We start from the raw sequence: 57,671 nt of genomic DNA on the forward strand, positions 1-57,671 counted from the left end.
AAATCTTACTTCATTTCCTCTGTTTAATTTTCAAAGAGCAATTAACTTGCTTATTTATGTTATCACTTCTATTGTTACTTGTCAACACATTTTATGTTTTATAACATTTATTATGTTTTGTAACATCTCAGCGACGTGTTTTATCTTAACATCCTATGAAAAATAAATCACAAAAAAAATAGTTGAAATATAGAATTAAATATATCTTTCTCTATATTTCAACTATTTCCTTATTTTTAATCATATTGATACACTTGGATAAGTTTATATCATTTCTTATACATTAACTTCCAATAGAATTATATTTATCATTAACTATTACAATATCTACTCTTCTATTTTTTTGTCTATTTTCTTCACTATCATTTTTCACTTTAGGCTTGTACTCACCATGCCCTATTGCTGTAACTCTTGTAGGTTCTACATTTCCATCCTCTACTAAAAATTCCGTTACATTAGATGCTCTAGTAGATGAAAGCTGCCAATTTGAATTAAATTCTTTAGTGTGTATCGGTAAATCATCCGTAAATCCTTCTACACGAATATTATTTTTAATACTCTTAAGCACTTTAGCAACATCTAATAATCTTGCTTTAGATTCTTCTTTTACATCTGCCTTTCCTTTATCAAAAAACAAATTATCATTAAAACTTACAACTAGCCCAATAGCTTCTTCTGAAATGGAGACCTTGTCAGACAAATTATTTTGATCAATAATCTTTTGTATTTCTTCCTTTGTATTCTGAAATTCATCTGTTTGAGGATTGATTGTTTCTTTAGGAGTTGAGGTTCCAACACTATTAGTTTCTCCAACAATATTTTTACCTCCTCCAAAAACTTCTCTAAAAGAATTTGACATTTGGGTATATTTTTGAGCATCAACATTACTACTTGCATACATTATAACGAAGAATATCATTAGTAATGTAATTAGGTCAGAGTAGGTTAACAACCATCTCTCATTATTCTCTTTTTCTGGCTCTTGCTGTCTTTTCAACTACTCCACCTCCTTCTTTGATTCGTCCTCCATTCCTTCTTCAACGAATGAACTTAATTTTGCAACTATAGAATTAGGGTTTACACCATTTTGAATCATTAAAATTCCTTGTAACATAACTTCTTTTTCTAGTACATCTTGTTCATTCAAAGCTTTTAATCTTGAACCAATAGGTAACCATAGCAAGTTCGCAAATGCAACACCATATAAAGTTGCTATAAATGCTGTTGCTATTTTAGGCCCTAATGACTCTGGATCTGCTAGGTTACTTAATACATTAACCAATCCCATAACAGTTCCTATGATACCCATAGTAGGAGAAAATCCTCCAGCAGCATCAAATATATGTATTCCTTCTTTATTCTTATCAATCATTCCTTGGATTTTAGTTTCTAATATGTCTTTAATTAAATCAGGTTCAAACCCATCAGCTACCATTTGTAACCCATCTTTAATAAATTGATCTACTTCTTCCTTACCTAATTCACCTTCAAGACTTAATAAACCATTTCTTCTAGTTAAAGTTGAAACCTCTTTAAAATAAATTATAAGGTCTGGTATACTGCTTTTCTTTGTGATAAAAACTTTCTTAAAGCTATCTGGAACCTTTTTTAATGTTTTTACCGGAAAAGATAACACAACCGCTCCTATAGTTCCTCCAAATACTATCATTATTGAAGTAACTGATAGTAATGCTCCAGGACTTCCCCCTTCTTCAAAAAATGCTAATAATAGCATACCAAATCCAACGATTATTCCTAATAAACTACCAATATCCATCTCTATTCTCCCTTCTAGACTTATAAGCTTCTTCATAATAATTGAAATTTTCTAACAAAAAAACATCCTTATTGCCTCTAAATTGTTATGTCTCTCCCTTAGATAAAACCATTTAGTATAATTTTCGTCCTCTTTAAAAAATTCTAAATACTTACTTATAGTAGTTTTTTATTTAATTGCAAATAAAAAGAATCGGTTACATATTCAAGTTAACCGATTCTGTAAATTCCAAATTTATAAATTCATTGCGCTAAATTGCATTGACCTATCACTAACGAAATGCATATTTATCTTTCCATTTAATTAATGTCTCTTACTATTATAAATAAAAGTACCATTTATCGTCTTGTTCTTCTACTTTCCTGTGATAGCAAAAAAATCGCCAAGGCGATTATGAGCCGTCATTTTTTTCACATCTAACTTTACAATCACGTGTAAGGAAAAACTAGCAGGCGACTAATTCTATTTTTTACCCTTCAAGTAAATCCATATGTTTTCATAGGAAACTTATAATATTATAAATTCCTAAAGAGTAAAAAAACTAGGGATATAAAACCCTAGTAAAATCCTTTATTGGTGCACCTAGAGGGATTTGAACCCCCGACACACGGATTCGAAGTCCGGCACTCTATCCAACTGAGCTATAGATGCATTGTTTTAATTATACTATATAATACTATTCAATACTAGATTATTAGCTTGTTCAAGTTTATTATAATTAAATATTGTAATGTTTAAAGAGTAAAATAAAAGCCAAGCAAATAATGCTTGGCTTCTTTTGGAGCGGGTGATGAGAATCGAACTCACGTAACTAGCTTGGAAGGCTAGGGCTCTACCATTGAGCTACACCCGCAAGTGTGGTCGGGGTGACAGGGATTGAACCTGCGACCTCATGGTCCCAAACCACGCGCGCTCCCATCTGCGCTACACCCCGATAAAATGGTGCGTTTTAAGGGATTCGAACCCCTGGCCCACGCCTTAGAAGGGCGTTGCTCTATCCAGCTGAGCTAAAAACGCATATTTTGGAGCGGGTGATGAGAATCGAACTCACGTAACTAGCTTGGAAGGCTAGGGCTCTACCATTGAGCTACACCCGCATTATGGAGCGGAAGACGGGATTCGAACCCGCAACTTTCACCTTGGCAAGGTGACACTCTACCATTGAGTCACTTCCGCATTATTTAAAAAATGGTGCAGGTGACAGGAGTTGAACCTGCACGCCGTGGGCGCTAGATCCTAAGTCTAGTGCGTCTGCCAATTCCGCCACACCTGCATTTTTTTATTGGTGGCTTACCGGGGAATCGAACCCCGGACACCATGATTAAAAGTCATGTGCTCTACCGACTGAGCTAGTAAACCGTATTGGCTGGGATGGCAGGATTTGAACCTACGAATACCGCAGTCAAAGTGCGGTGCCTTACCACTTGGCGACATCCCAATATGGGGTGAACGATGGGACTCGAACCCACGACAACCAGAACCACAATCTGGCGCTCTACCAACTGAACTACGTTCACCAGAAATGGTGCACCATCACGGGTTCGAACCGGGGACACCCTGATTAAGAGTCAGGTGCTCTACCAACTGAGCTAATGGTGAATAATGGTGCGTTTTAAGGGATTCGAACCCCTGGCCCACGCCTTAGAAGGGCGTTGCTCTATCCAGCTGAGCTAAAAACGCATTAAAAACAACGAATTAAATTTTACCACCAAAAAAATCATGTGTCAAGATTTTTTTTGGAGCGGGTGATGAGAATCGAACTCACGTAACTAGCTTGGAAGGCTAGGGCTCTACCATTGAGCTACACCCGCAAGTGTGGTCGGGGTGACAGGGATTGAACCTGCGACCTCATGGTCCCAAACCACGCGCGCTCCCATCTGCGCTACACCCCGAAATGTTGTTGCCACCTTTCAGCGACAATGATTATTCTACACGATATAATTAAATCAGTCAATACCCTTTTTATCATTTTTTTCATAGATTATGACAAGTATTAATTTTTACATTGTTAATGAGTATAATATCTACTTAAAAATTAGCGTTTAATATTGAAATTTGAGTATGAAATATTATGTAAAATACTTATATTTTATATAGATATGGATATATAGGTTTTCCTTTTTCAACTTCAATAAACGCAATCGTCCTACTGTTTCCTCTTGGCAATGATGGACTTCCTGGGTTAATAAAATATATACCATTAATTTCTTCTATTAACGGCATATGAGTATGTCCATAAAGCACTACGTCTACTTGATTTTCCATTGCTGCATAGTTCAAAAGTCTATTATCATATTTTACTTGATACTTATCTCCATGTGTAAGTAAAAACTTTTTATCTTCTATTTGAATAATTCTCTCTCTAGGGATTTCTGTTTCAAAGTCACAATTCCCTTTAACTCCAAAGATCTTCCCTATAAATCCTTGACTGATTTCATACAAATCAGCTATATTATCTCCTAAATGTATAAGAACATCTGCATTCTTAATGAGTTCTTTAACCTTATTTATATATACTTCAGCTCTATGTGTGTCTGAAACTACCGCTATTAACATATTTACACCTACCTAAACAAAACTAGTCATTTCTTCTTTTAATTTTATTAAAGCCTTAGCCCTATGACTAACTTTATTTTTTTCCTCTGGAGATAACTGCGCAAAAGTTTTATTAAAGGGTTCATAATAGAATAACGGATCGTATCCAAATCCACTACTTCCAAGAGGTTCATTTAATATAATCCCCTGAACCTCACCTTGAACTACTTTATTTTCTCCTAAATTATTTATTATCGCAATGGAACATCTAAACTTAGCTTTTCTTTTTTCTTTCGGAACATTCTTTAACTTATCTAATAATTTTATGTTATTCGCCTCATCATCTCCATGATTACCTGCATATCTAGCAGAAAATATACCTGGTTCTCCATCTAAATAATCAACTTCTAAGCCAGAATCATCAGATAATACAATAAAGTCATCATAGCCTTTACTAATTAATATATCTGCAATAGCACTTGCCTTTATTAATGCATTTTCATCAAAAGATGTACCATTCTCTTCTACATCCACATCTATATTTAAATCTTTTAAAGTTACTATATTCAAATTAAATGCACTTAAAATTTCTTTTATTTCTTTAACTTTATTCTTGTTATTTGTTGCTAACACTAGTTTCTTCATAACTTCTTCCTACCCTCTATCTCCAGTACCAATCCAAAGTGCATCCATTTTTAATGCATCTTTTTGTGCTGTTATCATTTGTTTAACGCCCTTCTCACCTAGTGAAAGAAGTGAATTTAATTCTTCTCTATTAAACGGAGCCTCTTCACCAGTTCCTTGAACTTCCACAAATTCACCTGAATCTGTCATCACTATATTCATATCTACTTTAGCTTTAGAATCTTCTTCATAACATAAATCTATATATTTTTCATCATTTACAATTCCAACGCTAACTGCTGTAACAAAATTTCTTATTGGATAAATCTCAAAAGGATGGGCTTTATGAAGCTTATTTATCGCATCTACCAATGCAACAAAGGCTCCCGTTATTGATGACGTTCTAGTCCCGCCATCTGCTTGAATTACATCACAATCAATCCATATAGTCTTTTCACCTAATGCTTTTAAGTCAACTACAGATCTAAGTGCTCTTCCTATTAATCTTTGTATCTCCATAGTTCTACCATCTAACTTCAATTTTGCAATATCTCTAACTTTTCTTGTATGTGTTGCCCTTGGCAACATATTATATTCTGCTGTTATCCATCCTTCTCCTGAACCTTTTAAGAATGGTGGAACCTTTTCTTCAATTGATGCATTACATAATACTTTTGTTTCTCCAACTTCAATTAATACTGAACCTTCAGCATACTTAGTATAATTTCTTGTAATTTTTACATGTCTTATTTGTTCATTTTTTCTTCCATCTATTCTCATCTAATCACCTTCCTGTATTATTTTACTACTTATTAATATATAATTGTATATGAATTACTTTAACGAAATATAAATTATTTATAGAATATTTCTTAATTTTCCACCTTATTTTTTATTTTAGCAAACCTTATGCAACTTTTCTTCTATTACTTCATATTAATTATATAAGGATTAATTTAAGAGGTGGAAATGAATTTGAGATATATCGGTCCTTTTTTCAGAATGAATCGTATTTCCTTAGAACAAATACAGCATCAACTCTTTTTCTTTTCGAAAGAAGCTTTAAACAATATTGTTCTTAATTCAAAATGCGGAATAGTTCACACCACAAAATCACATAAAAAACACTCAGATAATACTGATGATAACATATTTAGTAACTATTCTCCACTTGTTTGCGTATATAAAAAAGGATCTCCTAAACCAGCTGCAAAAAATTCTTTAGCATGGGATGAAGAGTCTTTTAAAAAAGAGGTTCCAGCTATTTCGAATGCATTAATGACTTTATGCATACTGGAACTTTCTGACCACTATTCACTTTATGAGAATAACGATGAAGATTTATTTAAGTATTCAAAAGTATACAAAAGATTAGCTAAACATCAATTAGAATTTTATTCAACATATCTACGCAATTCTCTCGGAGTATTTGTGGATAAAAAAATAAATTCTACCGAAAACATTGAACTATCAAATAAAAATGAAAAATTTAAGTATTCAGATCAAGCTTTTATGATGAATGCTTACTATTTATATTGGAAACTATGTCCTAGTGATGAAGACTCATTAAGTTACAAAGATTTTTCACTGGATATACTAAAAATGCTTTTAGATTTTAAGGAGAACTTATATGAGCTATCCTTTAATGAATCCTGTAAGGTATGCTTAGCATTAAGTACCTTCTATAATTATTCTGAAAATGAAGATGCAAAAGAATTATTACTTAATCTTATGGATTTAATTAAAGATAATTTAAATTCAGGTACTTTTAACAATGATAATATTGAAGCTATAAGTATATATGGAATAAACTTATATCTTCTTTATAACATTACAAATTATCATGAAACTAAAGATGATTTCTTAAAAATATCTGAAAAACAAATTTCTATGTATAGTCCTAAAAATTCTTTATATATTAAAAACTCTGATAAAAAGAATATTTCATATCCTTCAAGTGAGATAATTAATTACATTGTTCACGGAATGCTATATTCTGAAATCTCAGAGAATGACGAACTAGAGACTATAATTTCCTCTATTTATAAAGAAGTTATGGTAAATGGACCCCTTGTTACTTCTTGGCCTAAGGCTCCAAATATCGATTCGCCTGAAAGATATAGAAAATGTTCATTAAGATCCGATGAGATGCTAGACGAAAATTATTTTACTATTCCAAACTCACCATCTTTTGAACTAACTGGTTTATTTCCTATTTTCAATAAAGAAGTAACTTATTCCAAAAAGAAAGAAAGCTTTGATTCTGTAAAAAATACTTTCTATTCCGAAAAAAATATGATGATTTATTTTATAATAATACTTCTATTTAAAAAGAAAATCACAAACATCCCATATATAGATGATATTTCTGATATTTATGAATAACAAAATAGAATTTCGAAATAGAATAAAACTATTTCGAAATTTTATTTTAATTATAGGGTTTTAAGTTCAACTAATAACTTATTTATGTGAGAATAAATTAAGTTTCCTAATCAAACAGAGGTATTGTTCATAAGCTTCAAGCTGTTAAGTATCACATCTCCATAAAAATCTTCTTCAATTTCTTGGATATACGATTTTTTAACTATAATCTTGTTTTTTCTAAACATTGGAACCCTAATAAAATCTTTTTTAGAATTTTCTAAAACTTGACTTTTACTTAAGTTTCCGCTTTCCTTAGAGCTTTTTAACGATTCTTCCGTAAATTTATTTGTCATGCCACTATCTTCATCAAAATCATCTATATACATTGAATAATTACCTTTTTTCAGTTCCTCAATAAGGTCATCCATAGTAAAAAGTTTGTAATATATAATCAAGTTATCTTTTTTTGCTTCTTCTGTCACGTATTTAAGAAACTCCTTATTTGTATCATTATCTTCAGCATATATTGTTACACTCTTCAATTCCATAAGTGAGCTTTTAGGTTCACTTCTTAAACTTTTTCCTTCTTTTTCACTATTATCGCTGAAACTTAATACTTGTGTCCCAGATATCCGCTCACTAAATTTATTATCAGAAATTAAACCTTGTATATATTCGTAAAAATCTTCTCTAAGCTTACCATCTGAAAATGGATTTTTCACATCACAATTATACGCTATAAATTTCACGTCATTATATGGATATTCTATAACTTCTTGCCTTTCCCTCAATTTCTGTAAATAATTAATAGGAGGTTCTTCCATTATGTCTATTTTATTAGTTTCAAAACTTGCTAATGCATATTCACTATTATTTTGGATTACAAGATTTATTGAGTTAACCCCTTTATCCTTATTATAATAATATTTATTTTTTTCTAATGTAACTATATTTTCTTTTACATCAGATATCTTATATGATCCTGAGTATATAATATCCTTAAAACTATTCCTGTAATCTTTCAACTTTGTAAAGTCTTTTCTTAGTTTATATTTTGGTGAAGTTAGTGCAGATATAAAATTGTCATCTTTAAAGTTTAATCTTATTTTTAAATATTCCCCATTAGACATTATAGCTACAGTCTTGTTAAAATCTTTTTTATTAGTAAAATATTCTTTTATTCCATATATAGCTGATAATTCTTTTAAGTCGTCTAAACTCTTACAATTATCCACATATTCTTTAAAGAAATTAACAAAATCCGCGGAAGTTATTTTCTCGCCATTACTCCAGTAAATATCTCTCCTTATCTTAAATGTATATTCTAGTTGATTTTTATCAACCGAATAACTATCACTTAATTGAGGAACTATTTTCCCATCAGAACTTTTATAAACTAATCCTTCAAATAAAGCTCCCATTAATGTTCTTGTTACCTCATCATCATAAGAGCTTAAATTATTTGGAATATTTGATACTCCATAATTAATTCTGTTACTTGGAGAGCCATATTCCTTAGTCTCTTGTACCTTTTCACAACTAATTAATTGAAAAGACATTATAATAAAAATTAAAATACATATAAACTTTTTCAACTAAACTCTCCTCCTTTTCTAAAATATTTTCTTTTTTGATTATTGCCATATATATAATTCTTAAACTTAAACGCATAAAAATATTGAAATGTAGATAATTATAAATATAATAAATATAAAATTAATTTATTTTTTGGTCATTCATGGTATAATATTACTAGGTTTTTTCTGGAGGTATTAAAATGACAATATTATTGGAAATATTAGGCATATTATCTATGGTAACTGTAATGTTTGTTGCTATTTGGGGATTTATAGTGGCTAAACAAGCTTACTCTCAAATTAAATATCAAAATTATTTATTAGAAAAGTTAACTCAAAATATTTATCTTCTTGTTGAGCGTAATGCGCAAATAAAAATTAGTGATCCTGAACAAGATATTAATAGTAAAAATGAGTCTATATAAATGAAAAGAGCTTGATTTCTCAAGCTCTTTTCATTTATTCCTAAAGACTTCTTATATCTTTCATATCATATCCCTTATCCTGTAATGAATCTATAATTTTATTTAATACAGAATTTTTATCTTGTTCATAATCTGGATAACCATCAGTATCCTCATTAAATTTAATATACTTCATTTCTAAACGCGGATGAAAGAATAAGCTAGCCATCACTCCTTTTGGAAGATGCATTATCTTATTTTTAATTATATCTCCATTATCTTCTCCATGAACATAATCTAGAGGAGTCCCTATATAAAGACTTTTTCCATTTGGCCTTCTATAAATATTTGACGTATTTAATTCTGCTCCATTTTCATTCTTATAAGGATTATATATAACTTTAAAATAATCTTCTAAAGCATCATTTTGTTTTTTTGTTATCTTATAATGAGGGGCTTCAAAAAATCCTGGTTCTATATCCATTTCTTTTGCAAGCTCCTTTGCCTTCTTAACTCTCTCTACCATATCTCCTACATCCGGGTTTTCAGGTCCAAATTCGGCTCCTATTCCACTTGCATCTTTACCTCTTTGATGGGTATACCCATGTAATCCAATTATTCCGCCCTTATTTTCTAAATAGTCTAATGTATAAACTAACTCGCTAGTATTCATATCATAGTTTTTAGCAGGGTCAATTTCTATATTTTTTGATGGATCCTCAAATTTAGGTATCCATGCTACAGAAAAAGGAACTCCTCGCCCTCCTAAATCATCTCCAATAACTCTAAGTGTCTCATAATATAATGAACCCTCATCATCCTTATCAATAGATACATCTTCTAGTCTAATAAATCCATAGGTATCTATCTTTTTCTGATATTTAGGGTAGTCGGTTTTCTTTCTGCTTTTATATGCTTTTATACTTTTTTCCTTATCATTCCATCTACTTACCATATTAAAAGCCTTGGAAAAATCATTAAAGGTTATATATATTACCCCATCTTTTTCAATCAAAGGTTTCTTGAACTTTTTTTCTTGATTGTCTTTATCTACATATGAATTAGAACTTTTATTTATCTTTATTTCTTCATTTAAGATGTTTACCTTAATTAATCCATCTTCTTCACTTATTTTCCCTTGTAATCTCTCAACTAGTTCTGTTAATGGAATGTAGTACCTATTCTTCTCTGTATATATAGGTAATGATAAATCCATTTTTTTACCCTCAATATTTAAATCAAGTTTTTCCTTTTCTAAATCAAGCCCTTTAAAATTTTTAATAATCTTTTCCACTGATTTTGAATCATCATTAGCAATCGGACTTGACTGTTGTTTTGTATTACAGCCTACAAATAGTAAAGTTGTTAAAACTGTCATACTTAATACTGCTTTTTTTATATGCTTCATATTTTCCCCCTTATTTTACAATAAAACTATTACATAAAAAGGCCCAAAGTATTAATAAAATTAATGCTTTAAGCCTTAATATTTTACATATCCTCTAACCATCATAAAACAATATGTTCTTAAGCTTTATGTTAATTTTACCATATATTAACTTATTTTACTATGCTACTATTAGCGAAAATAAATGAAACAATTGATAGCATAAGACAAATCATTGTATATATATATTTTCTTTTCCCGCTATTATTTAACCAAAATCTAATAGCCCAAATAAGCATTGTCACCATCATTGTAAGCTGTATTGGATAGTATCCACTAAATATCTCGTTAATATATATAAATCTATATGATGTAAGAAATGTTGCAACGATAACCACTGTTGTAACTATTGCTGAAATAAAACCAAGAATATTTATTATTCTTCTCATTTTATCATCTCCTCAAAATCTTCCTCTGAAATGACAGCAACTCCTAAGTCTTGGGCTTTAGTTAATTTTGAACCAGCCTCTTCTCCAGCAATAACGTAGTCTGTCTTTTTACTTACACTTCCTGAAACTTTTGCTCCTAAGCTTTCTAACTTATCCTTTATTTCAGTTCTTGAATAACTCTTTAAGGTTCCAGTTACAACAACTGTTTTGCCTTCAAATAAGTTCTCACGTATTTCAAGTTCTTCGTAGTATGGATTAACTCCAAGCTTAATTAATTCGTTTATTGTATTTATGGCTAATTGTTCTTTAAAAAATTCCACAATACATTTTGCTACTATTTCTCCAATATCAGGCACTTCCAATAGTTCTTCAAGCTTAGCATTAATAATCCCGTCTAAGGTCTTAAATCTCTTCACTAAATCTTTTGATGTTTTAACACCTACGTTTGGTATTCCTAGTGCATATATAAATGCATAAAGCTCACATTCTTTACTCTTTTCAATTGAGTTTAATAAGTTTTCTGCCTTTTTATTCCCGAACTTTTCTAGACCTAATAATTCTTCTTTTTTCAGTTTATATAAATCAGAGATAGATTTAATATCTAGCTTTTCAAATAATTGCTCTGCTGTTTTCTCTGAAAATCCTTCTATGTTCATAGCTTCCCTTGAAGCAAAGTGCACAATAGTTTTCACCAATTGCGGCTTACATGCTAAAGTATTATCACAAAAATAATGTGCACCATCTAAAATAAGATGACCACCACAAGCTGGACACTCACTAGGAGGATTAATCTCAGTACTCTTTTCTAATGAGCTTTCTACAACACCCATTATTTCTGGAATAACATCATTACTTCTTCTTACAAATACCTCTGCTCCTATTCGAACACCTTTTCTCGCAATATCATCCATATTATTCAAGGTAGCTCGTCTTACTGTAACGCCCGCAAGTTCCACTGGTTCAAGCACCGCTGTAGGTGATACTCTTCCACTTCTTCCAACATTCCAAATTACATCTGTTAATGTGGTTGTTGCTTCTTGAGCCTCGAACTTATAAGCAATTGCCCATTTAGGGAACTTAATAGTATATCCTAATAATTCTCTAGTTCTTATATCATCAATTGCTATAACTACTCCATCTATGTCATAATTTAAATCGAACCTAATTTCCTCAATGAATTTTATTTCTTTTTCTATTTCTTCCATATTGCTGCATACTCTAATGTACTCATCAACAGGAAATCCTTTTTCTTTAATAAAACCAAGCATTTGCTGATAGGATGTAAATGGTTGTCCTTGATTGTATCCAATATCATAGAAAAATGCTGACAAATTTCTTTTGGCTGTTTCCCTAACATTTAGGTTTCTTAATGCACCTGCTGCACCATTCCTCAAGTTTTTCAACGGAACTGAAGCATATTTATTGTATTCTTCGAAAGCTTCTTTAGTCATGATTGCTTCCCCATGTATTTCAAATACATTATCATACTGCACCTTTAAAGGTATTCTTTTTATCGTCTTTGCTTGTGCTGTAACCTCTTCACCTATTTCGCCCGTTCCCCTTGTTGCTGCTGCTTCAAGTATACCCTCCTTATTATATGTTAAGTTAAGGGTAAGTCCATCAAACTTTTTGGTGACTACATATTTTATATCTTGTAGCTTTTCAATTGCAGTTCTATTATAGTCATTAATGAATTTAATGTTTCTATTATGCCATTCCCTAAGTTCATCTATACTTTGAGCTTTATCTAAGCTCCATAACTTTGCCTTATGTGAATACTTATTAAACTCCGGCAAAATCACATCACCAACCCTCTGAGTTGGTGAATAACTTAATACCATACCTGTTTCTTTTTCTAGGGTAACTAACTCATCATATTTTTTATCATATTCCTTATCTGAAACCGTAGGATTAGCTAATGCATAATATTCATAGGCATATCTATTTAATTCATCAGCTAACTGTTCCATTCTTTCTTTTTTGTCCATATTATATTCCTCCTAATTTTGAGGTTATATTCTTTATAGTAATTCTAGCGGAGCTATGCTTAATAACAAGCTTTTTATTCCTTGCGAATCAAAGGCTATTGTTAATTTCAAATCATCTCCACTTTCAGAAACACTCACTATAGACCCTATTCCAAATTTAGAATGCTTTACCTTTCTTCCAAGAGATACTTCTTTTTTAGTAAGCATCTTCCCACTGCTTCCCTCCAAAGTTTCTTTTAACTTTTTAGCTGCTTCTAATGGATTTTCATAAGTACTACCTGAACCTCTTAACGAATGTGGATTATTATATCCTCTATTATATTGCACATAAGCTGAATTTCCTTGTGAGAAACTTCCACTAGGCCTTTGTAAATTCACCACTTCTTTTAAAGCAGCTGGTATTTCTGCAATAAAATCTGATTGAGGATAAGCAACACTTCTACCGAATACTCTTCTTACTTCTGCAGAAGTCATATATAGTATTTCCTTTGCTCTTGTAATTCCTACATAACATAGTCTTCTTGACTCTTCCATTTCTTTTTCTGAGTTAAAAGAAGATTGCCCAGGAAATATGCCATTTTCCATACCTACCATAAAAACTGTAGGGAATTCTAACCCTTTTGCTGAGTGAACTGTCATTAACACTACCGAATCTGCATCCACATCAAAATTATCTACATCTTGAACCAATGCAACCTTTTCCAAAAATGCTCCCAAAGTTTTATCTTCGTCATTTTTTTCAAAATCTACTGCTGCTGATACTAATTCCTCTAGATTCTCTACCCTGCTTAAATCTTCTGGATTCTTAGAATTTTTAAGATCTTCTATATAACCAGTATTCTTTAGTATATCTTCAATTAAATGTGATACTGTTAATGTTTCACTATATTCTATTAATTCTTCCATAATTGAAGTAAACTTATTTATGGCTGTTATATTTCTAGCTGATAAGCTTGAAATATTTTCTGCTTCCAGTAGTGCATCGAATAAAGATATGTCGTTCTCATTTGCAAACTCCATAACTTTTTCAACTGTTGCATCTCCTATGCTTCTCTTAGGAACATTTACTATTCTTCTTAAATTTATGCTATCAGTTGGATTACAAATTACCTTTAAGTAAGCCATTATATCTTTAATTTCTTTTCTATCATAGAACTTTAGTCCACCTATTAATCTATATGGAATACCTCTTTTTATAAATGTATCTTCAAAAATACGTGATTGAGCATTTGTTCTATATAATACTGCAAAATCTCTATAATTTTTATCTTCTTTTTTCCCTTTTTCAATTACTGATGCAACAAAGCTACTTTCATCATTATCAGAAAAAGCTCTATAGATTTTAATCTTTTCTCCATTTTCGGCTTCTGTTCTTAATATCTTGTTCTTTCTCTCACTGTTGTTTCTAATTACATAGTTTGCTGCCTCAAGTATGTTTCCCATACTTCTGTAGTTTTGTTCTAGTTTTATTATCTTACAATCTGGATAATCTTTTTCAAAATCAAGTATATTTCTAATATCTGCACCTCTCCATTGATATATACACTGATCATCATCACCAACTACACAGATATTTTTATGTTTATTAGCTAATAGCTTAATAAATTCATATTGTGATTTATTTGTATCTTGATACTCATCTACCATAATATATTTAAATTTTCTTTGGTAAAATTCTAATACCTCTGGTTCTTTTTTAAATAACTCTACAGTTTTAAAGATTAAATCATCAAAATCCAGTGCATTATTATCCTTTAACCTTTTCTGATAAAGTTCATAAACTCTAGCAATTTTCTCTTCTCTAAAGTTATGTTGATGTTCTCTCATAAACATAGCTGAAGTTTGCAAATTATCTTTTGCTTTTCCTATTTTAGATAGAACTTCGTTTTCTTCAATATCTTTATCATTTATGTTAAGCTCTTTCATGCATTGCTTTACTAATGCTTTTTGATCGTAAGAATCGTATATAGTAAAGTCTTTTTTATATCCTAACTTTTCTATTTCTCTTCTTAAAATCCTAACACAAGAAGAGTGGAAGGTTGATATCCACATATTATCAGCTTCATCACCAATTAATGCCTTAACTCTTTCTCTCATTTCTCCTGCTGCTTTATTTGTAAATGTTATTGCTAAAATATTATATGAAGGTATATTTTTATCACCAATCATATATGCTATTCTATGAGTTAAAACTCTTGTTTTTCCTGAGCCTGCACCTGCTAATATTAAAACCTGACCGTCTACTGCTGTAGCCGCTTTATATTGTTCGCTATTTAATAATTTTTTAAGATCCATCTTATCACTCCTTAAAACATCAAAAAGAGGAACATTTATTCCTCTTTTCATTATAGACCTTATCTAATTATAACATACCTGCATATACAACTTAAGTTTTTTATTATAATTTTACAATAAGAAACATTTATAGGGTTTTAAGTTCAACTAATAACTTATTTATGTAAGAATAAGTTAAGGTTCCTATAAAAAACCTATATCTATTCTTCTATTCTTTTTAGAACTATGTTATACCCATCACTACCATAATTAATGCATTTATTTACTCTACTTATGGTTGCTGTACTTGCACCTGTTTTCTTTGCAACCTCAGTATATGTTTTACCATCTTTCAACATTTTAGCTACTTGAAGTCTTTGTTCGATTGCTTTGATTTCATTAATTGTACATATATCCTCAAAAAATCTATAACATTCCTCTTCATCTTTAAGGCTCAATATCGCCTTCATCAAAAAATCCATTTCTTTACTTTTTAAATTCGAGCTAAAATTACTCATAGACTTACTCCTTTATCTATATAAAATTTATACTTTTTCATATATATAAATCATTCAAGAATTCACAATTTGCTTGGGCTCTTAGACGTTTAAGCTAAGAGTTACATGAGATATAATATGATTTTTGCACTATATATAATTATATTTTAATAATTTAGTGTAGTAAAGCAAAACTTGCGCAAAAAAACGCAACCCTTGGGGCTAGGTTGCGCTTTAGCAATAAGCAATAAATAAAAAGGGGGCTATTTATTCCTTTTATTTATCCTTGCAAATTTATTATAGGGTATGATTTATGTAATTGCAAGTCATTTTTGAAAAAAAAGTTGTACAAACCTCGAAATATGAATGATTTTAATTCATTCTCTGTAAACGTTCGTAACTATCCCCTTAATACTTCTAATTCCTCTTCAGATAGTTCCCTATATTCCCCTTCTTCCAATGTTTCATCAAGGGATAACCCTCCGAATTCTATCCTTCTAAGATATACTACTTTTTTATCTACACTCTCAAACATTCGTTTAACCTGATGATATTTCCCTTCTTGTAATGTTACATATACTTCAGATCCTTCATCATTTGATGATAAAACTTGCAATTTTGCACTCATACACTTATATCCATCATCTAATGTTATTCCTTTTTCAAAAGCTTCAATATCCTTTTCGTTTACTACCTTATTTATTTTTGCATAATATATCTTATCAACATGATATTTAGGAGAAATAAGTTTATGGTTTAGTTCCCCATCATTTGTTAGTAACAATAATCCAACAGTGTCTTTATCCAATCTTCCTACTGGAAATGGCTCAAATATTGCATCTTCTGGATATAATAAATCTATAACTGTTTCATCATATTTATCAAAGGTTGCTGATACTACTCCTGCTGGTTTATTCATCATTAAATAAATGTATTTTTTATAAATAATCTCTTCACCATTTATTATTATTTGAGATTTCTCTGGGTCAACTTGCAATGAATTATCTTTTGCAATTTCTCCATCAATTTTAACTAATCCCTTTTTTATAATTGCCTTTATCTCTTTTCTACTCCCATATCCTAAATTTGAAAGTATCTTATCTAATCTTTCCATAACTATCACCTCTTCTACAATAGTATATATACTGCATTACATATAGTATAAACTCTGAAAATTATAACATATACCTAAATATCTAGCAATTTTATACTTTATAAAAAAAACTCAGCTTTAGCTGAGTTTAAAATCCGTTTCTATAATAACCTTTTATTTTTGTTACATAATTTTGTGTTTCTGCAGGCATTTTATATAAATCATCTGGAGAATTTACTCCTCTTCTTTGCATAGTTCCACTTCCCGCATTATATGACATTAATGCCATATCTATGTTTTTATATTTGTCTAGTGCATCTTTTATCATACTTGTTCCTCTATCGATATTCTCTTGAACATCATAAGGATTTTTTAAACCTGTACAGTTAAATGGCATAAGCTGCATTAATCCCATAGCCCCCGCACCTGATTTAGCATTTGGATTAAAGTTAGACTCTTGTTTTATAATAGATCTAATTAAATTAGAATCTACTCCAAATTTTTTAGAGGCACTCTCAATTGCATTTTCAATCTCAATACGACTAGCATTAGTTCCAGTATATGTTGAATCTGCTCCACCTATATTTAATCCAACCATTGATTTTAAATTATTCAAATCTTCAAGTGACAATGATTTACTATCTATCCTTTGTCCTAATTGGCTATTTAATGCATCTAATATATCATTATTATTCCCTTTATCCATACTTTCAAGTATACTTTGATAAAGTAAATCAAATGTTCCGCTATCTAAATCTCCACCAACTTGTTTTAGAACTGATGACATCATGGTCATTGCTAATACTTGCTCTGGTTTATCAACTTTCATATTTGTTCTCCTTAGCTATTTATAAAAATCTATTATAACTATTAGTCTGTAACCTTTAATTCCATTATATCATAATCCTCATATGCAATTCTTTTATGATAGCTTCTAGTTAATACTAAAATCTTGTAATTTCCAGAAGAAAATGGGATAAATCCAAAGAATGATTTTCTACTATAAGCTTGCTTTCTTATCCAATTTCCTTTATTCATTAGATAGAATTCATAGCATACTTCTTTTCCACCCTGACATTCAACCTTAAAAGTGATTTCTTCCTTTGCCTTAAAATCCTTCTTATCACAAATAATTTTGGTTCCTATTATCGGTGGTGCTTCATTTATATATATATGAAACTCTTTCTTAGTATCAAACTCTTCTTTACATTGAACATTTTTAGCATAAATTTCAAAAGTATATTTTCCTGGAATCTTGGGGTTAAACTTAAATTTCTTATTTTTAACAAATTCAGTTTCTTCTACTAATTGTCCATTTATTTTTATAACATACTTTATTAATGTTTCACCAGTATTTTGAGCTATGGTTTCTAATTCAATATCATCTCCAACTGTATGATATTCTTTAGCTGGAAGTAAAATATAATCTACTTTTCCAGGCAAATAATCCATTACATCAAAATACACTATATTATGAGTATCGTATTCTTTTGATGAATATTTATCCTTAATTCGAATTTCTAATTCATATTCTCCAGATTTTTCAGGAGTAAAGTTCACCCAATTGTTATTCCCATAATTAACTTGTTCAATTTCCTTCTTGTCCTTATATACTATAAATGCATATTTAAGTGAAGATCCACCTTCTGCCATTACCTTTATATTTACAGGTTCTCCAACAAGATAATCACTTTCTTTGTCTAAAACTACGTCCATAATTTTAATTACTTGTGAACTCTTTTTATCTATATAATATTCTATTGTCTTTGAATCTTCATATTCCCCATTATAAGTTATATCTTTTACATATAAAGTTATTTTATATTCTCCTTGAAAATTAGTTTTCCAAAGATAGGTGGAATTACGAATATATCCACTATCTTCTCCATAATTCCCGTCTATTTTAAATCTATACAATACTTTCCTTCCACCTTCAACAAAAGCTCTTAAAAGTATCGACGTTCCAGAAATTTGAGGAGATGCTAAATCAGTTGTAAATTCCTTAATAATAATAGGGTTATATGGCTTAACATTATATACCATAAGTGCTCTATCGTCATATTCCTTATTTGAATATATATCCTTAGCCAAGCAGAGGATTTTATATTCTCCAGGTTCCTGCTCAGAAAATGTCACCAAGGTTTTAGAGGAATAATCTTGAACACAAATAGCTTTGCCTTCTTTATCTATTTTTACAAACTTATAAAGAACTGATGAATTTTCTGGACTTGATGCTTCTACTTGGAATATTAATTCTTCATCACATAATAAATCTTCTGTTAAGCATTTGAAATTTATTATTTCTACTGAACCACGTTCAATTACTTTATACTTAACTGAATAATAATCATCGAAACTATTCTCAGATGCTGGTTCCTTACACTCAACTAAAATTTCTTGTTTTCCAGCTTCCACTGCAGTAAAGATTAGTTTATTGTCTGTTCCATAATCCTTTATAAGTTCCCAGCCTCTCTCACCATTTTTCCAATATCGAAAAAGCACTGGACTTTTTGATGTTTCCACTTCGATTATTAATTTTTCCCCAATAGTTAATTCTTCAGCACTTACATATGTGTTTTTAATTAGCTTTTCCACTTCATCTCCAACTACTATTTCACCCTTACACATGAAATCGAAAGGTTTTATAGATTCCTTTTGTTTTCCCTGAATCATTATAATATAATTCCCTTCTTCATGAGCTGTCCAATTATAAATTGTATCCTCTGAAAAATCTCTTAATGTTGTCCAAATTCCTTGATAGCCAAGCATAAATTTATATTCTAAATCCTTATTGGTATTATTCTCAACCCTAATTTCTATAGATTCCTCTTTATTTATAGGATTAACTCTATTAAATTTTAATAAGATCTCATCCATAGCCCAAAACCTCTCTTATTTACTCCATCTATTATTCCATATATACATTGTAAATGATTTTATTGTCTATTGCTAGATAAACAAGTATATATTTTCCATTGAAAATCCACATATTTTTGGTAAAGATATTATAAATAAAAAAAATTCGACTAATAAGTCGAATTTTCCATAGAATTCTTTATTATTTTCTCTATACTTTTATATAGCATCTCATCATCATTAGAAGTTCTTTTTCTATGATTTGAAGTTTTTCCGCCAGCTCTTCTCGCTTTAGCTGACAAGTGTCTTTCAAAAAGTAGTCTATCAATATTTTCATTCGTATATATCATTCCATTAGGGTTTATGGGGATTCCACCCTTACCTAATATTAATGAAGCTAAACCATAATCTTGTGTAATTACAAGATCCCCTTTTATACATTTGTTTGCAATACACATATCAACACTCTGATATCCTTTATCCAGAACTACTACTTCGCCATAGCTTAATGTTATATTATGATTTATATCACAATATAAGAAGAGGGGAATATTATATTCCCCTGCTAGCTTTTCTATTATACTTCTACCTGGACAACCATCTGCATCCACTAATATACGCATAATTATTATAATCTGTTTTCTAATTCAGCTTTAAGATCTTCGAAGCCTGGTTTTCCTAAAAGTGCAAACATATTTTTCTTATATGCTTCAACACCAGGTTGATCAAATGGATTGATTCCTAATAAATATCCACTTATTCCACAAGCTTTTTCAAAGAAGTAAATAAGTTGTCCGAAATAATAAGCATTTAATTCTGGAACATTGACAACAAGGTTTGGTACTCCTCCATCATTATGAGCTAGTACAGTACCTTGGAATGCTTTTTTATTTACAAAGTCCATTGTATTTCCAGCAAGGAAGTTTAATCCATCAACATTTTCAGCTGATTCTTCTATAGTAACTTCTTTCTTTGCCTTTTCAACATTTATAACTGTTTCAAAAATGTTTCTTAAACCATCTTGAATATATTGTCCCATTGAGTGTAAATCAGTTGAGAAGTTAACTGAAGCTGGGAATATACCTTTACCATCTTTTCCTTCAGATTCTCCGTATAATTGTTTCCACCATTCACCAAAATATTGTAAAGCTGGCTCATAGTTAACTAATATTTCAGTAGTTTTTCCTTTATTATATAAAGCATTTCTTGCAACTGCATATTTGTAACAATCATTTTCTAATAAATTTTCATTGCTATATGCTACTCTTGCATCATTAGCACCTTCCATTAATTCATCAATTGAAATTCCACTAGCAGCTATTGGAAGTAATCCTACTGCAGTTAATACTGAGTATCTTCCTCCAACATCATCAGGAATTACAAATGTTTCATAACCTTCTGCATCAGCTAAAGATTTTAATGCTCCTCTTTTAGCATCAGTTGTAGCAAAAATTCTTGATTTTGCTTCTTCTTTTCCATATTTCTTTTCCATGTAGTCTTTAAATATTCTAAATGCTATAGCTGGTTCAGTAGTAGTACCTGATTTTGAAATAACATTAACACTAACATCTAAACCTTCTATTACTTCTAAAAGCTCTGCTAAATAAGTTGAACTTATACTATTTCCAACATAGAATACTGCTGGAGCTTTTCTCACATCTTTCTTTAGCACATTAAAAAAGCTGTGGTTTAAAGCTTCAATTGTAGCTCTAGCTCCTAAGTATGAACCACCTATTCCTATAACGATTAGCACATCAGAATCAGATTTTATTTTTTCAGCAGCCTTTTTAATTCTGCCAAACTCTTCCTTATCATAATCTTGAGGTAGGTCAACCCATCCTAAAAAATCATTTCCTGCACCTGTCTTATTATGTATGTCGCTATGTGCAGCTTTAACAGCACTACTTAAATACCCGATTTCCTTTTCTCCTAAAAAAGGTGCTGCTTTTGTAAGATCAAAACTTAATCCCTTCTTCATTTCTTACCTCCGAAACATATTATATTTTCATTCCACTCTAGATTATAGCACATAATTAACCAGTTATGTATAACACAGTGGCATATTTTGTTCGTGTTTCTTAAACAATTTTCATTTTTTCTAATTTTATTTTACTCTAGTTTTATAATATTATTTATATGAGTTTTTTCAAAAAAGCTTAATTTATCACTTCTTTAGTCATATTTAAATCTACTTTAAGTATATGGTTTTGAATCCAATCAACAACAAAATTAATTAAATCTAACAATGAACTTTCTTGATCTTTATCGATTTTGTTAAAATCAATTCCATTAATGTCTTTCATTAAATCATCATGCTCAACTTTATGTGATAGAAACTTTTTATAGTTATTTTTCATCATGAAAGCTTCCTCTTGTCCAAAATGATATTCAGTATAATCCTTAAGTTCACCAATTATTTCCACAATTTTATCGAACTTGTCCATAATAAAATCATTTTTATAAACATCATATGCCCTTCCTGCTATTTCGAACAATCTCTTATGTTGTTCATCAATAAAATCCACACCAGTATAGTATTCATCTTTCCAATTAAACATTTAAAAAACCCCCTATTTTCCCTTATTGAGGAAATTATACACCAAACATATTTAATGTTCAATAATTTACATATTTCAGCAAATATTTTTACAAATTCTTAATAAAAAAAGTCTTCATGAACTTTTTAAAGTAAAAAGCTAAGTCGTTATATTAAAACTACTTAGCTTAAATTATTCTTTTAATGCCATCTCTATATGCTGAATGTATTTCTTAAAGTTTATAGCATAACTTCAAGCTTTAGTAGCTGTAACAAATATTTCTCCTGCTCCAATTACTACAAGATTATATCCCTTCTCAGGAGGTGGTAAAACCAGTTTGTCTTTAGTTGAGCTAAGCTTATCATATAGCACTAGCTTTCCAGAAGAGTCAGTGAGTATTATTGTAATGGGTTTGTTTTTTGTAATTAGCTCAACTTGACCAGAATATCCCACATATGGAGAGACATCATATAACACCTTGTTTAAAAATTATAAACATATCATTAATACTACCATCAGGTGCCATTTCTTTCATACGAAGCATATTATAAAACAGTATGTATCAAAGGAGTGCACTTTTATGATATCCAATCTACGGAAATGTTTTTTTGGAACCGACACTCTTATAAACACCCACTGTGGCTTTACAAGCAGGGTGTATTTAAATAATGCCGCGACTCCTTTAGTGGCAAAGCCAGCCATACAAGAGTTATACAAAACCCTACCAATTTATTCATATGGAAATGAGCCCAATGCTTTATCAACTCAACTAAACTCAAAGTATAACGAAGTCAGAAATATAGTAATGAACTTTATTGGTGCCGATTCCACTCTAGATACTGTTATCTTCACCCCTAACACAACCTCAGCCATAAACATTCTCAGCCAGGTTTATTATGAACACGACCCCAATCAGGTCATCTTGGCAACGAAGATGGAACATATGGCCAACTATCTGCCCTTCCGAGAAAAGATGAAGACTCTGCTTGTCGGCCTTACGCCTGAAGGGAACGTGGATATGAACGACTATGCTGCTAAGCTTGAACAATACAGTGGGCAGATTAAGTTGGTAACTGTAACTGGAGCGTCTAACATAACAGGTATAATCCCCCCCTTTTATGATATGGCTACAATGGCTCATAATCACGGAGCCAAGATACTTGTTGACGCAGTACAGCTTGTACAGCACAAAAACTTTACCATGAAGCCTCACGACGATGCCTCCCACATTGATTTTGTGTCCTTTGACGGTCATAAGTTTTACACAGGGCAATCCGGCGGCGTTCTAGTGGGAGACAAAGTATTTTTAGATCAATATAAACCGCTGATGTACGGAGCCGGTATTACTGAATTTGTAAGCAATTCAAAGATAATATATAAGGATTCTCCAGAAAGGTATGAGTCAGGATACCCCGACTTCCTTGGCATCATCTCTTTTGGCGCGACAATCCGTTTTCTTCAGGAGATTGGTATGAAGAATGTTGAAGAATGGGAACAAGGCCTATACCGACACCTTATTAGCCGCTTAAGTCAAATCCCGAATTTGATTCTGTATGGCGATATATATAACAATACACGAACCCCATTTGCATCATTCAACCTTAGGGACATGTCATACCATACCCTTGCACGCTGGCTTGGATATGAATATGGCATTGATATAGCGTGGGGGACAAATGGTTCTAATCTATATGTACAAGAGCTGCTTGGACTTACGGATGAACAGGCGTTTTCTTTATATAGAAGTGGTGAAGAATATGGTATTGTCAGAGCTTCAATAGGACTGTTTAACAACTATGACGATATCGACCGTCTTGCTGATGCACTGTACTGCATCTCATCACAACCGCACTGATTTCAATATTTAATATATGTAACCCATAAAATTAATAATCTGAGTAAAGCAGTGTATACTTTCAAAAACTCAAATTTGATTCTAAACATAAAAAAACAGCAAACTCTTATTTTATAAGAGTTTGCTGGCTTTCTTTATTTTATTCCCACTCGATAGTTGCTGGCGGCTTTGAAGTTACATCATAAACAATTCTGTTTACTCCTTTAACTTCATTTACTATTCTTCTTGATACCTTATCTAATACTTCATATGGTATATGTGCCCAATTTGAAGTCATTCCATCAGAAGATGTTACTGCTCTTAATGCTATTGTATGACAATATGTTCTTTCATCACCCATTACTCCAACAGATTGGATATTAGGAAGGCAAGCAAAGTATTGCCATATTTCACTTTCAAGACCTGCTAATGCTACTTCTTCTCTAAATATAGCATCTGCTTCTCTTGTTATCTCAAGTTTTTCCTCAGTTACTTCCCCAAGTACTCTTATTGCAAGTCCTGGTCCTGGGAATGGCTGTCTCCAAACTAAATGATGTGGTATTCCTAGTTCTTCTCCTACAGCTCTAACTTCATCTTTAAATAGTTCTCTTAGTGGTTCAATTAAACTAAATTCAATATCTTCTGGAAGTCCACCTACATTGTGGTGACTTTTAATTACTGCTGATGTTCCAGTTCCACTCTCTACGACGTCTGGATAAATAGTACCTTGTACTAGGTATTCTATTTCACCTAGTTTATTAGCTTCTTCTTCAAAAACTCTTATGAATTCTTCTCCTATTATCTTTCTCTTTGTTTCAGGATCAGATACTCCTTTTAGTTTTCCTAAGAATCTATCTTGAGCATTTACTCTTATTAGATTCATATCAAAGCCATCTCTAAATATTTGTTCAACTTGATCTCCTTCATCTTTTCTTAAAAGACCATGATCAACAAATACACAAGTTAATTGCTTTCCAACAGCTTTATGTACTAAAACCGCTGCAACTGAAGAATCTACTCCACCTGAAAGAGCACATAATAATTTCTTATCGCCAACTTTTTCTCTGATTTCTTTGATTTTCTCTTCTGCAAAAGATGCCATTGACCATGATTTTGATAAATTACATACTTCATATAAGAAGTTTTCTAATAACTTTTTACCAAATGGTGTATGTTCAACTTCTGGATGGAATTGCACTCCATATAAAGCCTTTTCTTCGTTTTCCATAGCTGCTACTGGACATACTTCTGTATGGGCAGTTACTCTAAATCCTGCTGGAGCTTTTGCTACATAATCTGTATGGCTCATCCAGCATGTTTCTTTTGCGTCTATTCCTTTGAATAGTTTTGAAGTTGTATCTAGATTAATTAATGTCTTTCCATATTCTCTAACTGGAGCAGTTGCTACTTCTCCACCTAATATATGAGCCATTAATTGATCTCCATAGCATATTCCAAGTACTGGAACACCCAATGAAAATATTCCTTCTTCTACCTTAGGAGTATCATCTCCGTAAACTGAATTTGGTCCACCTGTAAAAATAATTCCTTTTGGATCTCTTTCTTTTATAGTCTCTACTGATATTGTATAAGGAATAATCTCACAGTATACACCACATTCTCTAACCCTTCTTGCTATTAACTGATTATATTGACCACCAAAATCAACTATTAAAACTAAATCTCTGTTCATCATTTCCTCCTAAAGTTTACTGATTCACACTATAATTTGGGGCTTCTTTTGTTATATTAACATCATGAGGATGACTTTCTCTTAATCCTGCAGATGTTTGAACTACAAATGTTGCATTTTCATATAAATCCTTAAATGTCTTAGCACCTAAATACCCCATTCCAGATCTTATTCCACCAATTAATTGATAAATAGTTTCAGAAACATATCCTTTATATGCTACTCTTCCTTCAACACCTTCTGGTACTAATTTTTTATTTCCTTCTTGGAAATATCTATCCTTTGAACCCTTTTGCATTGCTGCAAGTGATCCCATACCTCTATATACTTTATAATTTCTTCCTTGATATATTTCCATCTCTCCTGGAGCTTCTTCACATCCTGCAAATAAAGATCCCATCATTGCAACTGATGCTCCAGCAGCTAATGCTTTTACTATATCCCCAGAGTATTTAAGTCCGCCATCAGCAATTATTGGCACTCCATATTTATATCCTTCTTCTGCACAATCCATTACTGCGGTAAATTGTGGTACACCTACTCCTGCTACAACTCTTGTAGTACAGATTGATCCAGGTCCAATACCTACTTTAACACAGTCTGCTCCAGCTTCTATTAAATCTCTAGTTGCTTCAGGCGTAGCTACATTTCCTGCTATTACTTGAAGATCTGGATATATTTTTTTAATTTCCTTTACTGCTTCTAGAACGCCTTTAGAATGTCCGTGAGCTGTATCTATTGTAATAACATCTACACTAGCCTTAACTAATGCTTCAACTCTTTCTAACATATCACCTGTTACACCTACAGCAGCTCCACATAATAGTCTTCCTTTTGAATCTTTTGCTGCATTAGGGAATTCTTTTGCTTTTTCTATATCTTTTATTGTAATTAATCCTTTTAAGTATCCATTTTCATCTATTAAAGGAAGTTTTTCAATTTTATGTTTTTTAAGAATTTCTTTAGCTTCTTCTAATGTAGTTCCTTCTGAAGCAGTTACTAAATTTTCTCTAGTCATAACTTCATCTATTTTTCTATCAAAGTCAGTTTCAAAAACTACATCCCTATTTGTTATGATTCCTATTAGTTTACCATCTTCTGATACTATAGGAACACCAGATATTCTATATTGAGCCATTAAATCTAAAGCTGCTTGAACTGAATGATTTGCTGACAAGTATATTGGATCTGTAATTACTCCATTTTCTTGTCTCTTTACTCTATCTACCTCTTTAGCTTGTTCTTCTATTGACATATTCTTGTGTATTATACCTATACCGCCTTCTCTAGCCATAGCAATTGCCATTTTAGATTCCGTAACAGTATCCATACCAGCACTCATTAATGGTAAATTAAGTTTGATTTTTTTTGTTAAATTAGTAGATAGACTTACGTCCTTAGGTAAAACCTCTGATTTATTTGGTACCAAAAGCATATCGTCAAAAGTATAAGCTGTTTTTAATATTCTTGCCATAACAAACCTCCTAAAATTATAATTTTCCCTCGCAATAATGATTTAATTCCTGCAATTTATCACCTAAAATTACTGTTTTTCCTTCATTTTTAGGTATAAAAAAAACACATTAACTCAGATGAAGTTAATATGTTAATAGATTCCCAAATAGTATCTACATATTAATTCACCCATAGTCGGAAATTTACGGTTTCCGGTAGAAACTCCTGGCCATATCCCAAGTATATACGAGCTAACTGTTTTCAAGTTATAAACATTATAGAATATACTTTTATGCTTGTCAACAACGAATGAATTCTTTCATTTTTAAATTACAATTGCAAGTTTTTAAATCTTTATATGAAAATAGAGCCGAGTAAATCGGCTCTATTTTTTTAAAATAAATCTGGCAAATCTCCACAATTTATATTTACAGGTACATTCCCTACTCCTGTAGTCGAAACAGTATTTGTATAGGTGTCATCACTTCCAAACTTAACACTATATACTACAATATAATGTTTATACCCAACATCAGTTAAATTTATACTATAGGATGATCCTTTATCTAGGTTATCTAACTTAGTTATCTTGCCACTTATACTTACCGCTTCTAAAGTACCGTTATCTGTAACTTTATAAATTTTGAAATCACTTTCATTAGTTGCATTAATTGACTTTAGTTTTGAGTCCAACTTTAATACTAAATTAGGATTATTCTCATAAGTTTTTATGTCTATTCCAAAGTTAGCATAAGTTTCTTTAGTTAAGCTCGGAGAACCCGTTCCGATTGTTCCATTATTATATAATCCATGTGCTAAAGTGGAATTTATCTTTGTATAATTAAAGTTTAAAACTCTAGCATTATTATCATAATTAACATCTACTACTTTGCTTGTTGAATCTAGAGTAAATCCCTCTACTTCATCTATAGAAATTTTATAGCTACCTGTTTTTATACTATTAAATGAATATCTTCCAGCACCATTAGTAAGTCTTGTACTTGAAATAACATTATCTGAACTATCTTTTAAGGTTACAACAACAGGTTTCCCTACAGAAGTAACATTAGTTACAGGATCTATAACACTTACTGATCCAGATACTGTGCCTAACCTTACATCAAAGGTTAATGGACACGGAACTGTAATACTAGTGGTATTTCCCTCAACTGTTAAGTCATAACTAAGCTCACCATCGACATTTAAAGTGCCATCAGACAAGAAATCCACACTCAAGTTTCTACTCTGCGTCCCTCCTTGAGGTTCAGGACTACAACTGATATCATCAAACGTAAAATTACTTTGATCTAGCGTCATATTTGAGGTATCATAGTTAGAAAATCTTAGTTTTATATTTGATATCTCTCCATCAGAATCACCTTTTACACCTACAAGATTTATCTGAACATTTGCACTATCACCTTTTAAATATCCATCCTCTTTTTCATAAGTAAGTTTTACAGTAGGTGCTTTTGTAACTTTAAATTGAACATTTTGTACTGAGTTATCATATCCTAGTTGATAACTTTTAGTGGCCTCACCTACTACAACATATCCACTTGGAGGAGTCAATGTAAATGAATACCCACCAGATGTCAATTTCTTACTATCATCTCCAAAAGTCATTATATTTCCATTATAACTAATAGGACTAGATATTATATTGCCTGGAGATGTTACTGCGATACTTCCCCCATTAATCATTTGATTATTCTGATTAACAACTGAAACATTTATATGACCTGTTCTTGCTGCTATTGGAATTGAATAATCTCCTGTTTTATTATTCCCGTTATAATTGTAACTTAAATTACATGGAATGTTTGCATTTCCCTCTGCATTTAAAGTAACATTAATAGGCCCATCTTGTGACTGAGTATTTGGCTGAGGGCTAAACATTACATCATCATATGAAATGCTATTCTTATCCAAAGTATATTTACTATCATTTGCTTGTATTCCAACTTTAATATCAGTTATTTGAGAATTTGTCCCTCCTGCATTTGCATTCGCAATTAAATTCACAGAAACTTTATCTCCTACTAATCCCCTAATTACTTCTGGAGTATTAGTTAATGAAATTGTAGCATCATTTACTAAATTAACTGTCCTTGTTTCTTCGTAATAAGCACCTAACGGATCAACTGTTCTTATTACTATTGTCATTTTTCCGCCCATCTGGGTAAAATCATATTCATCTTTAGGTAGAGAAACCGGAATTGGTGTTCCTTGAGCTCTATTGGGGTATGAAATAGGAGAACCTACTGCATTTCCACTTGCATTTTTTACTGTTATAGTTGTTGTAAGTTTATCATTATCCATATCTGATGGAGTTACACTAAAATTAATTTCGTCTTGATTTTTAGAAAAAGCTTGATCATTATCTAAGTTTGTTACCTCAAGCGTAGGTGCATGATTTGCTCCTCTAGAGGCCTTAACCATTGTATTTACAAAGAGTTCCTTTTCTAACGTTGTGAACCCTCCACTATGCCCTGTACCTGAGTATGTCAAATTACCTTTTGAATAGGTGTAATAATAATTTCTTGCATCATATTGATTATATCCATTCCCATTAGGCTTTAAGGTATACCATGGCACCACATCTTTATCTTCGAGATTTAATTGATACCACTGATAATGAGTATCTGCAACAGAAATATCTGATAATACAAATGGATATTGAGTGATTAACCCATCATTCATTTTATATACTTGGTTAGATGCTCCACTATATGAGCCTGCATTAGCATTGCTATCAAACATTTTTAGAATACCGTCTGTATACCCATAGGTAATTTTGTTTAAATTACTTGAAATATCATGTGGTATTGTTCTGTTTTCATAAGCTCCTGTAGCTACATTATATTGGGGATAAACATCTAATTCACTTGGATTATTTATGGTATCTTTATATCTGGCTTGTCCTAAAACATCCCTAAACGCTTGAGTTGTATTTTTAGAGCTTTTATCAGATGAGTCTATTAAGCTGTATGGTAAACTTCTGTAAGTTAATGTATCGTGAGTAAACATTACACTCTGTCCAGTATTTATAAAACTCTTAAGTTCACTTATGGCATTTGAAGATAAATCAGCATATCCATAACTATCAGCAAAACCAAGAATAATCATATCATATCTTCCATTTAACCTTAATGAATTTCCAGCTGTAGAATTAAAGTCAGTTGAAGATATTGATGTAATTGTTAACGAATAATCTTCAACTTGTGTTAATAAATTTTTGATTTGATTATCACTTTCTAAGGATAGTATATTTTTATTACTACCATCTACTTGACTTATTGGATAGACTTGCAAAACTCTAACATTAACCTTTCTACCGTCATAAGTACTATAATTTGCACTTCCCAATTGATATACTTTAACATGATTTTGGGTTTCTATTTCAATCTTCCAAGTTAAAAGCCCAACGAAGTTATTTTGCAAAGTATATCCTATGTTGCCCGATATTTGGCCATTTTCAGGAGTTACTGGCATTTGTTTAACTAACTCTTTATCCTTAAACAACCCATCTCCATTTAAATCTAAATATAAGTTTACATTTAAAGGGCTATTATCTTCAGAAATAATATTATAGTTAAAGTTCATATTTCTATTATTGTCTGCTGGACTATTATTTACTGTTAATATAGGTCTATATTTAGGCTTAGAACTAGTGTTAGTATATTTAATAACAATACTACTAACTGTTATAGAGCTATTGGTTGTCTTTATAAAATTACTTCTTGAAATACTGTTAAAATTACTATACAGTTTGGTTCTACTATTTGAAAAAACTTCATTAGCTATATATACTAGTTGATTGGAATTAATTAATTCTAATATTTCACTAGCTCTTTTATTTGTAATATCATTTTCACTATAGTATTCTACGTAAGTTTGTCCATTTTTTTTCAAAATACTATCATTTGCAACTCCATAATTATTTCCAGATAAATTTCTAACTTCTTTCCCAAAAGGAATGTATCCTGGCTTAGAAGTAAACGGTGCTGTATATGAAAAGTTATCTCCTGTCGCCCCTGAATAGCTTCCAACAACAACTACATCATACTTACCATTTATTTGATCAACTTTAGATATATACTCTGCCATTGTCATATGCATAACTATTATTTTCTTGCCACCTACTTGATTTTTAAATCTTTCTTCTCCACTAGTTGCACCTTTTGAATTTTCTGTTAAACGAAATTTATCACCTGGTTCTATTTCTAAAATAGAAATTGTATCCCTATTAACAACAGCTTTAGTTGCCTTGGGTTTAATAATAAAACCAGTAGCTATAATAGCAACTATAAATATCAATGATATAATTATAGATACCTTTTTAACGCTCTTTTTGCTCATTAGTTTCACCCCCTTAAAAATTACATATTAACCCTAAACTTTTTTAAAATTCTATTTTCTCTACCTATATAGTTGCATCCTTGTTTCTAAATATTATATTAGTTGATGACTTATAAGTATAGGTCTCATTTGCAAAATCTTTTGATAAGTTTATTGTAATTTTCACACCCTTTGTTTGTGAGAAACTTCTTCCGTCCAAAGTTTCTACATTTAAAGATTGAACATCCTTTCCTATTACCTCTCCATTTTTAGTTAGATTGCTTCCACTTAATAAATAAGTGACACTTTCTACCGTAAGAAATCCTATCTCTACTCTTGATATATCACAGCTATTTCTCGTTAGAACATCTACACTCTCAGAATTTATTATAGTTCTAATGGATTCTGCCTCCATTAAATCCTTCGTTATCTTTTGAGTTATATCTTGTGCTTCTTCTTGTAAATCGGAATTTACTCCTGTTGCATTAATAGTTCTGGTATTTGATAGGAAAAAGGAAAACACAACACCTAAAACTACTGCAGATAAAGCTAACACTAAAAGTAATTCTATAATTGTAAATGCCTTTTTTCTTTTTTTCAAATACCTCACCTCTATTATCTTATTATTTTCCACTCATTTGTCTTTATCAAGTCATTTGTATTAATTTCATTATTATTATTAAGTTCAATACTTCCTATTTGGGTTTTTCCTGAATCTGAAGTATTAAAAATACTCTCTAGGTTGTATTTACTTATAAGTTCTTTAACTAAATTTCCATCATACTTAATTGAAATATTGTTTACTTCATCCTCTCCTGCTAAGGTTGATATGTCCCTTGTAGTAATAATTGTACCTGTAAAATTAAGATCCTTATTATCAAATACAATATCGGAATCTGTGATGATTATACCCTTCTTTCCATTTATATTAATTACATTACTATATCCAGCCCTAGGTGCACTACTATCACTTAACAATATAGGATTGGTTTTATTATGAAAAACACCCACTATTGTATCTCCATCTTGCCTAAATATATCTCCTGAAATATTAATAAGATTAGTAACATCCTTTTCCACTGTACTTGCATTATATTTTTGTAATAAGGCTGTTGCTGCATCATCCGAATTTGTATTAAAATTTCCCATTTCATACACTTGGTTTGCAAATTCTTTTCTTTTATTCATTAAGGTATTATTCTTAGTAACATCATCATCTTCCGGAGCCTTAGCATTAGCCCCATTTATATAAGCCCCACTAATTAGAAAGTTATCAGTCGGATTTCCTTTTAATTCAATTACTCCGTTATGAGGAAGCCCATTCTGATTAGTTGAATCAAGGAAATATCTTGTTTTACTCTCCATAGAAGTCATCCTATTTCCATTAACTGAATCAACTAACTGTAGTGGATTATAGTAATCAAATAAATATCTATTTCCATCATTAATAGGAGATGTGTATGCAGAATAGTTACCTTTTATAGCTATAGATTCTCCCGTTTGATATTTTTCACCAGCTCCATTTGTTGCATTTATATATGCTGATCCTAAGATAAAAACATCTTTATCTATTGTGATTCCTGATTCTCCATCATTCATATAATTATTTATAATAATGCAGCTAGAATTCTTAGCCTTACTTAAATCTCCAGTATTGTCTGTTATGTCATTTATTGCATATAAATTATTTAAATGAACCTGAGTCCTAAATGCATTATATGTAAAGTCATTGTTTACAAGCATATCTGTTTTTACATTCAATGTATTTCTTGAAATCTCAGAATCTCCTAGCTTTATCTTTCCTAAGTTAACATTTCTAGCATATAAATTCCCACCATCAACATTTACTGTGCTATTTTGCTTAATATTCAAAGTGTTCGACGTTACTACATTTCCTATAAAATTAACATTTATTTCGTTTCTATTTAATTCTGTTCCTGATGCACTTCGTTCACTTTTATCAAAATTTAAGTTTATTCCTCCATCATATTTACCATAAACAAAGTCTGGTGGATTATCTGAAGCATCTCCTTTTACAAAAACATCTCCATTAACTCTTAAATTACTTAGCACATACATACTTCCATCTGCTGCAATAGCCTTTTGGAGTAAGGGATTATTGGTAAAATTTTTATTTTCTAAATCTGGAACAGTTATAGTGTAATTAGCTTGAATTTTTCTTTTTATTGTTCTCCCATTACCTTCTGGGCTATTAAAGGTAGATATTAGACTAATTTTAAGTCCACTATCTTCGAAGGTATTATAATTTCCAAGTTCTATATTAGCGCCATTACTTAAAGTCACATTACTAAACGAAATATTATTTTCATTATCCAATCCTAGATATTGATAGGTATAATTTTCTCCATCATTAGAGATACATCGTCTTAAGTTTTCAGTGATTATATTTTTGAATACTGATTTGAATATGTTTTTTTCTTTTTCCTCAATACTATCTAAATCCAGTGTACCATCATTACTTATATAATAGAAAGTATTTGCAGCATTATTAGTTCCTGATTCATCCTTTAAAAACACTTTGTAATCAAAACCATTAGTATTCTTTTTTTCATTTACAATAGTATTTATTGCCTGAGAATATGAAGAAGCTCCTTGTCTTTTAACTAAATCTATCTGTTCATTTATTTTCGTTGCCTCGTTAACTGCTTCATAATTTGATTTCTTTACTGCAGTTTGAACTGCCACCTCAATAATTTTTTTTGCTTCATCTAACCCAGATTCTGATGAATATAAACTTTCTAAATTTTTTGTTTGTACATTTCTTAATCTATAACTAGAGAGAGTTAGTGAAATTAATGCAGTACCAACAGTAAATAAAATAGCGAAAATAGCCACTACTGTTATAAGCGTTGAACCTTTCTTTTTCATATACTCCCTCCTTACTCTCCAAGATTTCTATATCCTTCTACGTGCGCAATTCTCTTATCTTGTCCGCTTTGATTATTGTGCACATAAGTAGTTAAATCCAATTTTACTGAATTATTTATCGCATCATAACTTGCATTATCTTCATAATTTAAAAATTGATTTACTCTACCTAGACTGTTTACAATTGTATAATTTGCAGTTATATCATTCTTTTTATTAATGTAGATATTTAAATTTTCACTGCTATGATTTTCTACAACTATTCTTAGATTATCATTTATATTAGTAAAACTTCTCCCAAATGTTATTGCTATATTTGGATTTTGTCTGTTTAAATCATAAGATACTCCATTAATTATCATTTCTAAATTGGTTTCACTTTCATCATTAACTTGGATTTTAAGTTCATCACTAATACTCACTTCAGGATGATCATTATACCTTATTATGGTTGAATCATTAATTTGAATATTATTATTAAACACAATATTATTTATTACATTGTGACTCTTTTCACTAAGGGTTAAATCTATTAAATATTTGTAGTTTGTTTGTGTTGCTGGACTACCATCTTCATCATAATAAAGTTTAAGTTCGTTTGTTCCAACCTCTCTAGAAGGGAAATTTGTTCTGATATTTGTAAATAATTCTGCTATATTAGGTTCATCAATAATTTTAATTTGTTCTAATACTTTTTGTGCAACATTTGTTCCCTGCTGCTTCTCTTTCCCCATTCTATTTATGCTTACAGAGGTTAAAACCATTGAACTTAAAGGCACTATTAATATACCTAAAATAGCTATGCTTATTAATACTTCTATCAGCGTCATTCCTTTTTTTACTTTCTTAATCTTCATAAGGCATTCACCTCTATTTACTATTGGTAATATTAACTGTTTTACCTTCACTAGCGACCTTAACTCTTGGTCTTGAAGAATCATCCCCTATAATATTTACACTAACTTCCTTATCTGTACTATTTATTACCTTAAGGTTAACTCCTGACTTATCATTATCATCTAATCTTATATTTGAGATGATATCAATTAATATATTGCTTCCATTAGGATTAAACTGAACCCCTGTTCCTGAATATTCCTTAGGATAACTTTCTCTACTGGTCTTGTATTTATAGTAATATTTCCCGCCCTTTTGTGAAAGTGTAATTTCTACATCCTCCGGTGAATTGCTATCTGCATAAATGCCGGTCTCCATTTTTTTATCACTTGCATATCTTAATCCCACAGTTGCTAAGTCTGATTTACTTGCTCTTGCAGTCATAATAAAGTCATAGTTATTACTTTTTGTTACAGAGGTACTTGTTACCCCTATATCAAAAGGATTAGATTTACCATAATTATTATTAAGTGTCCAATTAAAATAATCCTCATCTTGTTTGTCTACTTTCGGTACACTATAGTAGTTTAGCACTAAAGAACCATTTACTTGAGTATTTCCTCCTGACATAACAACTAAATTAGATAATACTATTTTTTTAGAATTTTTCTCAATATTACTAATTAACTTCATTAAGTTATCATAAGTTCCCGAATAATTTAATGTCACTTTTATTTGCTCAACATTTAATGAAGTATCTTTACTTGGATTATTATTTGAATCATTTTTTTCACTTGTATTTGAAGTAGAGTCTCCATTATATTGTTTTATAAATGGTTCAAAAGAATTTTCAGGTAACTTTTGAGCCTTACTTGCATTTAATTCAATTCCTTTTACAGAAATATCACTAAAAGAGATGCTGCCATTAACATTAGACTTCTTTAAAAGATCATCTAACTCTACAATTATCTTTTCTTGGATTATCGTTGGATATAATTTCTCAGATTTATCATATATCTTTGATTTTAATACCTTTAAATCTTCCTTTTTCTTATCTAAAGAATTAACTGTATCCATAACAGTATTGTATCTCATTTCAGTTTCTGCCTTTGTATTCTTCAATTTATTTACACTTGCTCTTTGATTTACAAAAACTAATTCATAATATCCTACAATTATTAAAGCAGTTAGTAATATTCCAAGTAAAAACTTTTCCCTACTACTTATCTTCATTACTTATCCACATCCTTTAATGTGCATTTTAACTCGAATTTATAATTACCATTATCAACATCACTAATATTTATAATCTGTGCATCAGATACAATATCTAACTCTTTCATATTATGCTGAAACTCACCAATAGCTTGTCTATTCTTAGCTGAACCTTGTAGATCAATTGCATTTTCATCTATTGTTATACTTGCAAAACTTACTTCCTTTGGTAATGTTGAATTTATACTATGAATTGTTTCTGAAGAAATTCTATCTTTTTTTGAGATAGTTGCATTTATGATATCAATTGATGCATTATATTTATTTAATATACTACTTTTATTATTTATATCTTCTGCTTCTTTATATTTCTGTTGAACATCAGCTGCATTTATACTTGAATTATATTTTTTAATATCTCTATTTAATAGGAAAATGCTAACTGAGTTCCATATAAGAGTTCCAAAAATAACTACTATCAACACTAAACCTAATGTGTAAATATATATCTTTTTATCCTTAGCTTGCTTTTGTTTCCCTTGATAAGGGGCAAAAAAGTTAAAATCCTTCATTATACTCTCCCCCTATATCCTTATAAGTGCGCCTATTGCATTTAAATATTTCTCTATTGACTCACCATAATTTATACTATCAATGCTTTGAACTTTTTCTGTAGAGATACCTATTTTATCAGTTATATATTCTTCTATACCTTTTATGCTTGAAGAACCTCCATAAATAAAAATCTTATCTATTGTATTTCCCATCTTCCTATTTCTATAGAATTGAATTATTCTCTGCAATTCTGATATCCACTCATCTACAACATCCTTTATAATGCTGTTAACTTCATTCTCTTCTATATTAGATAAGCTTCCACTTGTAACCTTAATTTTCTCTGCTTCACTAATTGGAAGCTCTAAGGTCTTGCTAATTGCTACATCAATATTACTTCCGCCAGATTTTATTATTCTTGAAAAATCAAGATTTCCATCCCTATATATGTTAACTCCAAGACTATTAGCCCCTAAATCAATAAATGCTAATGTGTCTTTGGAATTATATTCGCTATCATTTATTTTTCTACTATTATTTAGTAGCTTGTTTAATGAATTGTATGATATATCTAAAGCCACAGGCTTTAATCCAACATTAGTAAGAGTTTTATAATAAGTACTTGCCATTCTATCTGGATATGTTATAACTAATGTTCTAAGTCCTTTTTTGCCTTCAATTTCTGCTTTTTCAATAACCTTGCTTTGAATTATATAATCATTCATATTAAGAGGCAGGTATTGTTGTATCTCATACTTTACAACAGTATCAATTTCATCCTCTTGTACTTCAGGTATAACTATTTCTCTGTTTATTATTGAGGTTGAATTATTGGTGCATATAGCATCTTTAATTTTTATATTCTCATTTGATAACTTTTGCATAATAAAATACTCTAATGCAGGTAGATTCATGATGTTTCCATCTTGAATTGAATCTTCTGGTGTATCTGCTGTAATAAGTTTTTCTATAGTAAATTTTCCTTTATAGAATTTTCCTACTGCTATTTTTATTTTTTCGCTACCTAAATCAAAAGAAAGAAATGTCTTATTAACTTCCCTTCTTTTCTTCTGGGATTTTTTATTGGACTGTTGATTTATCTTATTTCTTAAACTACTTAGATCCGTATTCATTAATTTCTTTATTGTATCTAAATTTATGGATTTCAACTTATTAGCTGCCAAAATATCACCTCATAAATTCCTTATTGTTTGTATAAGTAAAGTGTAAAGTTAATAAATTAACTTTACACTTTCTATTAAATGTTAATTAGAATGTAGCACTAGATGTTCTTACACCATCACTCTCTGTCTTTACTTCAACAGCTGTACTAGTTATTTGTACAGTAAACTTATTTCCAGTAACTGTAGTATCTGTAGGTGCCTTGACATCTGCAAGAACGCCCCTAAGTGCAGTTATATCAGTACTATCTATAGTTCCACTTACCAGTGCAAGATCAGATGCTGTTGTTAATGTTACTGTACCAGTATGAGTTAGTGTTCCATCTACAACTAAAGTCTGTACTGCTTTTTTAATTACTTCACAACTTTGCTTATCAGCTTTAATTCTTGAATTTTGTCTTATCGCATTAAATCCTGGAATTGCAATAGCTGCAAGTATTGCCATAATAGCTAAAACTATAATAAGTTCGATTAAGGTAAAACCTTTCTTTTTTCTTTTTGTTGTAATTGCTTTTGTCATTTTTATTCCTCCTTGATAACTTAATTATTTTATATATTGTTATACATACTAAACATAGGTAACATTATGGAAATTATTATAAATCCTATTACAACTCCCATCACTACAATAAGAAGTGGTTCTAACATTGCAGTGGCTCTTTGCACTGCCGTTTCTAACTCTTCATCATAGAAATCTGCTGTTTTATTTAAAATATCATCTAAAGACCCCGATTCTTCCCCAATCATAATCATGGAAGAAAGCATGGGTGGAAATATACTATTCTCGCTTATGGAGTTAGCCAAACCTTCCCCTTTTATTACTGATTCTCTAACCTTATTTAAGATTTCTTCTGCAACCTTGTTGCCAACAACACTTGAAACTACCTCAAGAGCTTGTACCAATGTTACACCACTTGATAGCAAGGTTGCTAGAGTTCTAGTAAATCTAGAAACAATAATTTTTTGATTTAGTGTTTTCAAAATTGGCAAAGACAATTTTATTTTACTTGAGGTTAATTGTCCTGCTTCACTTCTAAAATAATATCTTATTAAAAATCCAATAGATGCAACTATAAAAATTATAATTAATCCATAATTTCTTAATCCGCCACTAATAGCTAATAAAATCTTTGTTGGTATAGGCAGTTCTGCTCCGCTTTGAGTAAATAGATCTATAAATGTTGGCATAATAAAGGTCAGCAATACCACAACAACTACTACTGCAACAACACTTAATACTGCAGGGTAAATCATGGCTGATTTAACCTTATTATTTATTTTGTTTTCTTTTTCATAGTGAGTGGACATTCTTAAAAATACACTATCGAGATTTCCACTTACTTCACCCGTTTCTATCATACTCACTAGCAAATTCGGGAAAATGTTACCTTGCATTTTCATTGCCTCTGATAGAGTTTGGCCCTTTTTAACTTCCTCTTCTATATTTCCAACGCTCTCTTTTAATTTTTTGTTAGTTAGCTGCATGGATAATATATGTAATGATCTATTTATTGTTACTCCAGCATTTAACATTGTATAAAATTGTCTGCAAAATACTGCTATATCCTTGGTTTTTACTTTTTCAAAAGAAGATAATTCTATTTTAGTGCCTTCTTGTATTTCTTCTACAAGTAAAGGATAATAATTGTTTGCACTAATCATATTTATAACTTCATCTTCTGATTCTGCTTTATATGTTCCTTGAAGCCGTTCCCCCTTTTGGTTCATGGCCTTATACCTATAATTGGGCACTTTATCTCCCCCCTTATTCCTTAAAGAAAGCTATCGTTGCCAATTCTTCTATGGTGGTTACCCCATCTAGAACAAGTTCTTTACATGCTTCACTTAATGTTCTCATTCCATTTTTTATAGATAAGTCCATAAGGAGATTTGAATCTCTAGAGTTAAGAATTAAATCCCTATGTTCTCTTGTTATCTCCATTATTTCATATATTCCAACTCTTCCTACATAGCCTGTCCCATTACAAAATCCACAACCTTTACCTTTATATAGGGTTACAGATTTATCATTATGTTCACCCAGAATAGTCTTTTCATAAAGAGATGCTTCATATTCTTCTTTGCAATTAGGACAAATCTTTTTAACTAGTCTTTGTGCTATTACTCCTGCTAAAGACGTAGCAACTAGATATGGTTTTACTCCCATATCTACCAATCTCAATATTGAAGAAGGTGCATCATTAGTGTGTAGCGTACTTAACACTAAATGCCCTGTAATAGCTGACCTAACTGCAATTTCAGCAGTTTCACTATCTCTAATTTCACCAATCATAATAACATCTGGATCTTGTCTTAATATGGATCTCAGACCACTGGCAAAGGTTAATCCAGCTTTGCTATGAACATTAACTTGGTTAATTCCTTTTAAGGTATACTCCACTGGATCTTCTACAGTTACAATGTTCAAATCACCAGTATTTAATTCATTTAGAACCGTATATAAGGTTGTAGATTTTCCACTACCTGTAGGTCCTGTAACAAGAACTATTCCATGGGGTGATTTAGTTATTCTCTCTAGAGTTTCTAAATCTTTTTCTCCAAGTCCTAGTTTTTCTTTTCCAATTTGATAACTATCTCTATCTAATATTCTAATAACTATTTTTTCTCCTGATACTACTGGCAGAATAGATACTCTTAAATCTAGATTTTTCTTCCCTACCTTAGTTAATATTCTTCCATCTTGAGGTACTCTTTTTTCTGCTATATTTAAGTTTGCAAGTATCTTTATTCTTGTAACTAATGCTGCTTGACTTTCAACCTGTAAATTATTTATTGTTCTTAGTTGTCCATCAATTCTATATCTTATTCTTATTTCATCCTCAAAAGGTTCAATATGAATATCTGATGCCCTCATTTCAATAGCATTTTTGAATAGATAATCTATCATTTTTACTACTGGAGCATTTCTTATATCATCTAATTCTTCTTCAACATGATCCTGTATTTCTTTAGCAACTAATTTTTCTTTGGAAAGTTCTTCTGCTGCCTTTATAACTTTCTGACCAGAATACAGCATTTCGATGTGTTTCTTTATCTGCTCTCTTGTGCTAATATATGATTCCACTTCAAAACCAGAGGATATGGATACATCATCTATCGCAAATATATTAAGTGGATCCCACATAGCAATTAATATTTTATTATCCTTAAAACCAAATGGTATTAATTCATGTTTAATACAAACACTTTCCGGAACTGCTTTAAGTGCCCTTTTATCAAAAGAAGTGATATTTAGATTTATACGAGTAATCCCTGTCTGCTTTTCTAACACTTCCATAATATCTTCAGCTGTTACCATAGCCGATTCTATCAATATTTCGCCAATTTTCTTCCCTGTTATCTTTTGTTTCCTAAGGGCTTCATGTAATTGAGGTACTGTAATCTTCCCGAATTCCACTAGCATATCCCCTAAGCGTCTCTTAATTACTCCATCCATTGTATCTCCCTCTAAAACCTTAGATATCCTAAATTGTCCCACCTAGTGTCATAAATTCAGTATATCTTTATAGTTTAAATTAATCAATAAAAAAAATGTGACATTTCTTGGGATTTGTCAACATTTTTCTTCAAATTTATATACTATTATTAAACTTTAGATTCAATATAATTTTACAAATAATTTCATTAACTTAAATTCAAAAAATTCATATACCAAGATATAATTTCATTACCTAAAAATAATGAAATCATTGCACCAATAAACAAGAAAGGACCAAAGGCTACTGCATCTCTTTTAGTTTTCTTTTTAAGAATAATTAGAGCTCCTCCAACTATTCCTCCAATTATAAAGGATAGAAGCAGTGTTAAAATCATGTTTTGCCATCCTAAAAAAATACCACATATAGCAGCTATCTCTATATCTCCTTCTCCCATTCCACCTGCAATAAACACTATTCCGCCTATAACTACTACACCAATAATTAACCCTATTATATAAGGCCAAATGTCAACATTTAAATATATTTTTTCTATTAACATCATAATGATTCCAATAGCTATACATGAATATGTTGTTACAGAATAAACATCTTGAGTATTAAAATCAATTACAGCTATTACAATTAAAAACACAATCATTATAAAGTACTTAAGTGCAAAAATTGTCAAACCATATTCTTTAAAGACGAAATAAAAGAGTATTCCTGTAAATAATTCTAATATAGGATATTTAATAGATATCTTTTCACCACAGTTTCTACATTTACCTCCTAAAAATATATAACTTAGTACTGGTATTAAATCATAAGCTTTAATTTCAGTTGAACAGTTTGTACAATGTGATGGAGGATATGCTATTGATTCCCCTAAAGGTATTCTATATATGCACACATTCAAAAAGCTTCCAATAGTTAGTCCAATTATAAATATCAATATTCCCATATTTTCTCCAATCACTTCTTAGATAAATTTAAATCTATATTAATTATAATATTTTTATACAACATTTCATATATATGTAAATAAATTTTCTTAACATTCTTCACTCGGAGTTCCTATAGGGTTTTTATAGGAAACTTAATTTATTAGTTTAACTTAAAACCCTATAGCTTAATTAGATAAAAGTCTCCAATATATAATTAACTTGTTGTTACAGATATTGTTCCATCTCCACCAATGGTAAAATCTTTTTCTTCATTAAGAATAGCCTGACATTGTGAGAGTTTTAAAGATTCAATCATTGATGTTTCTTTTTCAAAATCAACTCTCTCATCTGCTGATATGTATGAATCGAAATCGCTAACAAGAGTATCTGCAGGAATAGGTGAATTATTCTTAGCATTATACATCTCTGCATTTGTCACTACTGTTCTAACTTGTGATAGTACTTTTACTTTTTTTGCTTGATTCATATACTTAGATACTCTAGGAACTAATGCCACAGCTAAAATCCCTATTATGGCCATTACTGCAACAACCTCAATTAAAGTAAAGCCTTTTCTTTTTCTTCTATTCAATATAGTATACCTCCTTTCTAAAACATTGTCTAAAGCATTGCCATAAAAGTTCTATCCTAATCAGCCTATTTTTTTTCTTAACTTATTTTATAAAAAAATAAAGGAAGGTATTCCAAAGATACCTTCCTTTACAAATAAAAATATTTTATTTTTAATACATTCCATCCATTCCCATACCAGCTGGATTAGGCATTGGTGGATTTTTTTCTGGAATATCTACTACAGCTGCTTCTGTAGTTAAGAATGTAGATGCTACTGATGCTGCATTTTGAAGCGCACTTCTTGTAACCTTAGTTGGATCAACAATACCTGCCTTAAGCATGTTAGTGTATTCTCCATTTAAAGCATCATATCCAATTCCAGCTTCACTATTTTTAACTTTTTCTATTATAACAGAACCCTCAACCCCTGCATTGGCTGCAATTTGTCTCATTGGTTCTTCTAAAGCTCTTACAATTATGTTTATACCAACTTGGCTGTCAACAACATCTGTTGTTAATGCTGCAACTTTGCCTATTACATTAACATAAGCTGTTCCACCACCTGGTACTATTCCTTCTTCTACAGCTGCTTTAGTTGCTGCTAAAGCATCCTCAATTCTAAGCTTTCTTTCTTTTAACTCGGTTTCTGTAGCTGCACCAACTTTAATAACTGCTACTCCGCCAGCAAGTTTAGCTAGTCTTTCTTGAAGCTTTTCTCTATCAAAATCTGAAGTTGTTTCTTCTATTTGACTCTTTAATTGACCAACTCTAGCCTTTATTTCTTCTTTATTTCCTCTTCCATTTACAATAACAGTATTATCTTTAGATATCTTAACACTTTCTGCTTGACCAAGCATATCTAATGTTGTTTCTTTTAAGTCTCTTCCTAATTCTTCTGATACAACTGTTCCTCCAGTTAATACTGCTATATCTTGAAGCATATCCTTTCTTCTATCACCAAAACCTGGTGCCTTAACAGCTACACATGTAAATGTACCTTTTAACTTATTTACAATTAGAGTAGCCATTGCTTCTCCCTCAATATCCTCTGCAACAATCAATAATTTTCTTCCAGTTTGAACTATTTGCTCTAGTACAGGAAGTATTTCTTGAATATTTGTGATCTTTTTATCTGTTATCAATATATATGGATTATCTAAAACTGCTTCCATTTTTTCAGTATCAGTTACCATGTATGCAGAAACATATCCTCTATCAAATTGCATACCTTCAACTACGTCTAATTCAGTACCCATTGATTTAGATTCCTCAACAGTAATTACACCTTCGTTACCAACCTTCTCCATAGCATCAGATATTAACTTACCTATTGTTTCATCTGCAGCTGAAATTGCAGCAACCCTAGCAATATCTTCTTTACCATTTACTGGTTTAGAGATGTTTTGAATTTCTTCTACAGCTTTTTCCACAGCTAATCTTATTCCATTTCTAATAAGCATTGGATTAGCGCCTGCAGTTACATTCTTTAATCCTTCTCTAATTATTGCTTGTGCTAACAAAGTAGCTGTAGTTGTTCCATCTCCTGCTACATCATTAGTCTTTGTAGATACTTCTTTAACTAATTGAGCTCCCATATTTTCATATGGATCTTCTAATTCTATTTCTCTAGCTATAGTAACTCCATCATTTGTAATTAACGGAGTACCGAATTTCTTATCTAAAACTACATTTCTTCCCTTAGGTCCTAAAGTAACCTTTACTGTATCAGCTAGCTTATCAACACCAGCTTGCATAGATCTTCTAGCCTCTTCACCAAATATAATTGTCTTAGCCATTTTGTTACCTCCTTATTATTCTACTATTGCTAAAATGTCGTCTTGTTTTAATATTGTGTACTCTTCTCCATCAAGTTTAACTTCTGTACCTGCATATTTAGAGAATAATACTTTATCCCCCACCTTAACTTCCATAGGGATTCTGTTGCCATCTACTACTGCTCCAGGTCCTACTGCTACAACCTCAGCTTCTTGTGGTTTTTCTTTAGCAGTTCCTGTTAATACGATTCCGCTTTTTGTTTTTTCTTCTGCTTCTAATCTTTTAATTACTACTCTGTCTCCAAGTGGTTTAACTCTCATTACAACCCCTCCTTAATTTATATTAATTAATATTTATCAAATTGTTAGCACTCGTTTAAGTAGAGTGCTAATACAATTATTATAATAAATAAATAATCCTTTAATTTCAAATTAAATAGTTCTTTTTATATGCTATATATTAGCCAAAATATAGGATTATTGCAAAATACTTAGTGTTTTCTCTAAAATGCTATTATTTTCTATATAAATTAATTTTTTTCGAAAATCATAATAACCTCACACCTCATTTATCTTAGACATACTAAAAATCGTCATAGCGAATATGCGACTTGGATTTTTTCTCATATCTCCCTTTCCACACATAGGGTAGAAAACTTGACAGGCTACTAATTCTATTTTTTAGCTAGCATTTATATTCTAGATATAATAAAATATTACTTAAGCCTAGATAAAATAAAGGTTTTAAATTAAAACCATTTGTTATTATTAACAAAAAGGAGTAACTATATAATGAAAATATCAAAATCTTCTTCAATTTATACAATTTTGAAACAATGGCTATTTTATATATGCTATTTTATCTTTTCTATTACTTTAGCCTTTAAAGTAATTATAAATCTCACTCCCTTTTATAAACTATTAATGAATATCTATAATATACCAAGTCAGGTGTCTATGAATGCCCAAAATATTTATTCTGATTTTACAGAGTTAATGAAATATTTGAGAAGTTATAAGCTCTTAGATTTTCCATTAAAATATTTTAAGTACTCCCCTGAAGGTAAGTTTCATTTCGATGAAGTAAGAGTTTTGTTTTTAAAAATGGATATACTTTTTTGGATAAGCTTAATAGTTTTAATTATATTTATGTACTTTTATAGGAAAAATATAAAAGGCTTATTTTCAAGATATATCAAGTTTTTAATTACGTTGCTTATTCTTTGTGGTTTTATTGCTATGCCAATAATAATTAATTTTTCATGGTCTTTTGAAAAATTCCACAAGATATTTTTTAACAATAATGATTGGTTATTCGACCCTGTAACTGATCCAATAATCAATGCACTACCTGAAGAGGTTTTTTCAAGCTATCTTATAGCTATTGTAGCTATTTTCTTCATACTTTTATTGATTCCACAATTAATTAAACATTTTTCATCAAAAAATAAAAGTCTTTCATAAGACAATAACATATCTAAAAGTCCTCAATACTTATATTTATTGAGGACTAATTTATTGCCTTTATTTATTGATTATTGAATTGCTTCATTATATTAATAAATCATTCTTCAAATCTCTTTTAATATCAATATTATTACTAGCGCCTAAAAGAAGCCAAAATAAAGGTGCCACATTTATAACACTTATATTAAAGAAGCTTTGAACCAAATACCCAATTATAGTAATGCTAAAAAGAAAACTCACTTCATTTTTGAAAATACTTTTTAAATTATCTTTAATTACAAATATTAAGAATAACAAATAAGCTAAAAGTGCTGGAATTCCCATTGTAGAACTTATCTGTAAAAATTCATTATGTGCTTTATCTATAACAGAGCCATGTTCTTGAATCCATACAATTCCTTCATTTGTGAATTCTTTCTCGATTACATATCTAAATGTATCAGGTCCACTGCCTAAAAAAGGATGCGCCTCTGTTGTCTTAATGGCTAAATTCCATATATAAATTCTCCCAGAACCAGAATCTTCACTCATGGCCTCTGTATCTTTAGCCAATTGCTCTCCTCTCCCCTTTATCGAACCACTAGTACTGTTATTTACTACTACAGCAATCACGGTAAAAATTATCAATATTATACCTATTCTTTTTAGATATACTTTATCATTTTTTCTAATAACATATATTAATCCTATTAATGAATATATTAGGAATGCTAACCATCCACTTCTGGTAAGTGTACATAGCAGTGATGAAAACAGAATTGTCGCTGCAACTAAAAATTTTATCCTACCTTTTAAAATATATAGTCCTAATATAATAGGAAGAAATAAAGTAATGTACGTAGAAAGAAAATTTCTATTACCCAAAGTTCCTATAGAATTATTCTTTATTAATGCATGATAAGTATCCTTCGGAATTGGATCTATACCATAATACTGAAATATGCTATAAATTGCTATTATTATTGTCACTACCGTAATAAACCTAATTGCTTTTTTATCTATAATTAAATATCTTTTGGCTGTATAGTAGATAATTCCATAGAATATTATCATTATTAATCCTTCATACCGCACCTCATTGCCTAGAACTGAAATAATAATATTCATTGAAAAATATGTACTAATTAATACAAATAATATAAAAATCATTAATGTTACATCTTTTTTATCAATAACTAACTTCTTTCTATCAAGAAACAAAATCATAATTAATAAAGGACACATAACGTATAAAAATATAGCTTTAGGTAAATAGTAACTGTCATCTCCATAAGGATACATGATAAGTGGCATTATTCCTGCAATAAATGTTAGAATCAATGTTGCTTCTTTTTTATACATTTTGCCCTCCTTGTTTTCAGAATGATTAAATTCAAAATTTCTTTATATTACTATATTATATTGGTATTTTTTACAAAAATAAAGAGCTTGCATACACAAGCTCCTATTATTATAAACTATCTTTCAAGATTTATATCATGAAATCCTTCTATTTTATCATTTGCAAGAACTGCTTTTTTACTACCTGTAGCATTTAATTTATTAAACACTGCTTTTGCTCTCATTGGAGCAATCATTCTTCCTGCACCATTTATACATCCACCTTGACACATCATACCTTCAATAAAGTTTCCATCTAATCTTCCTGCTTTTGCTAAAGTCATAGTTTTCTTAATCTCTGCTTCTCCACTTACTCTAACTGGCTTAAATGCAATTTCTATTCCTTTATCAGTAACGAAGTTTTCAATAGCAGCTGTAAGTCCTCCAATAACTCCAAATCCTCTACCAAATATTGATGCATCATCAACTTGATTATCTTCACATTCATCAGGATATATTTCAAAGGCATCTAGTAAAGCATATAGCTCTTCAAAGGTTAAAACATAATCAACTGCATCTGAAATAGATTCCTTAACAGCTTCACTTTTCTTTGCTGTACATGGTCCTATAAATACAACCTTTGCCTCTGGATCATTTGCTTTTATATATCTACCAGTTGCTATCATTGGTGAAACTGTTCCTGATATTCTTTCAGCTTGATCTGGGAATTTCTTTTCTATGTATCCTAAGAAACCTGGACAACAAGAGTTAGTCATATACTTATCCCCATTTTCCATTCTTTCCACAAATTCATTTGACTCATGAACAGTTACTGCGTCTGCACCACAAGCTGCCTCTACCATATCTTCAAATCCTAATTTTTTTATAGCACTCTTAATTTGTCCATAAGTAACCTTCATTCCAAATTGACCAGATATTGCAGGTGCCACTACAGCATACATCTTTCTTTTCTTTGCCAATCTTTTTGCAACTGGAACTATCAAACTTTTATCTGAAATAGCACCAAAAGGACATGCTGACATACATGCACCACAATTCACACAATCTTCTTCATTAATCATAGCTCTTCTGTCCTCAGTATTTACCATTAATGCTCCAGTAGGGCATGATACCTTACATGGTCTCATTACTTCTGAAATAGCATTATATGGACATGCTGTTTTACACATACCACATTCTTTACAAGTTTCTTGATTTATGTAAGCTCTACCTCCAACAATAGATATTGAGTTTACTGCACAAGCTTCAAGACATCTATGTGCCAAACAATTTCTACATTGATCAGTTACTGTAAACCTATTAATTGGGCATCTATCACAAGCTGCTTCTATAACATAAACAATTTGTTCATTTGGTCTAATGTCTATAAGTTCTCCATCCACTTTATCCCCATCAGCTAAAAAACCTGCTGCTAATTTAGCTCTTTCCGAAACAATTGCTCTTTCCTTATATACACAACATCTATATCTTGGTGTACTATCAGTTATTATTTCATATGGAATCTTATCTAATTCTTCTTTATTAAGTCTATCCTCTTTAGCTAATACTGCAACACTTTTTAATACTTCATGTTTTAATTTACTTAGTTGAGTTTCAAATTGGAACATATTTAGACCTCCTAATATAAATATACATACCTTAACAATTATACCATATTTTTTTGTTAAATTAATAACAATCTTCAATATATGAAGTTTTTTCATAAAATGCCATTTTATCGCCTATTATTTTATCTTTTTACCTAATGTTATCCTTTTCTTATTTCACATTATTAAAAATAGGCAATAGTAAATATACAATATATATATCGACCCATTGCCTAAACTACTTAATCAATTTTAATTTTATTTTCTCTAGCATAATAAAATAAATATTGTTGTGCAAATCCAGATAGTTTTCCAAATTTCTCTCTACCAAATATCCTTATCTTTGGCAACGATACATCAGGTGCTAAATAAAAATGCTGCATTGCTCTTTTGACCCATACATCTACCGGAAAGGCTGAATATTTTTTCATTGAGAATAGCATGATGCAATCTGCTACCTTTGCACCTACGCCCTTAAATTTTTGCAATTCATTATGGCACTCATCATCCTCTAAATAAGTTATCCTTTCTAAAGAAAATTCATCATCCCTATTTCCTTTAGCTTCATTTAATTTAATTAAGGTATCATATATGTACTTACTTCTAAAGGAAGCTCCTGTTTCTACTATTTCTTCTAAAGAAGCTTTACTAAATTCTTCAATTGTAGGAAAGGCAAAATATTTCTTTCCTTTGTAATCTAGTTCCTTACCCCATCTTTCTGAAATTCTTCTTATTGTTTTCATTATTATTGGAATTGAATTTCTCGCTGAAATAATAAAGCTTATCAATATTTCATATGGATCTTGATTCAAAAGTCTTATTCCGTACCCATATTCTACTGCTTTTTTTAAGAGCTCATCTTTTGATAATTCCTCCTTTATCATAGAATAATCTCTCTCTAAATCAAAGTAATCTTGCCAGATATCTTCAAAATCTTCTTTATTAGTATTTAAAATCAATACATCCTCACCTATTTGTTCCAACTCTATTACTCTTTCATGTGCTACTATTATATAATTATTTTCATTAACTTTTTCCCATCTAAAACATTGGCCACATTCAATAGTTTGCTTTACACTAAAATTCTTACATCCAATCAATTTCACACTATTCTCAGCGTATTCTATTCTTTCGAAATCCATATTTCTCCTCCTGCTTTATAATTACCTATATGAATATATTACCACAAATTCTTCATTTTGAATAATTATTATCTTATAATATAAATTATATATTAGCAAATAAAAGAATTAACCTTTTAATGACATTCTCATTTAAGATTAATTCTTTTACTTATTTTAACTATATCTTCTATTAAATATACTATAGAGTTTTATTCTATATTTTGAAGCATTTCATTTATTCCTCTTGCAGCCTTTTTCCCTGCCTCCATAGCAAGAATTACTGTTGCTGCACCTGTTACAGCATCTCCCCCTGCATAAACCCTCTCCCTGGTTGTTCTGCCTGTTTCATCTTGAATTACTATACATTTTCTTTTGTTTAATTCTAAACCTTTTGTAGTAGCTGATATTAATGGATTTGGTGAAGTTCCTAGAGACATTATTACAGTATCCATTGGAAAAACCTCCTCTGAGTCTGGAATCTCAATTGGTTTTCTCCTTCCCGATTCATCAGGTTCCCCTAGTTTCATTCTTATACATCTTATACCTGTTACCCATCCACTTTCATCTTGTAATATCTCAACTGGATTTGTGAGCAAATTAAATATTACCCCTTCTTCTTTTGCATGGTGTACCTCTTCTAATCTTGCTGGAAGTTCTTCTTCACTTCTTCTATATATCACATGAACTTCTGCTCCTAATCTTAAAGCTGTCCTAGCTGCATCCATTGCTACATTTCCTCCACCTACTACTGCTACTCTTTTTCCCATTTTTATTGGAGTGTTATATTCTTCTTTAAAAGCTTTCATCAAATTATTTCTTGTTAAAAATTCATTTGCCGAAAATACCCCATTAGCATTTTCTCCTGGTATACCCATAAACTTAGGAAGTCCAGCACCTGATCCTATAAATACAGCATCAAACCCCTCTTCACTAAGTAATCCATCAATTGTTACAGTTCTTCCCACAACTACATTTGTTTCGATTTCCACCCCTAATCTTTTGACATTTTCAATTTCATATTTAACAACAGTGTCTTTAGGCAGTCTAAATTCCGGTATCCCATAAACTAAAACCCCCCCTGGCTCATGAAGTGCTTCGAATATTTTTACGTCATATCCCATTTTAGCTAAGTCTCCAGCACAAGTAAGTCCAGCAGGTCCTGATCCTATAACTGCTACCTTCTTGCCGTTTCTACTTATAACGTTTGATAACCTTATATTATTCTCTCTAACGTAATCAGCAACAAATCGTTCAAGCTTACCAATAGCCACAGCTTCTCCTTTTATTCCTAACACACATTGTTCCTCGCACTGGCTTTCTTGCGGGCATACTCTTCCACAAATTGCAGGTAATGATGAATCTTCAGATATTATTTCTAAGGCTCCTATTATATCTCCTTCTTTTAACTTAGCAATAAAGCCTGGAATATTTATTGAGACTGGACATTTTACTACACATCTAGGAGACTTACAGCTTAGACATCTTGATGCTTCTTTTCGTGCCTCATCTTCAGTATATCCTAAGCAGACTTCTTCAAAGTTTGTAGCTCTTATCTTAGGATTTTGTTCTGATATTGGTATTCTCTTCATTCTATCCATTATTCTTCACAGCTACATCCATTTGCATGATGAGTTTCTCCTTCTTCTTTCTTTAATTGAATCCTTCCTTCTTCTGTTTTATACATAGTTTGTCTTCTCAATGCTTCATCAAAATTAACTAAATGGCCATCAAATTCTGGACCATCTACACATGCAAACTTAATTTCTTTCCCTACAGTAACCCTGCATGCTCCACACATTCCAGTTCCATCAACCATTATAGGATTTAAACTAACTATTGTTTTTATATCTAATTCTTTGGTCAACATGCATACGAATTTCATCATTATCATTGGTCCTATAGCTACAACTAAATCGTATTTCTTCCCTTGATTTATAACCAAATCTTTTAATACTTCTGTAACTAAGCCTTTATATCCATAAGAACCATCATCTGTTGCTATATAAAGATTGCCTGCTACCTCCCTCATCTCTTCCTCTAGTATTAAAATATCTTTATTCTTTGCTCCTACGATTACATCTGCTTTTACCCCTTTTGAGTTTAACCACTTCACTTGTGGATATACTGGTGCTGCCCCAACACCGCCTGCTACAAATACTATATTTTTATCCTTTAAGGCTTCCATTTTTTCATTTACTAGCTCTGATGGAACACCAAGAGGACCAAGAAAGTCATGAAAACAGTCACCCTCTTCATACATTGCCATTCTTCTTGTTGAAGCACCTATGGTTTGAAACACAATTGTTACTGAGTTGGCATTAGAATTATAGTCACAAATAGTAAGAGGGATTCTTTCCCCTTTTTCATCTAATTTAACTATAACAAATTGCCCAGGTTTTGCTGATTTTGCAACCCTTGGAGCTTCAATATCCATTAAATAAAGATTGTCTGCTAATATTCTTTTTTTTAAGATTTTAAACATTTATATTCCTCCAAAAACTCTGTTAGTAAATTATCTCTTATATAATCATTTACTAGAAAAATAGCTTGAGATTATCTCAAGCTATTGTCTTTCTGCTAAAAATCTACTTTAGTACCATAGTAAGTACACTTAAATAATTTTTCCATTTCTTCTTTTGTTATACTTCTTGGGTTTGACCCAGTACAAGCATCTCCAACAGCTCTCTCAGCTATCATTGCAACCTTTGAATTAAATTCCTCTTCATTAACACCATATTCTTTAAGGGTTAATGGTATATTCATTTTTCTATTTAAATCCCTAATTAATTCAGTTAATGAATCTACTAGTTCTTCATTAGTGTCACCAGCTAGTCCAATTCTTTTAGCAATAAAAGCATATCTATCTAAAGCTGTTTTCTTATTATAATCAATTACATAAGGTAGATATATAGCATTGGCACATCCATGAGGAATGTGGAATACTGCCCCTGTCTTATGAGCCATAGAATGAGTTATTCCAAGTAATGCATTTGTAAATGCCATACCTGCTAAACATTGAGCATAATGCATTTGTTCTCTTGCACTATTATCCTCTTCATATGACTTTAATAAATACTCATTTATCATTTCTATGGCTTGTAATGCTAATGGATCTGAAAATGGAGAATTTAATGTTGCAACATACGCTTCAATTGCATGAGTAAGTGCATCCATTCCAGTATGTGCTGTTAAGGTCTTAGGCATAGTTTCAGCTAGTTCCGAATCAACAATTGCTATATCTGGAGTTATGTTATAGTCTGCAAGAGGATATTTAATTTCAGTTTTATAATCAGTTATTACTGAAAAAGCTGTAACTTCTGTTGCTGTGCCTGAAGTTGAAGGAATAGCTAAAAATTTTGCTTTATTTCTTAATTCAGGTACAGTAAACGGATTCTTTATATCATCAAATGTTTTTTCTGGATGTTCATAAAATATCCACATAGCTTTTGCTGCATCTATAGGTGAACCCCCACCCATTGATATAATCCAATCTGGGTTATATTCTCTCATAATTTCAGCACCCTTAAGAACAGTTTCTACTGATGGATCTGGTTCAACTCCCTCAATTACTTCTGTCTCAATACCAGCTTCATTTAGGTATCCTATGGCCTTGTCTAAAAAGCCAAACTTCTTCATTGAACTTCCACCTATAACCATTACTGCCTTTTTACCTTTAAGTGTTTTTAAATACTCCATTGAGCCTTTTCCAAAGTATAAGTCTCTTGGTAAAGTAAATCTGTTCATAAATCCATCCTCCCAATTAATAAGCTTTTTATTGAATATTTTCTAATATTTACCATAACATAATTTTATCACTTTGTTTGTTATTTAACAATGATTTAAAACTAATTTTCTGATTATTTGAAATTTTCTATTTCTATAATCATTTTCTTTAAATTCTGTTATAATATGTCTTATATATTACATTTAAGGGGGCTATTTAATGTATTTAGAAAAAATTAAAGAGGCAAGGGAAGCTATTAAAGATGTGGTTATAAAAACACCTATTATATATAGTGATGTTTTTTCAAAAGAAACTGAAAATCAAATTTATATGAAATGTGAAAATCTTCAACTAACAGGAGCTTATAAAATCAGAGGTGCTCTAAATAAGATAAGGAGTTTATCTCCTGAACAAAAAGCAAAAGGTGTTGTTTGTTCTTCCGCTGGTAATCATGCTCAAGGAGTTGCTTATGCTTCAAGTCTTGAAGGAATCAAATCTAAGATTGTAATGCCTAAGACTACGCCACTAATAAAGATTCAATCTACTAAAGATTTTGGAGGAGAAGTAATTCTTTCCGGTAATGTTTATGATGATGCTTATAATGAGGCTAAAAGAATCGAAAATGAAGAAGGTTTATTTTTCTTACATCCTTTTAATGATGAAGATGTTATATTTGGACAAGGTACTATTGCTTTAGAAATTTTTGAAGATATAAAAGATTTAGATATTATATTATGTCCTATCGGCGGTGGTGGACTAATTTCAGGTGTTTCTCTAGCTGCTAAAGAAATTAACCCAAATATTAAAATAATAGGGGTTCAAGCTGAAGGTGCAAACGCTATGGAGCAATCTTTCAAAACTGGCACTATGGTCAATTTATCAAAGGTTAATACCATAGCCGATGGTATTGCGGTTAAATGTCCTGGAGATCTTACATATAGTTTTATAAAAGAGTATGTAGATGATATTATTACTGTAAGTGACGGAGAACTTACTGAAAGTTTTCTAATTTTATCTGAAAAACACAAATTATTAGCTGAGCCATCTGGTGTGGCATCTTTAGCTGCTGCTAAGAAACTTAATGTTAAAAACAAAAAGATTCTTTCAATCATTAGTGGAGGAAACATCGATATGGTTACAATTTCCTCACTTATTAATTCAGGATTGGTTTCTAGAGGACGTCTATTTTGCTTCTCAGTTGAATTACCAGATGTGCCTGGTCAACTTCAAGAAATATCTAGAATACTAAGTTCTGTAAATGCTAATGTTATTGAGCTTAATCATAATCAATTTAAAGCATTTGATAGATTAAAGAATGTTGTTCTTGAAGTTACTGTGGAAACTAATGGACATGCTCATATTGATACAATTAAGGCAGAGCTTAAGAATAATGGATATGAAATAACTCAAGTTTATTAATATTATTTATAATTGCAAAAAACTCTAGTAACTAAAAAGTTACTAGAGTTTTTTTGGATTTATATATAGTGGTAAATTGTAAGCAAATTAAGCATTGTAGTTGAAGAATCCTCTTCCACTCTTTCTTCCTAACCATCCAGCTCTTACATATTTTCTTAATAATGAATGAGCTCTGTACTTTGTATCACCAGTTTCAGTGTAAAGTACATCCATGATAGCTAGACAAACATCAAGACCTATAAGATCTCCTAATGCTAAAGGTCCCATTGGGTGATTAGCACCTAATTTCATAGCAGTATCTATATCTTCAGCTGAAGCTACACCTTCTGCTAATATTCCAACAGCTTCGTTTATCATTGGTATTAATATTCTATTAACTACGAATCCTGGAGCTTCTGCAACTTCTACAGGTTCCTTACCAATAGCTACTGATACTTCTTTAACTGCTTCAAAAGTTTCATTTGAAGTAGCCATTCCTCTTATAATTTCAACAAGCTTCATAATTGGAGCTGGATTAAAGAAGTGCATTCCTATAACTTTATCTGGTCTCTTTGTAGCTGCTGCTACTTCTGTAATTGAAAGAGATGATGTATTTGAAGCTAATATAGTTTCTGGTTTACATATAGAATCTAATTCAGCGAATATTTCTCTTTTAATTTTCATGTTTTCAACTGCAGCTTCAACTACTAAATCACAATCAGCAGCTGCATTTAAATCAGTTGTTCCTGAAATTCTTGAAAGGATTGCATCCTTTTCTTCTTCAGTTATTTTTCCTTTAGCAGCTAATTTCTCAACATTTTTTTGAATTCCTGCTAATCCTCTGTCAACGAATTCATCTTTAATATCTCTTACTATAACTTCGAATCCTTTTTGAGCAAATGCTTGAACGATACCTGCTCCCATAGTTCCTGCACCAAGTACAAAAATCTTTTCCATAATACTAACCTCCAAAAATTTTTATTTTAGAATTTTTAATAGAGGATTATAGGGTTTTAAATTTAAAACCCTAATTCCCCTTACAATTATATTATTTCCTAATATTATGCGTTTTCTTTTAGTGCTTTAACTTGAGCTGTTAACTCAGGAAGTACTTTAGTTAAATCTCCTACTATAGCATAATCTGCTACTTGCATAATTGGAGCACTAGCATCCTTATTAATAGCTATTATTAAATCTGATTCTTGCATACCAGCAACGTGTTGAATAGCTCCTGAAATACCACAAGCAATGTAGATTGATGGTCTTACAGTTTTTCCTGTTTGACCTACTTGAAGGTCCTTATCAATCCATCCTTTTTCTATTGCTGCTCTTGAAGCTGCAACTGTTCCATCTAAAGCTTCAGCTAATTCTTGAAGAAGTTTGAAGTTTTCTTCACTTCCTACTCCTCTACCACCTGCTACGATGAATTCAGCTTCACTTATATCAACTATATCTTTCTTTTCTTTTACTATTTTAACTACTTTAGTTCTAACATCAGCTTCAGTTAATTTAACTTCAACTTTTTCTATTTCAGCTTTGTTTCCAGCTGTTTCGATCTTTGAGAAAACTCCTGGTCTAACAGTAGCCATTTGTGGTCTGTGATCTTGACAAGCTATTGTAGCCATTAAGTTACCACCAAATGCTGGTCTTGTAGCTAAAAGGAATTTACCTTCTGCATCTATATCTAAAGAAGTACAGTCAGCAGTTAATCCTGTTGTAAGTCTAGCTGCAACTCTTGGACCTAAGTCTCTTCCTATGAAAGTAGCTCCTATGAATAATATTTCTGGCTTTCTTTCATTAGCTAAGTCACAAATAACTTTTGTATATCCATCAGTTGTGTAATGCTCTAATAATGCATCTTCAGCAACTAAAACTCTATCAGCTCCATGAGTTCCTAGTTCTTCAGCTAATCCTGAAACGTTGCTTCCGATTAA

The 57,671-nt window shown here is 30.9% G+C and carries 47 protein-coding genes, 13 tRNA genes and 1 riboswitch (1 of these 61 running past the window's edge); of the genes, 5 read left to right on the top strand and 55 right to left on the bottom strand.

Translation table 11 applies throughout. The features are described 5' to 3' along the window. Window positions 1–283 precede the first annotated feature (283 nt). From PTZ02_RS15810 to rph, 18 genes are all read right to left on the bottom strand, one after another. Window positions 284–997 (bottom strand): flagellar motor protein MotB, encoded by a 714-nt coding sequence (locus tag PTZ02_RS15810; protein WP_274228767.1) that lies wholly within the window; start codon window positions 995–997, stop codon window positions 284–286. Further along, on the bottom strand, window positions 998–1,777 hold the full coding sequence (locus tag PTZ02_RS15815; RefSeq protein WP_202768927.1) for a flagellar motor protein: 780 nt from the start codon (window positions 1,775–1,777) through the stop codon (window positions 998–1,000). A 574-nt stretch (window positions 1,778–2,351) separates the two neighbouring features. Next, window positions 2,352–2,428 (bottom strand) — tRNA-Arg (locus PTZ02_RS15820). 128 nt (window positions 2,429–2,556) lie between these two features. After that, a tRNA-Gly gene (locus tag PTZ02_RS15825) sits at window positions 2,557–2,630 on the bottom strand. 5 nt (window positions 2,631–2,635) lie between these two features. Beyond that, window positions 2,636–2,711, bottom strand: a tRNA-Pro gene (locus PTZ02_RS15830). 6 nt (window positions 2,712–2,717) lie between these two features. Beyond that, a tRNA-Arg gene (locus PTZ02_RS15835) sits at window positions 2,718–2,794 on the bottom strand. 6 nt (window positions 2,795–2,800) lie between these two features. Then, window positions 2,801–2,874 (bottom strand) — tRNA-Gly (locus PTZ02_RS15840). Window positions 2,875–2,878: 4 nt separating this feature from the next. Next, window positions 2,879–2,953 (bottom strand) — tRNA-Gly (locus PTZ02_RS15845). A 13-nt stretch (window positions 2,954–2,966) separates the two neighbouring features. Beyond that, window positions 2,967–3,050 (bottom strand) — tRNA-Leu (locus PTZ02_RS15850). A 10-nt stretch (window positions 3,051–3,060) separates the two neighbouring features. Beyond that, a tRNA-Lys gene (locus PTZ02_RS15855) sits at window positions 3,061–3,136 on the bottom strand. Between the two features lie 4 nt (window positions 3,137–3,140). Then, window positions 3,141–3,215 (bottom strand) — tRNA-Gln (locus PTZ02_RS15860). Between the two features lie 3 nt (window positions 3,216–3,218). After that, a tRNA-His gene (locus PTZ02_RS15865) sits at window positions 3,219–3,294 on the bottom strand. A gap of 86 nt (window positions 3,295–3,380) precedes the next feature. Next, window positions 3,381–3,457 (bottom strand) — tRNA-Arg (locus PTZ02_RS15870). 57 nt (window positions 3,458–3,514) lie between these two features. Next, window positions 3,515–3,588: transfer RNA gene (locus PTZ02_RS15875), tRNA-Gly, on the bottom strand. Window positions 3,589–3,593: 5 nt separating this feature from the next. Then, a tRNA-Pro gene (locus tag PTZ02_RS15880) sits at window positions 3,594–3,669 on the bottom strand. A 190-nt stretch (window positions 3,670–3,859) separates the two neighbouring features. Then, window positions 3,860–4,333: a metallophosphoesterase gene (locus tag PTZ02_RS15885; protein ID WP_274228768.1), complete on the bottom strand. Its 474-nt coding sequence runs from the start codon at window positions 4,331–4,333 to the stop codon at window positions 3,860–3,862. Between the two features lie 12 nt (window positions 4,334–4,345). Then, the gene (locus tag PTZ02_RS15890) at window positions 4,346–4,957 is read right to left on the bottom strand and encodes an XTP/dITP diphosphatase (RefSeq protein WP_274228769.1); all 612 of its coding nucleotides are present in this window, start codon (window positions 4,955–4,957) and stop codon (window positions 4,346–4,348) included. A 9-nt stretch (window positions 4,958–4,966) separates the two neighbouring features. Then, complete coding sequence (gene rph, locus PTZ02_RS15895; RefSeq protein ID WP_274228770.1) at window positions 4,967–5,716, bottom strand: ribonuclease PH; 750 nt, start codon at window positions 5,714–5,716, stop codon at window positions 4,967–4,969. Between the two features lie 195 nt (window positions 5,717–5,911). On the opposite strand from rph, the gene PTZ02_RS15900 reads away from it, so the two are divergent. Next, window positions 5,912–7,321, top strand: coding sequence for a hypothetical protein (locus PTZ02_RS15900; RefSeq protein ID WP_274228771.1), 1,410 nt, complete (start codon window positions 5,912–5,914; stop codon window positions 7,319–7,321). Window positions 7,322–7,431: 110 nt separating this feature from the next. Here PTZ02_RS15900 and PTZ02_RS15905 read toward each other — a convergent pair whose 3' ends face one another. Beyond that, window positions 7,432–8,898, bottom strand: a complete 1,467-nt coding sequence (locus tag PTZ02_RS15905) for an ABC transporter substrate-binding protein (protein ID WP_274228772.1) — start codon at window positions 8,896–8,898, stop codon at window positions 7,432–7,434. Between the two features lie 182 nt (window positions 8,899–9,080). Between PTZ02_RS15905 and PTZ02_RS15910 the strand changes: the two genes are divergently transcribed. Then, on the top strand, window positions 9,081–9,305 hold the full coding sequence (locus PTZ02_RS15910; RefSeq protein WP_274228773.1) for a hypothetical protein: 225 nt from the start codon (window positions 9,081–9,083) through the stop codon (window positions 9,303–9,305). A gap of 40 nt (window positions 9,306–9,345) precedes the next feature. Here PTZ02_RS15910 and PTZ02_RS15915 read toward each other — a convergent pair whose 3' ends face one another. The 12 genes from PTZ02_RS15915 to PTZ02_RS15970 all read right to left on the bottom strand — a co-directional run bounded on the left by PTZ02_RS15915 (window position 9,346) and on the right by PTZ02_RS15970 (window position 22,818). Continuing rightward, the gene (locus tag PTZ02_RS15915; RefSeq protein WP_274228774.1) at window positions 9,346–10,692 is read right to left on the bottom strand and encodes a DUF2334 domain-containing protein; all 1,347 of its coding nucleotides are present in this window, start codon (window positions 10,690–10,692) and stop codon (window positions 9,346–9,348) included. A 152-nt stretch (window positions 10,693–10,844) separates the two neighbouring features. Further along, the gene (locus PTZ02_RS15920; RefSeq protein WP_274228775.1) at window positions 10,845–11,120 is read right to left on the bottom strand and encodes a hypothetical protein; all 276 of its coding nucleotides are present in this window, start codon (window positions 11,118–11,120) and stop codon (window positions 10,845–10,847) included. After that, a complete protein-coding gene (gene ligA / locus PTZ02_RS15925) occupies window positions 11,117–13,108 on the bottom strand; it encodes an NAD-dependent DNA ligase LigA (protein ID WP_274228776.1) in 1,992 nt (663 codons plus the stop codon). Before ligA ends, PTZ02_RS15920 begins: the two co-directional genes overlap by 4 nt. Window positions 13,109–13,141: 33 nt before the next feature. After that, window positions 13,142–15,403, bottom strand: coding sequence for a DNA helicase PcrA (pcrA, locus tag PTZ02_RS15930; RefSeq protein ID WP_274228777.1), 2,262 nt, complete (start codon window positions 15,401–15,403; stop codon window positions 13,142–13,144). A 200-nt stretch (window positions 15,404–15,603) separates the two neighbouring features. Then, window positions 15,604–15,900, bottom strand: a complete 297-nt coding sequence (locus PTZ02_RS15935; RefSeq protein ID WP_274228778.1) for a YerC/YecD family TrpR-related protein — start codon at window positions 15,898–15,900, stop codon at window positions 15,604–15,606. Window positions 15,901–16,279: 379 nt separating this feature from the next. Next, the gene (locus PTZ02_RS15940; RefSeq protein WP_274228779.1) at window positions 16,280–16,993 is read right to left on the bottom strand and encodes a pseudouridine synthase; all 714 of its coding nucleotides are present in this window, start codon (window positions 16,991–16,993) and stop codon (window positions 16,280–16,282) included. A 127-nt stretch (window positions 16,994–17,120) separates the two neighbouring features. Beyond that, a complete protein-coding gene (locus tag PTZ02_RS15945; protein WP_274228780.1) occupies window positions 17,121–17,801 on the bottom strand; it encodes a lytic transglycosylase domain-containing protein in 681 nt (226 codons plus the stop codon). Window positions 17,802–17,842: 41 nt separating this feature from the next. Beyond that, the gene (locus PTZ02_RS15950) at window positions 17,843–19,849 is read right to left on the bottom strand and encodes a triple tyrosine motif-containing protein (protein ID WP_274228781.1); all 2,007 of its coding nucleotides are present in this window, start codon (window positions 19,847–19,849) and stop codon (window positions 17,843–17,845) included. A 149-nt stretch (window positions 19,850–19,998) separates the two neighbouring features. After that, a complete protein-coding gene (locus PTZ02_RS15955; protein WP_274228782.1) occupies window positions 19,999–20,451 on the bottom strand; it encodes a YaiI/YqxD family protein in 453 nt (150 codons plus the stop codon). Between the two features lie 5 nt (window positions 20,452–20,456). Then, window positions 20,457–21,806: a glucose-6-phosphate isomerase gene (locus tag PTZ02_RS15960; RefSeq protein ID WP_274228783.1), complete on the bottom strand. Its 1,350-nt coding sequence runs from the start codon at window positions 21,804–21,806 to the stop codon at window positions 20,457–20,459. Between the two features lie 178 nt (window positions 21,807–21,984). After that, window positions 21,985–22,386 carry a bacteriohemerythrin gene (locus tag PTZ02_RS15965; RefSeq protein ID WP_274228784.1) on the bottom strand — a complete coding sequence of 134 codons (402 nt, stop codon included), beginning with the start codon at window positions 22,384–22,386 and terminating at the stop codon, window positions 21,985–21,987. A gap of 231 nt (window positions 22,387–22,617) precedes the next feature. Further along, window positions 22,618–22,818 (bottom strand): hypothetical protein, encoded by a 201-nt coding sequence (locus tag PTZ02_RS15970; RefSeq protein ID WP_274228785.1) that lies wholly within the window; start codon window positions 22,816–22,818, stop codon window positions 22,618–22,620. 127 nt (window positions 22,819–22,945) lie between these two features. On the opposite strand from PTZ02_RS15970, the gene PTZ02_RS15975 reads away from it, so the two are divergent. Next, window positions 22,946–24,220, top strand: a complete 1,275-nt coding sequence (locus PTZ02_RS15975) for an aminotransferase class V-fold PLP-dependent enzyme (RefSeq protein WP_274228786.1) — start codon at window positions 22,946–22,948, stop codon at window positions 24,218–24,220. A gap of 139 nt (window positions 24,221–24,359) precedes the next feature. On the opposite strand, the gene guaA is transcribed toward PTZ02_RS15975, so the two are convergent. The 16 genes from guaA to groES all read right to left on the bottom strand — a co-directional run bounded on the left by guaA (window position 24,360) and on the right by groES (window position 45,418). Next, window positions 24,360–25,892, bottom strand: coding sequence for a glutamine-hydrolyzing GMP synthase (gene guaA / locus PTZ02_RS15980; RefSeq protein WP_274228787.1), 1,533 nt, complete (start codon window positions 25,890–25,892; stop codon window positions 24,360–24,362). A gap of 16 nt (window positions 25,893–25,908) precedes the next feature. Then, window positions 25,909–27,366 carry an IMP dehydrogenase gene (gene guaB, locus PTZ02_RS15985; protein ID WP_274228788.1) on the bottom strand — a complete coding sequence of 486 codons (1,458 nt, stop codon included), beginning with the start codon at window positions 27,364–27,366 and terminating at the stop codon, window positions 25,909–25,911. 153 nt (window positions 27,367–27,519) lie between these two features. Further along, a riboswitch (purine riboswitch) is annotated at window positions 27,520–27,617 on the bottom strand. Between the two features lie 123 nt (window positions 27,618–27,740). Further along, a complete protein-coding gene (locus PTZ02_RS15990) occupies window positions 27,741–31,709 on the bottom strand; it encodes a DUF5057 domain-containing protein (protein WP_274228789.1) in 3,969 nt (1,322 codons plus the stop codon). A 64-nt stretch (window positions 31,710–31,773) separates the two neighbouring features. Then, the gene (locus PTZ02_RS15995; RefSeq protein ID WP_274228790.1) at window positions 31,774–32,289 is read right to left on the bottom strand and encodes a prepilin-type N-terminal cleavage/methylation domain-containing protein; all 516 of its coding nucleotides are present in this window, start codon (window positions 32,287–32,289) and stop codon (window positions 31,774–31,776) included. 14 nt (window positions 32,290–32,303) lie between these two features. After that, window positions 32,304–34,577, bottom strand: a complete 2,274-nt coding sequence (locus PTZ02_RS16000) for a hypothetical protein (RefSeq protein ID WP_274228791.1) — start codon at window positions 34,575–34,577, stop codon at window positions 32,304–32,306. An 11-nt stretch (window positions 34,578–34,588) separates the two neighbouring features. Continuing rightward, complete coding sequence (locus PTZ02_RS16005; RefSeq protein ID WP_274228792.1) at window positions 34,589–35,434, bottom strand: type IV pilus modification PilV family protein; 846 nt, start codon at window positions 35,432–35,434, stop codon at window positions 34,589–34,591. A 13-nt stretch (window positions 35,435–35,447) separates the two neighbouring features. After that, window positions 35,448–36,647 (bottom strand): pilus assembly protein PilO, encoded by a 1,200-nt coding sequence (locus PTZ02_RS16010; protein WP_274228793.1) that lies wholly within the window; start codon window positions 36,645–36,647, stop codon window positions 35,448–35,450. Next, window positions 36,647–37,201, bottom strand: coding sequence for a PilN domain-containing protein (locus tag PTZ02_RS16015; protein WP_274228794.1), 555 nt, complete (start codon window positions 37,199–37,201; stop codon window positions 36,647–36,649). Before PTZ02_RS16015 ends, PTZ02_RS16010 begins: the two co-directional genes overlap by 1 nt. A gap of 12 nt (window positions 37,202–37,213) precedes the next feature. Beyond that, window positions 37,214–38,368 (bottom strand): type IV pilus assembly protein PilM, encoded by a 1,155-nt coding sequence (pilM, locus tag PTZ02_RS16020; RefSeq protein ID WP_274228795.1) that lies wholly within the window; start codon window positions 38,366–38,368, stop codon window positions 37,214–37,216. 85 nt (window positions 38,369–38,453) lie between these two features. Next, the gene (locus tag PTZ02_RS16025; protein WP_274228796.1) at window positions 38,454–38,885 is read right to left on the bottom strand and encodes a type II secretion system protein; all 432 of its coding nucleotides are present in this window, start codon (window positions 38,883–38,885) and stop codon (window positions 38,454–38,456) included. 29 nt (window positions 38,886–38,914) lie between these two features. After that, window positions 38,915–40,117, bottom strand: coding sequence for a type II secretion system F family protein (locus PTZ02_RS16030; protein ID WP_274228797.1), 1,203 nt, complete (start codon window positions 40,115–40,117; stop codon window positions 38,915–38,917). Between the two features lie 13 nt (window positions 40,118–40,130). Beyond that, window positions 40,131–41,822: a GspE/PulE family protein gene (locus tag PTZ02_RS16035; protein ID WP_274228798.1), complete on the bottom strand. Its 1,692-nt coding sequence runs from the start codon at window positions 41,820–41,822 to the stop codon at window positions 40,131–40,133. Window positions 41,823–42,010: 188 nt separating this feature from the next. Further along, window positions 42,011–42,766 carry a prepilin peptidase gene (locus PTZ02_RS16040; RefSeq protein WP_274228799.1) on the bottom strand — a complete coding sequence of 252 codons (756 nt, stop codon included), beginning with the start codon at window positions 42,764–42,766 and terminating at the stop codon, window positions 42,011–42,013. Between the two features lie 197 nt (window positions 42,767–42,963). Further along, window positions 42,964–43,341: a type II secretion system protein gene (locus PTZ02_RS16045; RefSeq protein ID WP_274228800.1), complete on the bottom strand. Its 378-nt coding sequence runs from the start codon at window positions 43,339–43,341 to the stop codon at window positions 42,964–42,966. A gap of 151 nt (window positions 43,342–43,492) precedes the next feature. Next, window positions 43,493–45,118: a chaperonin GroEL gene (gene groL / locus PTZ02_RS16050; protein WP_274228801.1), complete on the bottom strand. Its 1,626-nt coding sequence runs from the start codon at window positions 45,116–45,118 to the stop codon at window positions 43,493–43,495. Window positions 45,119–45,133: 15 nt separating this feature from the next. Further along, complete coding sequence (gene groES, locus PTZ02_RS16055) at window positions 45,134–45,418, bottom strand: co-chaperone GroES (RefSeq protein ID WP_202768808.1); 285 nt, start codon at window positions 45,416–45,418, stop codon at window positions 45,134–45,136. A 471-nt stretch (window positions 45,419–45,889) separates the two neighbouring features. On the opposite strand from groES, the gene PTZ02_RS16060 reads away from it, so the two are divergent. Beyond that, entirely contained in the window at window positions 45,890–46,561 is a 672-nt protein-coding gene (locus tag PTZ02_RS16060) for a TIGR01906 family membrane protein (protein ID WP_274228802.1), read from the top strand. Between the two features lie 87 nt (window positions 46,562–46,648). Here the strand turns inward: PTZ02_RS16060 and PTZ02_RS16065 are convergent, their stop codons facing one another. From PTZ02_RS16065 to PTZ02_RS16090, 6 genes are all read right to left on the bottom strand, one after another. Next, window positions 46,649–47,905: an O-antigen ligase family protein gene (locus PTZ02_RS16065; protein WP_274228803.1), complete on the bottom strand. Its 1,257-nt coding sequence runs from the start codon at window positions 47,903–47,905 to the stop codon at window positions 46,649–46,651. 116 nt (window positions 47,906–48,021) lie between these two features. Further along, window positions 48,022–49,512 carry a 4Fe-4S dicluster domain-containing protein gene (locus PTZ02_RS16070; protein WP_274228804.1) on the bottom strand — a complete coding sequence of 497 codons (1,491 nt, stop codon included), beginning with the start codon at window positions 49,510–49,512 and terminating at the stop codon, window positions 48,022–48,024. Window positions 49,513–49,733: 221 nt separating this feature from the next. Next, window positions 49,734–50,633: a DNA-3-methyladenine glycosylase family protein gene (locus tag PTZ02_RS16075; protein ID WP_274228805.1), complete on the bottom strand. Its 900-nt coding sequence runs from the start codon at window positions 50,631–50,633 to the stop codon at window positions 49,734–49,736. Between the two features lie 191 nt (window positions 50,634–50,824). Beyond that, window positions 50,825–52,213: an NADPH-dependent glutamate synthase gene (gltA, locus tag PTZ02_RS16080; protein ID WP_274228806.1), complete on the bottom strand. Its 1,389-nt coding sequence runs from the start codon at window positions 52,211–52,213 to the stop codon at window positions 50,825–50,827. Next, complete coding sequence (locus tag PTZ02_RS16085) at window positions 52,213–53,097, bottom strand: sulfide/dihydroorotate dehydrogenase-like FAD/NAD-binding protein (protein WP_274228807.1); 885 nt, start codon at window positions 53,095–53,097, stop codon at window positions 52,213–52,215. Before PTZ02_RS16085 ends, gltA begins: the two co-directional genes overlap by 1 nt. A 95-nt stretch (window positions 53,098–53,192) precedes the next feature. Continuing rightward, on the bottom strand, window positions 53,193–54,359 hold the full coding sequence (locus PTZ02_RS16090) for an NADPH-dependent butanol dehydrogenase (RefSeq protein ID WP_274228808.1): 1,167 nt from the start codon (window positions 54,357–54,359) through the stop codon (window positions 53,193–53,195). A gap of 199 nt (window positions 54,360–54,558) precedes the next feature. On the opposite strand from PTZ02_RS16090, the gene ilvA reads away from it, so the two are divergent. Next, on the top strand, window positions 54,559–55,758 hold the full coding sequence (gene ilvA / locus PTZ02_RS16095; RefSeq protein WP_274228809.1) for a threonine ammonia-lyase: 1,200 nt from the start codon (window positions 54,559–54,561) through the stop codon (window positions 55,756–55,758). Window positions 55,759–55,845: 87 nt separating this feature from the next. Here ilvA and PTZ02_RS16100 read toward each other — a convergent pair whose 3' ends face one another. Both PTZ02_RS16100 and PTZ02_RS16105 read right to left on the bottom strand, forming a co-directional pair. Continuing rightward, window positions 55,846–56,694 (bottom strand): 3-hydroxybutyryl-CoA dehydrogenase, encoded by an 849-nt coding sequence (locus PTZ02_RS16100; protein WP_202768817.1) that lies wholly within the window; start codon window positions 56,692–56,694, stop codon window positions 55,846–55,848. Between the two features lie 104 nt (window positions 56,695–56,798). Further along, window positions 56,799–57,671 carry the 3' portion of an electron transfer flavoprotein subunit alpha/FixB family protein gene (locus tag PTZ02_RS16105; RefSeq protein WP_274228810.1) on the bottom strand. The gene runs 138 nt beyond the window's last position, so only the last 873 of its 1,011 coding nucleotides appear in the window; the start codon falls outside the window, past its right edge — the gene reads right to left on this strand; the stop codon is at window positions 56,799–56,801.

It is taken from the genome of Clostridium sp. 'White wine YQ' (assembly GCF_028728205.1).
Classification (GTDB): Bacteria; Bacillota; Clostridia; order Clostridiales; family Clostridiaceae; genus Clostridium_T.

Coding starts and splice junctions, on each gene's coding strand:
- PTZ02_RS15815 (WP_202768927.1), bottom strand. CDS start 1,777: ATGGATATTGGTAGTTTATTAGGAATAATCGTTGGATTTGGTATGCTA.
- PTZ02_RS15885 (WP_274228768.1), bottom strand. CDS start 4,333: ATGTTAATAGCGGTAGTTTCAGACACACATAGAGCTGAAGTATATATA.
- PTZ02_RS15890 (WP_274228769.1), bottom strand. CDS start 4,957: ATGAAGAAACTAGTGTTAGCAACAAATAACAAGAATAAAGTTAAAGAA.
- rph (WP_274228770.1), bottom strand. CDS start 5,716: ATGAGAATAGATGGAAGAAAAAATGAACAAATAAGACATGTAAAAATT.
- PTZ02_RS15910 (WP_274228773.1), top strand. CDS start 9,081: ATGACAATATTATTGGAAATATTAGGCATATTATCTATGGTAACTGTA.
- PTZ02_RS15915 (WP_274228774.1), bottom strand. CDS start 10,692: ATGAAGCATATAAAAAAAGCAGTATTAAGTATGACAGTTTTAACAACT.
- PTZ02_RS15920 (WP_274228775.1), bottom strand. CDS start 11,120: ATGAGAAGAATAATAAATATTCTTGGTTTTATTTCAGCAATAGTTACA.
- ligA (WP_274228776.1), bottom strand. CDS start 13,108: ATGGACAAAAAAGAAAGAATGGAACAGTTAGCTGATGAATTAAATAGA.
- pcrA (WP_274228777.1), bottom strand. CDS start 15,403: ATGGATCTTAAAAAATTATTAAATAGCGAACAATATAAAGCGGCTACA.
- PTZ02_RS15935 (WP_274228778.1), bottom strand. CDS start 15,900: ATGAGTAATTTTAGCTCGAATTTAAAAAGTAAAGAAATGGATTTTTTG.
- PTZ02_RS15940 (WP_274228779.1), bottom strand. CDS start 16,993: ATGGAAAGATTAGATAAGATACTTTCAAATTTAGGATATGGGAGTAGA.
- PTZ02_RS15945 (WP_274228780.1), bottom strand. CDS start 17,801: ATGAAAGTTGATAAACCAGAGCAAGTATTAGCAATGACCATGATGTCA.
- PTZ02_RS15950 (WP_274228781.1), bottom strand. CDS start 19,849: ATGGATGAGATCTTATTAAAATTTAATAGAGTTAATCCTATAAATAAA.
- PTZ02_RS15955 (WP_274228782.1), bottom strand. CDS start 20,451: ATGCGTATATTAGTGGATGCAGATGGTTGTCCAGGTAGAAGTATAATA.
- PTZ02_RS15960 (WP_274228783.1), bottom strand. CDS start 21,806: ATGAAGAAGGGATTAAGTTTTGATCTTACAAAAGCAGCACCTTTTTTA.
- PTZ02_RS15965 (WP_274228784.1), bottom strand. CDS start 22,386: ATGTTTAATTGGAAAGATGAATACTATACTGGTGTGGATTTTATTGAT.
- PTZ02_RS15975 (WP_274228786.1), top strand. CDS start 22,946: ATGATATCCAATCTACGGAAATGTTTTTTTGGAACCGACACTCTTATA.
- guaA (WP_274228787.1), bottom strand. CDS start 25,892: ATGAACAGAGATTTAGTTTTAATAGTTGATTTTGGTGGTCAATATAAT.
- guaB (WP_274228788.1), bottom strand. CDS start 27,366: ATGGCAAGAATATTAAAAACAGCTTATACTTTTGACGATATGCTTTTG.
- PTZ02_RS15990 (WP_274228789.1), bottom strand. CDS start 31,709: ATGAGCAAAAAGAGCGTTAAAAAGGTATCTATAATTATATCATTGATA.
- PTZ02_RS16000 (WP_274228791.1), bottom strand. CDS start 34,577: ATGAAAAAGAAAGGTTCAACGCTTATAACAGTAGTGGCTATTTTCGCT.
- PTZ02_RS16005 (WP_274228792.1), bottom strand. CDS start 35,434: ATGAAGATTAAGAAAGTAAAAAAAGGAATGACGCTGATAGAAGTATTA.
- PTZ02_RS16010 (WP_274228793.1), bottom strand. CDS start 36,647: ATGAAGATAAGTAGTAGGGAAAAGTTTTTACTTGGAATATTACTAACT.
- PTZ02_RS16015 (WP_274228794.1), bottom strand. CDS start 37,201: ATGAAGGATTTTAACTTTTTTGCCCCTTATCAAGGGAAACAAAAGCAA.
- PTZ02_RS16025 (WP_274228796.1), bottom strand. CDS start 38,885: ATGACAAAAGCAATTACAACAAAAAGAAAAAAGAAAGGTTTTACCTTA.
- PTZ02_RS16035 (WP_274228798.1), bottom strand. CDS start 41,822: ATGGATGGAGTAATTAAGAGACGCTTAGGGGATATGCTAGTGGAATTC.
- PTZ02_RS16040 (WP_274228799.1), bottom strand. CDS start 42,766: ATGGGAATATTGATATTTATAATTGGACTAACTATTGGAAGCTTTTTG.
- groL (WP_274228801.1), bottom strand. CDS start 45,118: ATGGCTAAGACAATTATATTTGGTGAAGAGGCTAGAAGATCTATGCAA.
- groES (WP_202768808.1), bottom strand. CDS start 45,418: ATGAGAGTTAAACCACTTGGAGACAGAGTAGTAATTAAAAGATTAGAA.
- PTZ02_RS16060 (WP_274228802.1), top strand. CDS start 45,890: ATGAAAATATCAAAATCTTCTTCAATTTATACAATTTTGAAACAATGG.
- PTZ02_RS16065 (WP_274228803.1), bottom strand. CDS start 47,905: ATGTATAAAAAAGAAGCAACATTGATTCTAACATTTATTGCAGGAATA.
- PTZ02_RS16070 (WP_274228804.1), bottom strand. CDS start 49,512: ATGTTCCAATTTGAAACTCAACTAAGTAAATTAAAACATGAAGTATTA.
- PTZ02_RS16075 (WP_274228805.1), bottom strand. CDS start 50,633: ATGGATTTCGAAAGAATAGAATACGCTGAGAATAGTGTGAAATTGATT.
- gltA (WP_274228806.1), bottom strand. CDS start 52,213: ATGGATAGAATGAAGAGAATACCAATATCAGAACAAAATCCTAAGATA.
- PTZ02_RS16085 (WP_274228807.1), bottom strand. CDS start 53,097: ATGTTTAAAATCTTAAAAAAAAGAATATTAGCAGACAATCTTTATTTA.
- PTZ02_RS16090 (WP_274228808.1), bottom strand. CDS start 54,359: ATGAACAGATTTACTTTACCAAGAGACTTATACTTTGGAAAAGGCTCA.
- ilvA (WP_274228809.1), top strand. CDS start 54,559: ATGTATTTAGAAAAAATTAAAGAGGCAAGGGAAGCTATTAAAGATGTG.
- PTZ02_RS16100 (WP_202768817.1), bottom strand. CDS start 56,694: ATGGAAAAGATTTTTGTACTTGGTGCAGGAACTATGGGAGCAGGTATC.